This window comes from Anaerobacillus alkalilacustris (genome assembly GCF_001866005.1).
GTDB lineage: Bacteria > Bacillota > Bacilli > Bacillales > Anaerobacillaceae > Anaerobacillus > Anaerobacillus alkalilacustris.
Map to the genome: position 1 here is coordinate 57,672 of NZ_MLQR01000031.1, position 57,671 is coordinate 115,342.

A 57,671-nucleotide genomic window follows, 5' to 3' on the forward strand; every position below is an offset into this window, starting at 1 on the left:
ACACGATTAGGACACTACATCTAATCACGTTGTTCTGTAATTAGAGATATATTTATGCAGCTCGTTTTTGGTGATTATGACCTTCACTATACAAATAACTTTTTTTATCTAACAGTAACAGAACATACGATCCTTATTTTCTTATTAACATTTTACATGAAATAAGAAACAATTTAAATCCTTAGCATAATTAATAGCTTTGTCCCATATTTATTAATACGATTATTTTATATTTGTCGGCTTTATTTTTCGTTCCTCATAATTAAAATGTTACGTCTACTTCCAGCTCCAAATGAGATAAAAGAGAAAAGAATTATTCATTGGTGTACATTAGTATTTTCTACCAACTAAAATATGTAATCAAAAAACCTTTAAAATCCAGAATAAAAAGGGAGAGGCTTTCGTATGGACAAAGAATTTGTTGCGACACTAGTTATGAATTTTTTTGTAGCCTTTGGAGTTGTGATAGGTGGTGCAATTGTGGGTGGAATCGGCGCCTTCCTTATTGGTAAACCCCCTTTATCCACAATTAATGATTTAGCAGCGGGACTAAAAATTTGGGCACTAGTTGCAGCAATTGGCGGAACATTTGACGCGATTTATAGTATTGAAAGAGGCATCTATGACGGTTCCCATATTGATATTGCTAAAACATTGTTTATGATCTTTTGTGCACTATCTGGAGCACACTCGGGTGGAGTTATTATTCAGTGGATCACTCAGGAGGCTTAATTACCTATGATGCGAATCCCACCTTATTATAAGAAAACAGGTTGGCAACGCTTTTTTTCCGGTATAATTATCGGAATTTTGATAGGTTGGTTTTTTTTTATTTATGAATTCGGAGCTGTTCAAGAGAAACTTGTAACCGAAATAAAAAAACAAGAATCAACGATTAATGCACAAAAAGAAACGATTGAAATTTTAAGAAGTGATCAAGATGAACTAAATAAAGAAAATTTAAAAAAGCTTACAATTCAAGAAGTAAAGGTATATTTTATAAATGATAAAGATTTAAAGCTAAGTGAATTATCTGTTCATGAATTTCGTCTACAAATTGAAAATGAATTAAAGGCAGTAAAAAACAAAAATATTGAATTAGTTGCCAATACTAAAGAACTGTTAATTCAAGCAATTGAAAACCGGGATTTTATCATTAATGAAAAGAGATACCGAGTCACAATAAAAGGATGGTCTATTTATACAACGCTAGAATTATTTGTAGAGATTCGTTTAGCAGAATAAAAACTTGTAGAATGTTTAAGACTTCTACAAGTTTTTTGTACAAATTATGATTTCTATATTAATTAGACATAGACAAGCTGCATTTTTGCATAATAATTATAATATATAATGGAGTTTATTTTAAAATAACTGAGTGCCGAAAATAGTGAAATATAAAATTATGAAATGGACAATATGTAAAAGGAGTGGTTCCTTTGATTATTAGCAGAAGAAAGCTTGCACGTTTAAAAGTAGAACAGATAAAGTCTGGATACTCAGCTTATACAGAATCAAAAGAGATTGCCTTCTATATAAAAAAGGAACTTGAGAAATTAGGTATTTCTGTTTTTGAAGACGTTACTAACATAGGTTTCTGGTTTATACCCCAAAAGGAAGTCATGTAGTCCTTTAATAAAAGAAGGACTGCATGACTCTTTTTTTATAGTATCAGAATTTATAAATTTCTAACTTGAAAACTGTCTAGCGCAAGCAGCCTACGAACTCGGTCACTTCAGTCAAGCTACTGACTTCAATAACTACATGAATATCGTCTCTGAATAGCTTCTTCATGCAGCTTTGCCTCGAGGAAGCTTACTACGAAGCAATACTAGAAGACGCTAAAAGCACGTAGGAAGCCAAAGAGCGGCTTCTGTCAAGGGCCGCCCCAGTGAAGCTACTACTTGGATTACTTCGAAGCGGCTTTGCTCCTGCGGTTACTTGTCGCACGGAAAACAATTGCTCTTGAGCAAACGGAGTGGCACAGGAGCAGCTGCTCGTGACCAAGGCGCTTGCGCATTTCTTGCAGTATGAGAATTTATAAGTTTCTAACTTGGAAACTGTCTAGCTTCAGCGCCTACGAGCTCGGTCACTTCAGTCCTTTTCGGAAGCCAAAGAGCGGCTTCTGTCAAAGGCCTTCCAGTGCCTTTCGCTCGTGACCAAGGCGCTTGCGCTTTTCTTGTATCATATTGTTAATAACAACGACACACTTCCATTAATTTAGCTAATACCTCTTTCGTTTCTTCCCAATTATCAACTGAAGCACCCGCAGCTAGAGGATGACCACCACCATTAAACATTTGGGCCACTTTATTTATAATTGGTCCTTTAGAACGAAGTCTAACTCGAATTAAGTTGTCTGGCTCCTCAACAAAAAACACCCACGCCTTTAATCCTTCAACATTTGCAAACGTATTAACTAACTTTGAAGCATCGTTAGCGGTTACTCCATATTGTTCGAGTAATTTGTTTGGTAAATTAATGACACCTACACCATATTTTAAAATTTGAAAATTGGTTAATATATACCCTTCAAGTCGAGCATCTTGTAAGTATTTCACATCCATTTTTTCATACAATTCAATCGGTGAAAACTGAAATTTAATTAGCTCACTTACGTAGCGAAAAGTCTTTTCTGTTGTATTTGGGTAACGAAATCGTCCCGTATCTCCAACAATACCAGCGTATAAGCACCTTGCAGCTTCATCTGTCAATTGCATCCCTTTTAAATCTTTCCAAGTTTCATAAAGTTCATAAATCATTTCACAAACAGAACTTGCTCTAGAGTCTACCCAAATGATATCACCATAAGGGTCTTCATTTGGATGATGGTCAATTTTAATGATTTTATCACCATTTGCATATCTTTCATCGCTAATTCGTTCTACATTAGCAGTATCACATATAATAATTAACGCATCTTGAAATATTTCGTCAGAAATCTCGTCCATTTGAGAGATAAATCGAAGTGATTCCTCTTCTTCACCGACCATATATACTTGTTTTTTGGGATAGTGATTTTTTAACATGAGAGCTAAACCCGCTTGTGATCCTAATGCATCCGGGTCTGGACGAACGTGACGATGTAAAATAATTTTGTCATAACTTTCAACAGCTTCAATAATTCTTTCTTTCATTTAACTTCTCCTTTTTAAATCAATCATACGGTTGTGTGTTACTATCTTTAAGGATCTCTCATAACGAAACCAACATACTCTTTATCGATCGATAATTTGTGCCATAAGTAAAGCTTTACCTACAATAGTTCCCTCGTGAAAAATTTCTACATCAACTTTCCCAAACTTACGGCCAATTTCTAATATTCTTGGAACGATATCGATCATACTTTCAATTTGAACCGGCTTAATAAAATATAAAGTTATATTTTCTACTACCAGATCGCCCTTTTTTTGAGTACGTAATGCTCGACTTCCTGCTTCTGTTACAATTGTTGTAAATACCCCGTAAGAAATTGTCCCGAGTTGATTCGTCATCTGCGGCGTTACCTCACAGCGATAACAAATTTTATTATTAGTTGAAGCATCTTGAAAACCACTTGTAACCAAATCCTCTATTGTCTCACCTACATGAGGTTGTCGCTGATTCATTTGTAGAGCCTTTAATACATCCTGTCTACTGATAACTCCAATTAACTTTTTATAATTATCGACAACAGGAAGTTGTTCAATCCCTTCCCATACCATGAGATGAGCCGCTGATGCCACTGATGTTTGCCCTATTACAGAAATCGGACTTTTCGTCATGACTTTTTCTATTTCTAAAGTTTTATCTACACCCATGATATCCTTAGAAGTAATCATGCCTTGTATTCTCATGTTTTCGTCAACAACAGGATAACGACTATGACTAGTTTCATGATTTAAATCAAACCATTTTTCAACCCGGTCTGTTGTCTTCAAGAAATAAGTGTCTTCTAATTTAATGTAAATATCATCGACTAAAATAATTTCTTTTTTTATTAATTGGTCGTATATTGCTCTATTAATCATTGTTGCAACTGTAAAAGTATCGTAGGTTGTTGAAATGATTGGTAATGCTAATTCGTCAGCTAACTTTTTTACTTCATCAGAAGTATCAAAGCCCCCCGTAATAAGTACTGCAGCTCCTTCTTGAAGGGCAAGTTTGTGTACTTCATTTCTATTACCTACTATTAGCAAGTTCCCTGCCTCTACATAACGCATCATTGCTTCCGCTTTCATAGCACCAATAACAAACTTACTTAACGTTTTATATAAACCGTCTCTTCCTCCTAGTACTTGTCCATCAACAATATTAACAACTTCAGCAAAGGTTAGTTTTTCAAAATTATCTTTTTGTTTTTTTTCTATTCGGATTGTACCAACACGTTCAATTGTACTTACTAATCCTTGGTTTTCAGCATCTTTAATTGCTCGATAAGCTGTCCCTTCACTTACTGACAACGCTTTTGCAATTTGTCTTACAGATATTTTACTACCAATGTCTAGTGATTGGATGTATTGCAAAATTTGTTCATGCTTTGTCATCAAGCTCCTCCTCTTCTTGCCTGTATTCATGCAATAATGGGTCTGTACTGATACAAGTATAGCGATCAGAGAGCTTGACTTCAAGGCAATTATCCATATTGTCGTACTTTTTGTTTCTTTTGTATACTTATATTTTTTCTTGTTGTTTTAATTTGTTTCATCCTATCACCATATAACAGAGCAATAAGATTTCCACTAATCGCCATAAGTGCAAACAGTAACCAAGTAGCTGAAAAAATAGTAGTCTTCAAATCAGCTTGAAAATTCAAGTATGGTACACCGTAAAATACAATAGCGATGCCTAGTATAAAACATAAAAACAAACGACTTCTTCTCATAAACTCACTCCCCTTATAGGTTGTCTTACTTGCATTATATGCAGAAAAATAATAACAATGATTAGTTTCATCTTAATTTCCCATAAAAATAGACTAAACCAGAATGGTCTAGCCTACTTCATACTATTTACTTCTACAAATCCATCGTTTCTCCAGAGGTTAAAAGCTTACCCTCCACCCCAGATTCTAACATTGCAATAAACGCCTTTGGATCTTGTTCGATTACCGGGAATGTATTGTAATGAATTGGAATTACAATTTTTGCTCTTAGCCATGTAGCCGCAATAGTTGCATCCTCTGGTCCCATTGTGAAATTATCACCAATTGGTAAAAAAGCTACATCAATATTGTTACGTTCACCAATAAGCTTCATGTCTGAAAACAGAGCCGTATCGCCTGCATGAAAGATGGTTTTCCCTTCTGCGGAAAGTAATATTCCTGCAGGCATCCCTGTATAAACAATCTTTTTATTTTCTTCTTCTACGTAAGCAGAACCGTGAAAAGCTTGAGTAAACTTCACTTTGCCAAAATCAAATTGGTGTGAACCACCTATGTGCATTGGATGAACCGTTACTCCTTGCCACCCTAAATACGTAGCCAGTTCAAATGGTGCAACAACAGTAGCTTGATTTTTCTTTGCTAGTTCAACTGTATCGCCTACATGGTCGTTATGACCATGAGTAAGTAAAATAACATCTACTTGTAGGACGTTAAGGTCGAGGTTAGTTTGGCTATTACCTTTAATAAATGGGTCAATGATAATCTTCTTACCATTCGTTTCAATATAAACGACCGAATGTCCATGATATGTTAATTTCATATTTTATCACTCCTAAACTTTATATTTACTTTATTTACAAACCTACTACGCTTTTAAACGTCATTAATCCTTCTATATTTTTATTTTTTATAACAAAGATTAAACTTTAATTAACTATTAGTGAACAATATAAAAATTGAAGCATAAATTAACAAACGCTTTAGAAAATGGTACAGTTTTAGATATGGTTACCTTATCAAATTAACAAGGAAGTGATAGTAAATGAACATGCGTATAAACAAATTAATGAGTTGGCTTGCGGAAAACGATTATGACTTTGCTTTTGTCCAAACAAAGGCAAATGTATTTTATTTATCAGGCTTTTATTCTGAACCTCACGAACGTTTAATCGGTTTATTTATATTCCCTAATGATCAACCTGTTCTAATCTGTCCAAATATGGAAAGAAATCAAGCAAAATCTGCTGGGTGGGAATATGAGATTATTAGCTACAGTGATACTGATAATCCTTGGGACTTAATTCACCAACTATTAAAAATGCAAAACAAATCAGGACATGCAATCGCTATTGAAAAAGAACAAATTTCCTTCACTCGAGCAAACATTTTTTTACATATGTTTCCTCACACTACATTTCATTCTATAGAAGATAAGTTAAATTCATTACGTCTAATAAAAGATGAAAAAGAGTTATCTGTTTTAAAACAAGCTGCTGAACTTGCTGATTTTGGTGTTGAGGTTGGCGTCAACACCATCAAAGAAGGTAAAACAGAAATGGAGATTTTAGCTTTAATTGAATATGAATTAAAACGCAAAGGTGTACGGGAAATGTCCTTCTCAACAATGGTCCTAACAGGAGCTAATACAGCAGATCCTCACGGAAATCCTGGTCAAACTAAAATAAAAAAAGGGGATTTTGTTTTGTTCGATCTTGGAGTAGTTTTAGATGGATATTGCTCTGATATTACACGTACAGTAATTTATCAAGAGGTTAGCGATAAACAAAGACATATTTACGAAACTGTTTTAGAAGCACAAAATGCGGCTTTATCTTTATGTAAGGTTGGATCAAAAATAGGAGATATCGATACAATAGCAAGAGATTACATAGAAAAAGCTGGTTACGGAGAATATTTTCCACATCGTATTGGACATGGTCTAGGAATTGAAGTACATGAATTTCCTTCAATGAACAAAAATAACCAGGATTTATTAAAAGAAGGGTTTGTTTTTACTGTTGAACCAGGTATTTATGAGCCTAGTATAGGAGGCGTTCGTATAGAGGATGATATTGTCATTACAAAAGACGGTTTCCGCAGTTTAACCAGCTTTCCAAAAGAACTACTAGTAGTAAAGTAACCACCTTAAATTATTAAGTTAATCTACAAACAGTGAGTTTTTCATCTTCACTGTTTGTAGATTTAACATATCACAAAACTCAAGGGGGTTATTCTTTCAACCTAAAGACATATCTATTCATTTTTAATCCATACCCATGTATATAATTTATTTTCTCCATCCATCCATCGGATATCGAGCCGTTCTAACTTTGGGAACCTCTCCTGTTTCAGTATCTTAACCATTTCTTCAATTTTAGCACTCTTGGATAGATTCAAAGTTTTGATAATTGAATGCATTTCTTCTTTTGCAACTATAGTTTTTATTACATGCTCACCTTTTTCATATTCATACTTACCTGGACTAGTATATTCCCACTCATGTTCTATACCATTCTCAACGATTGAAATCTTTAAGTATAAACTTTCCATCAAATTAAAAGCAAACCCTTGTGTTGGGTTTAAAACAAAGCTACTACTAATTATCAAAGATATTAAAATTAACTTTTTCAACATTTTCATCACCTCATTACTACTATTAGTAAATAATGGGTAAAATATACAAGCGCTACCTATATTACGGTTACACAATAAGAAAAGCGCAAGGCGCCCGCCTATCGGCGACAAACACTGGAAGACCTGCTCGTAGCGGTCGGGTTTTTGACCGAAAGAGAAGGTCTGAAGTGATCGATCCGATGGAGCCTGGAGCTAGACAGTTTCCAAGTTAAAAATTTATTAATTCTGATTATGTTAAATAAACAAATATGTCGCACTTCTTCATCTTTCATTACTAACGATATCGGTGCAAAACATCTACTCCACCAGTCACTTCAATAACTGCACCAGTTATCATATCTGAATTTTCTTCACAAAGAAACGATATCATCCGACCAATGTCTTCTCCTGTACCTGACCTTCCAATTGGAGTATCCTGATCGAAATGGTTCCGTGAATGTGCAATAGAAGCTTCTTTCATCTTACCGACAATATTCCCAGGACAAACCATATTAGCAGTTATGCCATTTTCTGCTTCTTCAATCGCAATAGTTTTTGTTAACGAAACAAGCCCTACTTTAGCAGCCGCAAACGCTGAACGATAAATCCAGCCTGGGGTACTTTCTGCACCTTGGAAACCAAAAGTAATAATACGCCCAAATTTTTCCTTTTTCATCATAGGTATAACTTGTCTTATTAAATAAAATACACTACTTAAATTACCTTCCAACATTTCATACCACTCAGAGTCACTATAGTCCACTAACTTTTTTCTTTGAAAAACATACGGACCAGCGTTATTTATTAAAATATGTATGGTACCAAAGGAGTTCACTGCAGCTTCAACAAGATTTACTAAATCTTCCTTTTTAGTTACATCTGCTTGAAAAAATTGAAAAAAACCTTCATATTTTTTCCATTCCTTTGAAAGCTGCTTAACAGCTTCTTGGTCGCTTCTATAACTAATCGTAACCATATGTCCCTTTTCTAACATCTGTTCTGAAACTTTCTTCCCTAAACCTTTTGTTCCAGCTGTGATTAAAACATGACGCATAGAAAAACTCCTCCCCATATTTTCATTTAATTTAATGAGTTTCATATATGTTTATTTTTGCTACTCTGATACTAAATGTTGTTGGATGAAGACCGTTTCCAACAACATTTAGACTTATTTAGCTCCATGTAGGTAATTATGAAATTCACTCAATTAATAACTAAATCAAGTTATGTTTAATTGTTCTAAGCACTATTATAGAAGTATGTAAATTATATGTAAAAAAGAATGTCTTTTTTAGAACAATAATACTCACCTTGGCACTCTAACCAAGGTGAGTATTATTAATAATTATTTATTATCAGTATTGTTGTACGTATCATTTCTCTTTTTTGTTTCTGTTGTTCCTTCGTAATAGGAATCTAGCAGTTGTTGCCTTATAATCGCTTCTCCCTCTTCATCAAAAATTATATTTTTAAATTCTTGTTCTTTCAATAATCCCACCTCCCTTTTCCTCTTCAATATTATTCAACAAACTTTCTCAATTTATGACATGTTCTCCAATTTAACAATCTGATATTCCATGTTATACTTAACACGAAAAGGCTTTCATTATCTTATAAAAAGGGGTGGAATCCATGGAGAAGAATTATTCAAGAGTTCTCGTAGCAGTAGATGGTTCTGAAGAAGCAAAAAAAGCTTTGCTTAAGGCAATTGATGTTGCAAAAAAAGAGCAAGCTAAAATATTTATTGCTCACGTTGTAGACACTAGGACTTTTGCAACCGTTGAACAATATGATCGAACTGTTGTTACTAGAGCTGAAGAATACGCTAAGGACATGCTTTCAGCTTATAAAGCTGAAGTTGAAAAGGCTGGTATAGATGTAGAGTGTATTTTAGACTTTGGTTCACCAAAAGTGAAAATCTCAAAACATATATCACAAAGGTATAATGTTGATTTAATTATTACAGGTGCCACAGGATTAAATACCGTTGAAAGACTTCTGATCGGAAGCGTTTCAGAATATATTGCGAGAAGCGCTAAATGTGACGTCCTAATAGTTCGTAATTAGAAAAAAAATAACACTCACCTATTACCGAAATTAGCTGAAGTAACAAAAAGAGCTGATTCTCAGCTCTTTTTGTTACTTCTTATTTATTATACTTTCAGCCTTAACAATGGCTTCTTTTACTTGTTCAAATCCAGTACCACCTGCACTGTTACGTCTAGCTACAACTGTTTTCGGCTCCAGTACATGGTAAATATCACCAGAGAATAAATCACTCGCTTCCTTAAACTCTTCCATTGATAGATCAAGTAAAAACTTATTGTTTTGAATGCAATGAAGCACTAATTTTCCGACAACTTCATGGGCTGCTCTAAAAGGCATTCCTTTGCTTGCTAAATAATCTGCAAGTTCTGTAGCATTTGAAAAATCTTCATTCGTTGCTTTTTCCATATTTTTGTCCAATACTTTCATTGTTTCAATCATACCAGCAAAAATTTGTAGACTGCCTTTTACAGTATGAACAGTATCAAACATACCTTCTTTATCTTCCTGCATGTCTTTATTGTAGGAAAGAGGTAACCCTTTTAATATAGTTAAAAGAGAAAATAGGCTTCCGTAAACTCGACCTGTTTTTCCACGAATCAACTCTGCCATATCAGGATTTTTCTTTTGTGGCATTATGCTACTTCCTGTTGCAAAAGTGTCATCCATTTCAATAAATTGAAATTCCTGACTAGACCATAGGATCAACTCTTCGCAAAGCCTCGATAAATGCATCATTAACATCGAAGAATTACTCAAAAACTCAATGATAAAGTCACGATCACTTACAGCGTCCATACTATTTTCGTAAATGCCGTCAAAACCTAATATTTCCGCTGTATAAGCACGATCAATTGGGAATGTCGTACCAGCAAGAGCACCAGCCCCCAATGGAGAAATATTAATCCTTTTAAAACTTTCTTCATAACGTTCATAGTCACGCTCTAGCATCCAGAAGTACGCCATTAAATGATGAGCAAAGGAAACTGGTTGAGCACGTTGTAAATGCGTATAGCCTGGAATAATCGTTTCCACATGTTGCTTTGCCTGTCCAATTATCGCTTCTTGAAGATGTTTTACAGAAACCATAATTTCCTTTACCTGGTTTCGTAAATACAAGTGCATATCAGTGGCAACTTGGTCATTTCTACTTCTCCCAGTATGAAGCTTTCCACCTACTTCACCTATCTCGTCAATAAGAAACTTTTCAATATTTAAATGAATATCTTCATTTTGAACATTATATTCAAGCTCACCTTTTTCGGCTTTAGCTTTAATAACTGTAAGACCAGCTAATATCTTTTCAACATCTTGTTCAGGAACTATGCCACACTTTCCTAACATTTTGATGTGTGCCATACTTCCTTGGATATCTTCTTTTACTAACTCTTTATCAAAGCCAATGGATGCCCCAAAGGCATCCACCCAGCTTTCTGCTTTTTTTGTAAAACGTCCGCCCCAAAGCTTAGCTGTCACAGTTGTTTGACTCCCTTCTTTGTAACCATACTGCTAACTTTCGTTGGTAGGCCCCAAAGCTTAATGAAACCAACTGCAGCACTATGGTCAAACTCATCATCTCTTGAGTAAGTTGCAAGTTTCTCATCATACAAAGAGAATTCTGACTTACGGCCTTCTACAATAGCATGCCCTTTAAATAGTTTCACACGAACTGTTCCTGTTACAGTTTTTTGTGTTTCTTTTATAAATGCTTGCAAGGCAGGCATTAACGGCGAGAACCAAAGTCCATCATAAATCATTTCTGTTAATTTCTTACTAACAACAGGTTTGAAATGAGCAACGTCCTTTGTTAACGTTAAATCCTCTAGTTCTTTATGAGCTTTTAATAATGTCATTGCACCTGGGCACTCATAAACTTCACGCGATTTAATACCTACTAAACGATTTTCTACGTGATCAATACGACCAACACCGTGTTTACCAGCAATAATATTAAGCTCTAAAATTAATTGATCAAGCTCAAATGCTTTGTCGTTAATTGTTTTTGGAACACCTTGTTCAAAGCCAATTTCAATAATTTCTGGCTCATCTGGTGTTTCTTCTAATGGAACTGTTAATTCATAAGCACCTTCTGGAGGAGTTGCCCATGGATCTTCTAAAATACCACACTCATTAGCTCTTCCCCATAGGTTTTGGTCCACCGAATACGGATTATCCAAGTTAATTGGAATTGGAATGTTATGTTGTTTTGCATACTCGATTTCTTCATCACGACTCCAGCCCCATTCACGTACAGGTGCTAAAACTTCTAAGTCTGGATTTAGAGATTGAATAGAAACTTCAAAACGAACTTGGTCGTTTCCTTTTCCAGTACAACCGTGGGCTACTGCGGTTGCTCCCACTTGGTTTGCGATTTCCACTAATTTCTTTGAAATTAACGGACGTGAAAGAGCGGATACTAATGGGTATTTATTTTCGTACATTGTATGAGCCTGTAATGCTGGCAAAACAAAATTCTCAGCAAATTCTTTCTTTGCATCTACAGTATAAGACTGAATAGCACCAACTTTTAGTGCTTTTTCTTTTATAAATTGTAAGTCTTTACCTTCACCTACATCAAGGCATACTGCAATTACATCATACCCTTGATCTCCAATCCATTTAATTGCAACTGATGTATCTAATCCACCAGAATAAGCTAAGACAACTTTCGGTTTACTCATTTTCAATTCCCCCGTTTATGAATATTGATACTGTTATCATTATAATTATACATAACTTTTTAAAAGAAAAGAGGGTTTAACAACCTCTCTCATTTATACTGACTTTTTATACATTAATAACTACTCACTACTTTATCAACAAATTATAAAATTTGCAATACAGAATCATAAAAAAACATAAATATTTTTTTCGATTTTTATTCACTTAAATGAATGTCCTAAACCTATTAATCAAGGGATATCAAACTACATCTTGATGAAAACGCACCCAACATAGCCAGATATTGTACCTCACTCAGGAAATTTGTATTATAAAATTCATCAGGTTTGATTAAGGTAATTTGGAATAAAAAATGAATAAAGGTGATGCAATACTGTATATGGATATTCTTCCATAGGTAGATGTCCACAGTGCTCAATAATTGCTAACGTAGAATTTTTTAGGTTTCGGTTTAAAAATTCCCCCTCTTTAAGTGATACTACTTGATCTTCTCTCCCCCACAACAAATATGTATTATGACAAATAGTTTTTAGATCACTTTCCTTCATATCATCTTCTCGTTCTTTTCCCAATTTAAGAACAGCTTTAATAACTTCTCTCTTTTTACAAGTATCAATATATGGTTGTAATCTCTCGCCTTCTAACCCAACTCCACCTGCTAATACTTTAGAAATAGCGATGTCTACCATACGATCTTGAAAATAAAAGCGATATGCGGCTTCATCAGCAAATGGAATGTAACAAAAAAGTCGTGCAATTTTCGAAGGACGTTTTCTTTGGGCAGACGCTCCTATTAAAAATAACTTATGAAAGAGATTAGGTTTTTTCATAGCTGCTTGAAGAGCAATTTGGCCACCAAGCGAATGTCCTACTAAATGAACTTTATTAAGTCCTAATTTCTCAATAAATCTAATTGTTAGTAATCCATAGTTTGTTAATGTGTATTCAAAATCATGACTTGATATAGTTTGTCCAAAGCCAGGAAGATCAAACGCAATCACCCGAAAAAACTTTGTCATATGTTTCATAATCGGATACCAACACAAAGATGAGCTAATAAAACCATGTAGGCATACTAGGACTTCTTTTCCATGAAGACTATCTTCATAATAAATTTTTGTACCATCTATATAAACAAAATGTTTCTCCATATAAACCCCTTTATTACCCTTCAATTCTATACATTTTAGAATAAGCTATTAAAGGAGTTTTCATGTATTTTTTATTCTTTTTCACTGATCATTTTTTCTTCTAATAAAAATCGTTTCTGATAAAAGTTATGAGCGATAATCGAGACTTGTTTGGTAAAGAAATAGTTCGCTGATGCACCTGCAGCAATCCCTAATATAGGTACTCCTTGTATTGTTTTCTTTTTTAACATAAGTACCAATAGTCCTTTAGCAAGTTGCTTAATCGGTTGTTGTAAACATACTAGGGACTCATTACTTGTTTTTTCATCGAAAAAAACCCACTCATCCTCACAAGAATCTAACTCCAGTAACAATTTGTTCCAACCTTGTTTTTGCAATGTTTTTGGCAAAGTTGAAACATGAAAAACTTTCAGAGCTAGCATTACTTCATATGGCTTTCTTAAATCGTATCCGTACGTCATTGCAGTGAGTTGTATTGAACGTAAATTTACTAACAATAATAGCGGTAAATCTATTACTACTAATGGTAACCCACCAATTCCTAATGTTCCCCCCTGAGTAAGAGAAACTAGTCGTTGCTTTGCTAGGAACTTATTTGTTATATAGCGAAGCTGATCGATTGTCAACCTTTTCATATCATTAATATTCTCGACATCACTACGGAATACTCTACCTTGTTCTAAAATTTTCGAGATAGTCTTTTGATCGAATTGATTGTCTTGAATGGTTGAATATGCATGAAAAATCATGCTATCAACAACCTGTAATAGTTTTTTTTGAACTTCAGGTCGCCAGGATTTTATTACATTATTAAAGTTTTCTTCAAATGAGTTGAGGGAATTTGTTTCTCCTTTATCAAAATACAAATGTTCCCATTTCTCAATCTCTTCCCAAACGTTTTTTTTACGACCTTTTAATTCCAATTCGTCCACTCCCTTACATACAATTTTCACACGGTTAACATACTATTTCAATTCTACCGTTACATTTAAATTATGAAGTTTACTCACCTATCTATTATTTTGTATTTTCCTTTTTAAAATCGGAGAATAAACCCAGGCCCCATCCGTACTTTGACAAGCCAACTTCATCGCGTTTAGTTTCGCATCAATTTGATCTAAATAATGAAAAAAGATTGCTTCTGGTGTTTTTCCAGAAACTGCACTTCCGTAGCCTAAATCAACGTCACCATGGTGACTTAATAAACAATGCTTTAAAGCTAATAATTCCTCATCACTTACCGAAACTCCTGCCTCCCTAGCAGCTTCATTTATAATCTCAATGCCTAATACTATATGTCCCATTAACTCCCCTTCAGGTGTATATTCAGGAGCAATTGGATCTGCAAGTTCCTTAGTTTTCCCTATATCGTGCAATAGACAAGTAGCTAGGATTAAGTCTTTGTTCAATTGAGGATATACCGGAAAAAGCTGTAATGCAGATCGCATCAATGTAACAATATGCTCTAATAGGCCAGCATAGTATGCATGATGCATTGTTTTTCCAGCAGGCAGTGTTGTTAAATTATCACGTATATCTTTATTTATTAATATTGCTTTAACAATTTTATTTAAAGTCGGTGAATGTATTTCTTCAATCATCATTCTTAGTTCTTGCCATAAATCTTCTCTCGAAGTGCACGGCATTTGTACTAGGGATTGTATATCAATACTATCTTCCGGGGTAGATAAACGAATTCGTTGGATTTGTATTTGCCTTTGATTTCGAAAAATTGTAACTATACCATCGACTTTAACAATTTTTTTCACCTCAAAAAATGATTTTTGCTCTTCAGAAATATCCCAAAGCTTTGCCGAGATTACTCCAGAACGATCACCTAACACCAGATCGAAATACTCCGAACCATTTGCCGCTATTTTTTGTTGCAATTCTTTAATAAGGAAGAAGCCAATCAAACGGTCTCCTTGATCCGCATCTATAATTAATGTCACATCCTGCACCACCTTATATTTGTAAACACTTTCACTAAATTAGAGGTTGTAACTGAAATTTAGCATCCACTAATTAATATAATATTAAACTTAAATAATTTTATAGTACAAAAAGCACCTACTCCACTTGAGCAGATGCTTTCTTCATTTACCACTCGTAAGGGTAAAAAAAACGCCAACTAAAACCTAAGATAACGATAAGTCATTGTTAACTGTCCCTTAAAAGTCCAAAAATCCGATATTGCATAACCTTTTTAGTAACCTTCACTGATTACTACTATGTATTAATAAATAGTGGGAGATCTATAATTACTCCCACTGTTTATAGTTAAATATATTATTTAGTTAGACGAACAGTATCTCTAGCAATCATTACTTCTTCATTTGTTGGAATGATTATTACTTTCACTGGAGAATGTGGGTAGTTTAAGAATGCTTCTTTTCCACGTACTTTATTTAACGATGGATCCCAATAAACTCCCATAAATTCTAGACCTTTTAACACACGGGCACGGATTTCGTCACTATTCTCACCAATACCAGCTGTAAAGATTACTGCGTCAACACCATGCATCCGTGCAGCATAAGATCCGATATATTTGTGAATACGAGAAGTAAATACCTCTAACGCTAGTTCAGAACGTTCGTTTCCTTCTTGGGCTTGTTGTTCAATATCACGAAGGTCACTTGAGAAACCTGATAAAGCTAACATACCACTCTTCTTATTTAAAACATCAATTACTTCTGCAGCGGTTTGTCCAGTTTTCTCCATAATATATGGAATTAATGCCGGATCAATGTCTCCAGAGCGCGTACCCATCGTTACACCTGCTAATGGAGTAAAGCCCATTGATGTATCAATTGATTTTCCACCTTCAATAGCAGCAATACTTGCTCCATTACCTAGGTGACAAGAAATTAAACGTAATTGTTCAAGTGGTCTTCCTAATAGCTCAGCTGCTCTTTCAGATACATATTTATGTGATGTACCATGGAAACCATATTTACGGATGCCGTACTTTTCATAGTACTCGTATGGAAGGCTGTATAAATATGATTGCTCAGGCATCGTTTGATGGAAGGCTGTATCAAAAACTGCAACAGCAGGAACATTTGGAAGAACTTCCTTAAATGCTTTCACACCAACGATATTCGCTGGGTTATGAAGCGGTGCCAAATCCGAAACATCTTCAATACCGCTTAGAACTTCATCTGTAATTAATACAGAATCATTAAATTTCTCTCCACCATGAACAACCCGGTGTCCGATACCTTCAATTTCATCTAGAGATTCAATAATCCCTAAGCTTGTTAATTTATCCAATAAAATCTTTACAGCTTGAGAATGGTCTGAAATATTAAGAGTTTCTTTTTTCTTTTCCCCTGAAACTTCAATTTGAAAAATCGAATCTTCTAACCCTATTCTTTCCACAATCCCTTTTGTCACTACTGTTTCTTCCGGCATTTCAAGTAGTTGAAACTTTAATGACGAGCTTCCCGCATTGATCGCCATGATTTTTGACATTTACTACATCTCCTTCAACAATTTAAATTGTTTTAATCCCTTAATTACATTTAATTATTACTGAAATGTTCATACCTTCTCATTTAATCACTGTTAATCGCAGATTTCAATACCTTTAGAACAATTTTCTAAAAAAAATCATATTTTGTTAGTACAGTTTATATTAATTAACTAATAACAATTGATATAACGGGTAAGAAACTAACCAAACAAACTTCTGTAACACAACAAATCGACAACCTGTATTACCAACATTACTATAGTAAAAAACTAAATTTACTACCCATTATTTCTTTTTAGCTTTCCAATCAGCAATATTTTTATTAGATAATATACCGAAGGAAAAACCTTGACTTTATAGCCAAGGTTATACTTACTCATATTTCTCTATTTAAGTATCCTAATTTAAATATGCTTCAAGCCAATTGTTTATACTGTTTATCATCTCTGTTAAGGCTTCTTTATTTGAAAAAGAAGGTAGTTCTGCTAAAAGCGCCTGATTAGGGGCCTTAATCCCTTCCCCTTTTTTCCTAATTATAAAAATACTTTTTCCGTGGCTAGCATGTTTAAACATCGATTTCGGTAATTGTAATAAAGAATAGATATGGGCATGTTCTTTAATAAAACTATGTAACTGTTTTGCTTGTTCGGTTTCAAACATAGTGTTAGGAATTAAAAATAGTAAAAATCCGCCTTGCTTCGTATAATTTAGCATCTGTTCAATTATTAGGTGGTGAGTGTAAGACATACCTTTCTCTGCTTTTAGGTTATATCGTTTTGCTACTTCTTCATTAGGGTAATATCCTACTGGTAAATCAGCAACAACTACATCAACAGGATCAATAAAAATTTCAGTTAAGCTGTCTTGATGGAAGAATTCTACATTATGCTGTTGTAAATTGGCACTTACATAGGCTAGTTGTAGTAGTGTCTCGTCGGGTTCGATCCCAAAGCTATCCATTTTTATATTTGAATTATTTAATATTGCTGTAAGTAGATTACCAGAACCTACAGTTGGATCTAATATACGAACACATTCTTTTTTCTCAGTTAGTTTATTTACTAAGAAACTCACAAACATACTAACTGCATCTGGAGTCATTATATGTTGTGGTTGTGTACCTTCCTTCATTCCTTTTAAGATTGCTAATTGAAAAGTCTTACGAATTTGCTCATTTGAAAATTGTTCGATCTTAACATTTGCCAAGGTGGTTTTAACCTTTTTATGAGCTAATTCGCTTAATGGTTGTTCAGTTTCTCCTTGAAAAAGAAATTCCCCTGTAATGATAAGCGCTTCTAAATATGTAAGTTTATGATCATTTTGAATTACTTCTACACTTTCATCTATACTGTTAAAAAACGTTTCAAAACTAATCTGTGACATATAAATCCTCTCCTTTCTCAAGTGTTTATTCTACATCTTTTATTCCATCCTGAGAAGAAGATTATACATCTTTTATTCATTTAACTGTAATTGAAATAGCTTTTACCGAAAAAAAGTGCCTCACCGAGCAATTCTTTATCGAGTTTGTCAAGAAAAGCGCAAGGCGCCCGCCTATCGGCGACAAACACTGGAAGACCTGCTCGTAGCGGTCGGGTTTTTGACCGAAAGAGAAGGTCTGAAGTGATCGAGCTGATGGCGCCTGGAGCTAGACAGTTTCCAAGTTAGAAATTTATAAATTCTGATACTGCAAGAAAAGCGCAAGCGCCTTGGTCACGAGCAGCTGCTCCTGTGCCACTCCGTTTGCTCAAGAGCAATTGTTTTCCGTGCGACGAGTAATCGCAGGAGCAAAGCTGCATGAAGTTATTGAAGTCAGTAGCTTGACTGAAGTGACCGAGCTCGTAGGCTGCTTGCGCTAGACAGTTTTCAAGTTAGAAATTTATAAATTCTGATATATAAAAAACATGAAAAAAGTATCCTAACTAATTTTATATACGTCTTATGTTAATATAATCAAAGTAAAAAACGCACAATTTACCTGTGCGTTTTACTATTGATATTATAATATCATACTACCATTGTTATGTGAGTCAGATGATCTTGACGTTATCTCAACTACTTAATATTGTTTGTTGTACCTTCCATTTTTTTATGGAATCTAAATTAATGCTTTAGCTGCCTCTATCACCGCTTCGTAATTAGGGTGATCAGTTGCTTCAGAGACGTATTCTACGTATGCAACTTCCCCTTTACTATTAATAACAAATACCGCTCTTGTTAGAAGCCTTAATTCTTCAATAGCAACACCATAAGCTGTTCCAAACGATAGGTCACGATGATCAGATAATGTTTTAACTTTTTCAATACCTACTGCCCCACACCAACGCTTTTGAGCAAACGGTAAATCGACGCTTATTGTTAAGATGTCTACACCGTTTAGTTTAGCCGCTTCTTCATTAAAGCGCCTAGTTTGAGCATCGCACACCCCTGTATCAAGGGACGGAACAACACTAATAACTGTTACCTTGTCTTTAATATTTTCTAATGTGAATGGAGTTAAATCATTTTCCAACACCGAAAATTGTGGAGCTTTATCCCCTACTTTCACTTCATTACCTATTAAGTTTATTGGATTTCCTTTAAATGTTACGTTAGCCATATGAATTGCCTCCTCATAATAACAATCTTTACACTGTTAATATAGTTGTATTTTTGTGAAATTTCAAGGAATATGCTTCTTACAACTTTCTAGCTTCAAAATTTCACCTTTACAAGAAAAGTGCAAGGCGCCCGCTTATCGGCGACAAACACTGGAAGACCTGCTCGTAGCGGTCGGTTTTTGACCGAAAGAGAAGGTCTGAAGTGATCGAGCCGATGGCACCTGGAGCTAGACAGTTTCCAAGTTAGAGATTTATAAATTCTGATTATATAAAAAACTGAGCTTGAGAAAATCAACTCAAGCTCAGTTTTTTATTTATAATTCAAACTTATCATTGTTTGTAATTGGATTTGCTGTACTATGGTTTTCATTGTGATTTTTATTATTACTTAACATTTGTTGAATTTTATCCACTACTTGCGGTGCGAAATCCATTAACTTTTCATAAAGGTGTGTATTTTCATCCAAATGAACCATTTTAACTCCAGATGCATTTACAATTAAAAATGCAATTGGTGTAATTGAAACACCACCACCGCTACCACCACCAAATGGGTGCTCTTTATCACTAGTTCCAGGTTTATCAATGACAAATTGACTTCCCCCGGCAGCAAAACCAAAACCTACTTTTGAAACTGGCATAATAACACTTCCATCAGGAGTTTCCACCGGATCTCCAACAATTGTATTAACATCTACCATTTCCTTTAAATTTTCCATAGCCGTTTTCATTAGGCCTTGAATTGGATGTTCTGACATTTAAGTATAACCTCCTCGCTTTAAGTACCGTTCTGCTCATACAAATTTTCCGACGTAAACTTTGGACGTTTTTTCCAATGCTTTACGGTTTGCAAAGCTGCGATTATAGCATACCCTAGTCGAAATGAAATCATACATGAAATCTGAGTATGTGAAGTCATTTGTTGAAAGGTCGGGTGTACTTCAATAAGTGGCTCAACTTTTAACTTCATATAATGAGAAATGATACCAAGTGTACTTCCTTTTATTGCCCATGCCGTACCAACTAAAGTACCTGTAGAAGCGGCATCACCAATACCTAAATGACTACTCCAAGAGAAATGATTAATTGATATACGATTTAAAAATTTTTTTACTATTTTATGAAATCCTATGACATGTCTTAAAAAATCTTTTATCTTACGAAGGTCACGAAGTATTATCTCTGGGGTGATTTTTTCTGTCTTCTCATTATCACCTACTGCTGAATGTTGTTTTTCTTTAACGATAATAGAAGCGGAATCTTCATCAATTTTTAAGACAGGAACGCTTATTTTATAGGAAGCTAAGCCAAAGAAGGTGGATATTTTTATAGCAAGTTCATCATTATCTTGATTATGAAAGTAATTAAGATTTACTTTTATTTTTGCAAAAGGAAGCAATACGAGAGAAGTCGTAATCGATATTACTACCCACCAAATCCAATGCATGGAAAATTCCTCCTTCTCAATCATTATCGCCTTCTCTATATAAAAATAAACAATGAAAAAGAGTGAACTAAAAGAAAACACGTTCTCGCTTTGCTAGAACATCGGAAATTCAGATGGAGTCTCAACACCACCTGAATGGAAGTTCCCACCTACACTACGCTTTGAGGTGGGGGCTATGAGCCTTAAGTACAAATCCAGTTTGATTAACATTGTTAACTATATTTACTCATGAATAACGTACGTATCACCAACCATATCATGTAAACCTTGTTTTTTCTTTTGAAATGCAACAATGAGATATAGAAAATATGTCAAAATGAAAACTTGTAAAATATATCTACCTACTACTTCACGAAAAATGACAGACGACCACGTTAACGGCTGGTTATTAACATGAACAACCTTTATGCCCAAAACCTTTTTACCAATTGTTTGTCCCCACTTTTTTGTTAGTAATAAAAAATACAAGGCAGTTACAAAAGCGATTAATACTGCTTCTAATGAAAAAAATGCAATTTTAACGTTTGATAACCCCAAAATAGATAATACCGAAGTTACAACAATGCCATTTATACTTGCAACAACGACTAAATCTAGCAAGTAAGCCCAAAATCTCATCCAAAAACCAGCATACCTATATTTCTTTTCTTCTTTTTCAATGGTTACTTTTTGCTTTAGGTATTGTTCATCCATTCTATCTCACTCCATTTTATAATCTACGTCATATAAATACATTAAACTAGGTGAATTAGAATACCTTATAAGTTGCTTTAATCCTAGTGGGTCTTGATTTTTGGAAACCATATTCTGCATCGTCATAGTTAAAAAGCCCGGAAAGCTAAACGGAGCTTCATACTTCACAACATCAATGTCACCCCTACCAATGTCTTGACGCATAACATCGATTACTACATCTATATTTCCTATCTCATCTACTAACCCCAAATCCAGCGCCTGTTTTCCAGAATAAATCCTCCCATCAGCAAGCTCTCTTACTTCTTTCGTTTCTATTTGTCTCCCACTAGCAATGACATCTACAAATTTTTCATAAGAATCATCAATGATTGATTGTAAAATTTCTCTTTCAGCTTCAGTCATCTCACGCATAGATGACATAATGTCTTTATATGGACCACTCTTGATTGTTTCTGTACGTATGCCCAATTTATCGGCAAGCTCACTTACATTAATCGTCTGCATAATAACTCCTAATGAACCTGTAATAGTTGCTTCATTTGCAAATATTTTATCAGCTGGGGCTGCAATATAATACCCACCTGATGCCGCTAAGCTCGCCATAGAAATGTAGACAGGTTTACGATATTCCTCTTGAATTTCTAAAATTAAATCATGAATTTCTGCACTTTCTACTACTCCACCACCTGGAGAATTTATTCGAATAATAATCCCATCTACAAGATGGTCTTGACTAGCATGTCGCAACATCGAAAGAAAGTTTCGGTGGTTATATGTCACAGTTTCAAAAATAGATGGAGCATCATAACCTTCTTGTATAACACCATTTACGTACAATACAACAATTTTCCCTCGCCCATTACCCTTTTCGATTACCTTTTCATGCCAAACTTCATCACCACCACTAGCTAACCACCCAGCCCATTGCCCCGTCGTCCTAGCTGTGACCGAACTAATAGCAATGGAAAGTAAGAAAAGTAAAAAAGCTAATCCTAAAGCAACCCAACGTTTACTACTCAAAAAAACCATCTCCTTTTATGAAATTATAGTATTTTATGGAGGATTTTCCTATTAAAAATTAGAAATAATAGGATAGTATAACATTTCGTCTAAAATACCTAGCTAAAGGAGGAACGAAAATGCTTACTAAAAGAAACGTTTTTCTATTTTATAAGCCCACTAATGAAATTGAAGAAAAAATTAAGCCATTTAAAGAACTATTAGTACAATACAACTATCGGCTCGTTTCTAATTTCAAGGAAGCCAATATCATCGTTAGTATTGGCGGTGACGGCGCTTTTCTTCAAGCACTACGAAAAACAGAATTTCAACAAGAAGCCTTGTATTTAGGCGTTAACAATGGTGATCATCTAGGCTTTTATACTGACTTTTCACTTAATGATCTCACTTCCATCGATGAAGCTCTAAAAAATGAAAATGTCGAAATTCGCCAATACCCTGCTATTGAAGTAACCATTAATGACGAAAAACCATTTTACTGTTTTAATGAATGTTCAATCCGTTCAAATGTTATCCGGACATTTGTCGTTGATGTTTTCATTGATGACATATTTTTTGAACGTTTCCGTGGTGACGGACTAATCGTTTCCACTCCTACAGGAAGCACTGCTTATAATAAATCAGTGGGTGGTGCTGTAGTGGACCCTCGTTTAAAATCAATTCAATTAGCAGAAATTTCATCTTTGAATAATAATGAATTTCGTACTCTAGGATCCCCTTTAATATTAAGTGGTAATAGTTCCATGAAACTAAGCGTTGTTCAAGATGGAAACGACTATCCAATTATTGGTGCAGATAACGAAGCGTTAAGCATTCGCCATTGCCACGATGTTAAAATAAAACTTGCTGATATAAAAATAAAAATGTTGAAACTAAAAGACAATTCTTTTTTTCAAAGAGTACAGAAGACGTTTTTAAACAAAAATTAACGTAAGAGGCCAACGAATTGGCCTCTTCTGTTTTATGTAGTAAAACCACATCTTATAAAAGTTATTCTTTAAATTCATTTCTTTTATACATCACTGTATTATCAACAACCGTCATCAAGACTTTTGCATCTATTATCTCATCTGGGCCACTAATGTTTAATAGATCCTTATCAAAAACTGTAAAGTCAGCTAAATAACCTTTTTCTATCTTGCCTCGAAAACCTTCTTCGCCAATCGCATAAGCGCTACCAACAGTAAAAAGTTGTATAGCTTCAAAGGGAGTTAACTTTTCTTCTGGATGGTAACCAATATGATGATATTCATTTGGATTTCTTCTCGTCACTGCAGCATGAATTCCTAAAAGAGGATCAATTGGTTCAATCGGGGCATCAGAGCCACCTGCACACATAATTTTTTCTTTTAAAAATGTCTTCCAAACATACGCATATTTTATCCTTTTCTCTCCTAAGCGCTCGATTACCCACGGAAAATCTGAAGCAACAAACCGTGGTTGAATGTCTAACACTACCGGCAGTTTTTTTAACTTTTCAATTAATTGCTCATTTACAACTTGAGCATGAATAATCCTATCACGTAAACCCTCTTTACATGGATAAGTAGAAATAGCATCAAGAGCATATTCTAAGGCTAAATCTCCAATTGCATGAATAGCAACAGGCATCTCATAAATTCTTGCTTTTTGAACTAATTCCCTCAGATCCTCTAACGTTTGAATAGCAACTCCATTTTCAAGTGGCTCATCTGAATATGGTTCTTTTAATAGCGCCGTTCTACCACCGATCGATCCATCTGCAAAAATTTTCATCGCACCTAATTGAATAAAAGGCGAAACATCTCCAAAGTGATATCCTAACATATGCATATCGTCGACAACTTCATGATGTACGAGCATATTTGTACGAAACTTCATTTTAACTCCATCAATAATATTTAAAAAAGTTTGAAACGTATGTTCAAAACCATTGTAATAATTTAAATCTTCTGTATGCCCTCCAACATATCCCTTTTTGAGAAGATCATCTATTGAATGAGATAATGCTTTTGTAAGGTAAGAATTTGATACTAGTGGCATGATCGATTTAACAAGCTCCTGAGCTTGGTCTAACAAATAACCAGTCGGTATACCTTTATCATCCTTTACAATTACCCCACCTTCAGGATTTTCTGTACTTTCATCAATTCCTGCTAATTTTAAAGCATAACTATTCACAACAATAGCGTGACGACATACACGAGTTAACATTATCGGATGTTCTGTTGAAATATTGTCTAGTTGCCTACGATGAATGATTGCTTGTTTTTCAAAATTATTTTCATTCCACCCCTCTGCAATAATCCATTCACCCTTTTCAATTGTTTTTACTCTTCTCTCTATATGTAATAATATTTCTTCAATCGAGGACATATTTGAAAGGTCTAAACGAATTAATTTTTCACCGTGTCCAACCATATGTAAGTGACTATCTACAAATCCAGGATACAAAAAACTACCTTCTAAATTTATTTCCGACGTGATATTTTTTTGATACCTCTCTCTTACTTCACTAACTTTTCCTAAATCACAAATAATCCCATTCTCTACAAACAAAGCTTCTACAGTATGTGTAGGATTTTGTAATGTGTAAATGGTACCACCATGCCATAATGTTCCCATACTTTTCTTCCTTTCTCTTTAAATACCTTTACTTATAGTTACAAATTTCAGGAAGTTTTGCAACATAAGAAAAGCGCAAGGCGCCCGCCTATCGGCGACAAACACTGGAAGGCCTACTCTAGCGGTCGTTTTTTGGCCGAAAGAGTAGGCCTGAAGTGGTCGAGCCGATGGCGCCTGGAGCTAGACAGTTTCTAAGTAAGAAATTTTATACCTTCTTACCTTGTAAGAAAAGCGCAAGCGCCTTGGTCACGAGCAGCTGCTCCTGTGCCGCTTCGAAGTAATCCAAGTAGTAGCTTCACTGGGGCGGCCTTTGACAGAAGCCGCTCTTTGGGTTCCTACGTGCTTCTGCGTCTTCTAGTGCTTCGTAGTAACTTCCTCGAAGCAGTGTTTTGTGCGACGAGTAATCGCAGGAGCAAAGCTGCATGAAGCTATTCAGAGACGTTATTCATGTAGTTATTGAAGTCAGTAGCTTGACTGAAGTGACCGAGCTCGTAGGCGCCTGGAGCTAGACAGTTTCTAAGTTAGAAATTAATAAATTCTGATTATATAAAATAGAGGGGCGACAAAAAGTCACCCCTCACAGCCATTTTTATTAAATTATTGTTGTTGATAACCGCCACCTAATTGTTGTTCAGCCATTTGAACTAGACGCTTAGTAATTTCACCACCAACAGAACCGTTAGCGCGAGAAGTTGCATCTGGTCCTAATTGAACACCAAACTCAGAAGCGATCTCATATTTCATTTGATCAAGAGCTTGTTGAACACCAGGGACTAATAGTTGATTTGAACTGTTGTTATTAGTTGCCATTGTATCTCACCCCCTTGTACACATATGATGTGTATTCTTGAGGGAATCAATACAAAAAACCACCTGGTAATTGTTGCAAAAAAAGTGGATACGACTGGTAGCTTAGACAAGCATTGGAGACTCACACATAGAGGTGCTCTTTACCTCCTTTGTGTGAGTTGAAATGCTCAAAAAGCTAGGAGTCGAAAAATATCGTTAATTATTATAATAATTCTCCAAACTCATTATCGGTTTTTTTAGCTGGGAAAATATCAATTATTTCTACATTTGAAACAGCTTCTTGCACCAATGCTTCAACATCTAACTTTTCTTCAAATAAATTTGCTTTATCTCTAGTTGGCTTAGTTTTTGTTTCCGGTGGTAAAAAGATTGTACAACAATCTTCATAAGGAAGAATTGATAAATCATATGTCCCAATTTTTTGCGCGAGTTCAATTACCTCTAATTTATCCATAGTTACTAACGGACGTATCATCGGCATATTCGTTACCTCATTGATCGTATGCATACTGTGTAAGGTTTGACTTGCAACTTGCCCAAGGCTTTCACCAGTAGTAATAGCAAAAGCCTTTTGTTCTTGAGCTATTCTCTCACTTATTCGAAGCATCATTCGACGCATAATAGTCATTGTATAGTTACTTGGAATATTTTGGTGTATTGTCATTTGAGTTTTTGTAAAAGGAACAACATGAAGTCTAATTTTTCCACCGTACTCCGTTAAGACTTTGGTTAAATCCATTACCTTTTGTTTTGCTCGTTCGTTTGTATAAGGAGGGCTGTGAAAGTGAATTGCTTCAATCTTCACACCACGTTTCATAGCCAAATAACCAGCAACAGGACTATCAATCCCTCCTGAGAGCATAAGTACTACCTTACCACCAGTACCTACAGGAAGCCCGCCAGAACCTTTGTAAACGGCACAACTTATATACGTAGAAGTTTCTCTTACTTCTACCTTTACTTCAATATCCGGGTTATGTACATTTACTGTTAAATCATGAGTATTCCTCAAAATATAGCTACCCACTTCGTAATTTAACGTTTGCGAATTAATTGGAAAACCTTTATTCGCTCTTTTGGCAGATACTTTAAATGTCATTGTTCCAGACAATACTTCTGAAATAGCTCTTAATGCACCATCTTGAATTTTTTCAAGCTCATTATCAACCTTAACCGCTAAACTAAAGGAATGTATGCCAAATATTTTTGACAGTTTTTCAGCGATTTCTTCATGATTTTCTCCATTTAATTTAATAAACATTCTTCCGAACGTTCTCTCAATTTTGGCAGCTGGATAAGGCTTTAATGCCACCTTGATATTTTCTTGCAATCTTCTTTCAAACGTAGATCGATTTTTTCCTTTTAATGCTAGTTCTGCGTAGCGAATAACTATGTGATCATAATTCATCTTTATTACCTCATCACTTCTTTTAATTGTTTTATTATTTCTTTTAAAGCTAAAATGAACTCATTAACCTCATCTACTGTATTTCCAAACGAAAAACTAACCCTAATAGCACTTTCTGCCCTTTCTAACCCAATACCTGTTGCCATTAATACTCGACTGGGCTCTGCTAATTTCGAGGAACAAGCAGACTTAGTAGAAACATACATTTTTTTTTCACCTAGCGCTTGGATAACCACTTCAGGTTTCATTTTCGGCATTGAAAAATTAATAATATGTGGGGCACTATTTTCCATAGGACTATTAATTATTACACCCTCTATTTCATGAAGATTATTAACTAAATGATCCCTTAGCTCTCTTAAGCGTTCCTTATTTTCTACATATTTTTCCATAGATATTCTTAGTGCTTTGGCCATCGCAATAATCCCTGGAATGTTTTCTGTTCCAGCTCGCAAATTATGTTCTTGAACTCCACCTGTAAGCAACGGATATAACTTTACACCATTGCGGACATATAAAACCCCAGTCCCTTTAGGCCCATGAAATTTATGGCCTGAAATCGTAAGCAAATCAATATGATAATCTTTTATTGATATTGGTACTTTACTCATTCCTTGTACGTGATCAACATGGAAATATAATTTAGGGTATTTTGCGAGTAGTTCTCCTACTTCCCTAATTGGCTGTATTGACCCTAATTCATTGTTCACATGAATCATCGATACAAGAATTGTGTCATCACGAAGTTCCCTTTTTAATTCTTCGATAGAAATAACCCCGGCTTCATTTACGTTCAAATACGTTACATCAAAGCCACGTTTTTCTAATTGCTCATAAGCCTCAAAATTTGATGCATGTTCTACTTGCGTTGTAATAACGTGTTTCCCTCGACCTTGATGTTGTAAGGCAGTCCCTTTTATTGCTAAATTATTTCCTTCTGTCCCACCAGAAGTAAAAATAATTTCTTTTTTATTAACTTTAAGAAGCTTTGCTATTTGATCTCTTCCTTGATCCAACAGTTTTTCTGCCTCTTTTCCTAATGTATGTAAAGACGAAGGATTTCCAAAAAATACTTCAGAAACCTTTCCATAGGTTTCAATTACTTCTTTATAAGGTTTAGTTGTAGCACTATTGTCAAAGTAAATCATTGCTACTCTCCTTTATAAATTTCTAAAAATAAAATTATTGGAGCAAAGAAATTATTAAAAAACTGTATAGCACGGTAATTTACAAATATAAAACTAACGGATTTTTCACAAAATCTTTGCATTTAAATATAATATCACAACTGAATAAGGATTAAAATAGTACCCGAATACTGCAGTATTTTAAAACATTTACATTACCACCATAGTATCTCACTTAAACGAATTAAAGACCAACAATCAATGTTGGTCTTTGTTTATAATTGATAATAAAACGTCAATCGAAATCACTCCATCTGGGGCATATTTCACAAAATCTCCTTTTCGAATTCCACGAGTTATTATATCAACTCCATCGTTAGTTGTTTCTATTTCTTTTTGTTCTTTTAATACATCCTCTTCCCAAGGGTCTGTTGTTGGTTCCTCATCTGTATTTTGTAGACTACTTATTTGGATTGGTTGACTATAAAGAGTTTTTTCACTGACAATAAATGTATGCAAAACCATGAACCAAACCGTTATACAAGCTACTCCAACAACTGAGAGCAACAGCCATCTTACCACCAACATCACCACCTTTTCACTTTCACTATTACCCTATAATAGCTGTTTTTGTACACACCTGACAATAATTTTATTCTCGTTATATAATATACACTATTCATTATTAGGAAAAACAAAACTGTCAAATCAACAGGTGTTAAGCACTAGACAATTTTCCAACTTGAGGATTTACGATTTCTTGTCTTTCAAGAAAAGCGCAAGGCGCCCGCCTATCGGCGACAAACACTGGAAGACCTGCTCGTAGCGGTCGGGTTTTTGACCGAAAGAGAAGGTCTGAAGTGATCGAGCCGATGGCGCCTGGAGCTAGACAGTTTCCAAGTTAGAAATTTATAAATTGTGATTTTATAAAGAAAAAGGTCTAGCATAAGCTAGACCTTTTCCATAAAATAGGAATTAATTTTTTCTAACACATTAGGATCAACTGTCTCAATCGCTTTTAACGCAATCTCTAGTGAGTCTTCATACTGATAGTTTCGAAAACTTTCTTCCGCTTTATTTAATTCCTCATGGATATAAGCATTGTTGCTTCTAAAACGATTTCCGTATTGGATGACTCTCTCAGTAGTTAATGCCTGTTCGACCGTAGCTGTAATCAAGTTATACACTTCATTTACATTTTCTAATGCTAACTCCATAGCATTATTCACCTCTTGAATAACAAGGGGAATTTTTTCCATTTTTTCATTAGCTTCACTCAGACTTGCTTGGGCCTCATCCAATTTATAGAGAATTGCCTCTGGCAAACCCGGTATGTTGCTTTTTTTAATTATTCGTTGACCTTGATGAACTTTCCCTCTAAGTTCCTTTAGGGTTTCTTTAGCCTTTAATTCATCTTTACGTAATGCATTAAGTGTCTGTTGACAATTTTCTAGTGTACTTTTCCGATCGACTAGTTCTTCTTTATAATCTTCAATACTCTTTTTAATATCAATATACGATTGTTTATATCCAAAAACTATTTCCTCAATTACCCTCAATCTATTTAATTGATCTTTCATTTGCTTTTCAATTTTCAAAGTTAATTTTAAATCCTCTTCAGGTATTCGATAACTAAGTTTCACATTCTCTACTTCATTTTTCAGTTCCAAAAATTGTTCATATAAACTTTTGGTTTCTTCATCAATGTTATAAAGTTCATAATGTACATATTGCTTAGCTAGCACCTCTTGTTCTAGCGTATCATATATTTCATCAATGGTATGGTAAATGCCCGTAACTGGACTAGTGACAGCTTCAACGTCCCCTTCTTCAACTAGGTTAAGAAGTTGTTTTAATTCCTTTTTTATTTCTTGAATATCATTTTTGAATGAGAAATGTTCAAGTATATAGCCGTCCTCTTCCATCTCCCTTATCCCTTGTAATAGTTCTTCGATTTGGGATGGAATTTCCTTTTGAATTTGTACGAGAATTTTCGGCGTTTCATCAATTTTCCACTTTTCTTTAACGATCTCTTCTTTCATCATCGTTAATATTTCACTAGCTTCAAAGTAATTACCTTCTTTTGTAGCGTGCTCAAAAAACAAAAATGATTTATCAATTTCTTTTATTCTGCTTTCAAAAGAACAGACCGTTGTACCTAAAGCACCTTTATTTACAGAAAAATGAGCCTTTAATTCATTGAAAAAATTACGAATTTCATCAATTTGTTGACGATTCTCTTCTTCGCTTTGTATCAATGATTTTATATCCGCCATCATTACCTGAATAATATTTTCGATATTCGTTAATTCTTCTGCAATTATTATCGATATATTTTTTGCTTTTACAAATCTATACTTATTTGCTGCTTCTTCAATATCAAATAACTTTTCTTCTAAATCTGGAAGCTTTATAGTAATGATATCATCCCATTCATTACGCCAACTTTCAAATTTACTTTCCGTCTCCCCAGACATATTTAAGCCTTTAATTTTTGAAATTTCATCAGCGACCGGTTTATTCATAATCTGCATCTTCCAAGCTTCTAGCCGATCGACTTCATTGTATATTTTTTTCCTTGATATTACGCCATAAATAATAAACGCTAAAATAATGATTAATAATCCGTAAACGAGCTGCATCTGTACGAGTCCTCCCACCTAATAAGCATTTTATGTATGTTCGTTCTTACTTGAAATTTCCCCTATGTAAATTATTATTTGTTATGAATATTTAACACCATAAATTTCCCGTATATTAGATAAATTCTTTAAACAGTGGCGTTTCTTTCATCCACAACAAGTGTTAATTAAAATTATCCAACCATAAAGACAGTTCATCCCCATCTAACCCTTTTATTTCTCATAAGTTTTACGTTGGTTCTATGCTTCAGTTAAGAGTGTACTAAAATTCGATATTTTCAATATTAACATGATACCATGAATAAACAAATTTTGACTTATTTTTTTTTACAAGACAAAAAAAAATCAAAAGGTTTCATTTTCTCCTAAATAGGAGAACCATCACTACCTTTTGATCGTTACTTAATATAAAGCAATATTCAGTTGTTTTTTAATTTTTCCATCATTTTCAGTATACAAAAATTCTTGCAACCATTTTTTAATATGCTTCATATATTGTTGAACAAAGTAACTCTCATGGGGATATAGATGATAAACTTCACGGATATATTGAGGTTGTGAGTAAGGCATTGTTAATAGTGCTCGTATTTGAATTGAAATAAAATCACAAGATAAATTTCGGAACTCTTCTTTATCAATTCCTGCTTCGATAATCGCCTTCATAAAATGTTTTTCCTTCATAAAATAAGTCATCATTAATTCTCTAACTAATGTTGAATCTAATGTTACTTCCCTATGAACAAACCTTGCTAAATGATGGTTATGCTGTTGATATTTCAGTATTTTTTCCACTATTGAAAACAAACATGTTTTTGGAGATACCGATTTTAAATCTTGATATGCTTCTTCTAAAATTTTGTTATAACCTTCAAAGAATTCAACCATTAACTCCTCTAGTAACCCTTGCTTATTACCAAAGTAATATGAAATTAACGCAACATTCACTCCAGCTCGATCAGCAATTGACCGAATTGACGTACCGCTATAACCTTTTACATTAAATAGCGATACTGCGGCATCTATTACTTTTCGTTTTGTTTTTTCACCTTTATCCATTACCTTCACCTCTACTTTATTTCAATTTTTCTTCAATCATTCATGATTTATCTACTAGGTGAAAAAAACTCCTTCATAACTTTTTATCGATTTTAATTCCTCTTAATATGTTATTTCTTACTATTCCATAGGATCTCCTGCCTATTATTATCGATAGTAACCTAAAATCTTTCATCAATATTTGATAAAAAACGAGATGAAACATTGAAATAAAAAAGAAAAAATGTAAGAAATTTCGAAAAATAGAGTTTAAACTCGAAATACATAGATAAAAAAAAGAGAGTTGATAATCATTTTAGGAAATCCTTTAATAACTATCAACTCCATATTTTTTTCGTATTAACAATATCGTCTCCGTAGATAACTACAGCATTTTTCCCGCTTCTTTTTGCTTTATATAAAGCTTGATCAGCGTATCTAAATAATCTTTTTAATGATTTATCTCGATCAATCTGCTTCCAATCCGATACCCCACAAGAGATCGTTACTTTGGGCTTTGTAACTTCTTTAACCTTTTTTCTGATCCGTTGGGCAACTAATTCCCCAACCTGTTTGTCTGCCTTCGGAAGGTAAACAGCTAATTCTTCTCCGCCCCATCTAGCAGCGATATCAGTATTTTTTATATTTTTCTTTAAAACATTAGCGACTTGAATAATAATATCATCACCAATTTGATGACCATAGACATCATTTATTTGCTTAAAATTATCAATATCTATTAATAAAAAACAACCATAAGCATCCTTTTCCATCGATTCATTTATTCTTTCATCTAAAAAATTCCTTGCATAAAGTCTCGTTAAATGGTCCGTGATAACTAATTTCTCTAGTTCTTCATGTAGCATAGAATTTGTAAAAGCTAATGTAGAGTGATGAATTAATGACTGAAGTAATTTGAACTTATTAAAAGAAAAATGATATGCATGCTCGTGTACGATGATAACAGCTCCTTTAAGTTCACCTTTTTGAACCATTGGAACAGCAATAAAGGAACGAAACGGTCTTAATAAATGGGGTTCTTGAGACGCTAGATCTCCAATGAACAATGCATCCATATCCATTTTTATTCGTTCAAAAAAAGGTGATATTTCTTCTGTACTTGATTCTTTTAAAAAGTATTTCGTACTACCTTCAATCACTTTAATTTGACCATTCTTTCGAAACATAAAGAAACCTATTTCTTGTGCATTAAATGAAAGCTTAATCTGCTTTGTCATATAATTAATAGTTTCTGATAGCCTTAAGTTTAAGTTAAGTTGGTGAGATGTTTTATTTATTAACTGTAAATCTTCGACAAGTTGCCTTGACTGCTGATAAAGTTCGGCGTTTTCAATGGCATTTCCACCCGTGTCTGCTAATACTTCTAAAAACTCTATTTCATGATTTTTAAAAACCGAAGAGTGTCTCCCAATAATCTTCAACACACCATATACTCCTTGTTTCCCTCTTAGAGGAGCATAAACAATAGAGTTTCTTCGCTTCCTTAAACTTTCAATGTGAATTTTCCCAGTTAAGTAGGCATTAGTCGCCATCTCATTTGTTTTATCTTTACTATAACTAAGTTGTTGAACTTGTAAATCTTCGCTTACTTCCCACTCATGTGACAATAGAAGTTGTATTTCAAAGGTTGAGAATACTTGCTTTGAAGCATAAATAATCTCACCTAAGATTGCACTCACATCCATTGTAAAATGGAACTTCTTCGTCAATTGGAGTAATAGTTCTTTTCGCTTCTGATCTTTCTGTTTTTTTTCATATGTTAAAAGTTTATAAATTAACTTTTTAACTTTCTTAATTATCTCTACAACAATATTAATGTGGTCAGATTTGATCTTACCATGTTTTTTTCCGCAAACCAAAACCGTCCATAGTAATTGATTATACTTAATTGGGATTAATACAAAGTCCTCAAAACATTCATCATAAACTAGAATTCCATTTTGGTTAGCTACACTTTTCGTTATTACATTTACACAGTCCCCATCTTCTACTGTCATTAATAATTTATTAATATCTTCAATTCGTAATAGGTAACGTTCAGAAAGTACAAATGAGCTTGTTGCATAACAAGGTCTTAATAAATCTTCATTCCGGTTTAGTAGAGTTAATAAAAAATCATATTCACTAAACATTTTTTTTAATTCATTTAAAAACGCTTCTGCAAATACTGGAAACTCATCAGTATAATCTGTTTCCTTTAGTATTTGAATAATCATTCTATCGAAGGTTTCAACTTGATCATTCGTGTCATTTTTGTATGCAATGTAGTTAGATGTCACGACAAGCGATTGCTTGAACCCAAACAATAAAGGACGAACCATTTTAGGATCAGTATCTATAACTGCACTAATGATACCAAAATAACCGTCCCATGAATGATAATTATTTGGCACTCGTAGTGTAAGTGGAATAGCGTCGATTAGGTAATCATCCTTTTTATATGGTACATGATCTAATTCGATTTTATTAGGAAAACAATTTATTATTTCTAAGTCATTGGGATCAACACCCCCAATTTCTTTCATTATTATCAATTGCCCCTCTTTATTTGCTAGAAAAAAAACGGAAGGAGAAATGGTTTCACAGAACTGCTCTCCTAGGTCAAATATACTATGAAAGATTTCAGAAAAATCTATACCATCTATATTCTTATCCCCTTTAATCATTAAGCTCACCTCACTTATTGCACAAGTTACGTTAAATTTCTGTAGCTATTTTATAATTATATTAGAAATAGTTATTTTTTACTATAAAAACCTAAAAATTAACATTCGTTATATCATCCCACACTATTACTTACCTTTGTCCTTGATAGGTAATAATATTTAATGGTTTTGTATAACAGATTTTCGAAATAAAGATACTATATCTATTTGAATTGGTACATTTTCAACTAATAATAGTTTGATGTCGGCGGACAATGGACTAATGAAATTCCCACTAAATATTTTTAAGTATATAACCTATTTTATCTTACATCTTAGGTAAGAATAATTAGTCAATCCGCTCTAGCATGTCTATCCCTTTTTGACTAGACTAAGGTAAACTTTTAATTACTTTTTATTAAAGTAAAACTTGACTTTCTTTACTATAAAACATATACTCTAATTTGTGTAAAATAAGACAGCCAAGGTAAACTTCATCTGACACTCTTCTCATTTTATACCTCCTTTATTGCGGCTGCAATTAATAAAGAGGTGCATTGTGTAACTTCCAGCTGTCGAAGCGAAAGTGCATGAATATAAAATGAGCTTTTGAAGGGATTACTAAAACTGTTGTTATTTTATCAATACTAAAATAACAAAGGAGGAGTCATTCATGGCTCGTTATACAGGTCCATCTTGGAAATTATCTCGTCGCTTAGGGATTTCATTAAGCGGAACAGGAAAAGAATTACAAAAACGTCCTTACGCACCAGGACAACACGGTCCTAACCAAAGAAAGAAATTATCAGAATACGGTGTTCAGCTTCAAGAAAAGCAAAAACTTCGTCATATGTACGGTGTAAATGAGCGTCAATTCCGTCGCATTTTCGACGATGCTGGTAAAATGACTGGAATTCACGGTGAGAATTTCATGATTTTACTTGAGTCACGCTTAGATAACATCGTTTACCGTATGGGCTTAGCTCGCACACGTCGTGGAGCTCGTCAATTAGTAAACCACGGTCACATCGTTGTAGATGGTGGACGTGTTGATATTCCATCATACCGTGTTAAACCTGGTCAAACGATTAGTGTTCGCGAAAAATCAGCTAACCTTGCTGTAATTAAAGAAGCTATTGAAGTTAATAACTTCGTTCCTTCTTACATCGAGTTTGATGCTGAAAAATTACAAGGTACTTACACTCGTTACCCAGAGCGTTCTGAGTTACCTGCTGAAGTTACTGAGCAACTTATCGTTGAATACTACTCACGTTAATAAAAAAAACCACGCAATGCGTGGTTTTTTTTATTAATCAGAATTTATAAATTTCTAACTTGGAAACTGTCTAGCGCAAGCAGCCTACGAGCTCGTGACCAAGGCGCTTGCGCTTTTCTTGTTATTATTTTAATTTAATAAATTTCACAATTCTTTTTTGTCAATAAGATACTATATCTAGTTAGTCGAACCACTTGTAACTAGATATAGATTTTGGTAATTATGAAATTCGATCAATTGTTATATTTAATCACGAAATACTTCTTTTTACCACGTCGAATAATTGTAAACTGGTTTTCAATCCGATCTTGAGTAGTTATCACTTTGTCAAGTTCAGTTGTGCGGACACCATTAACATATATAGCACCATTCTGAATATCTTCTCTCCCTTGGCGCTTTGATGGTGAAATTTTAGCAGTAACTAGCAAATCTAATAAACCAATTTCTTTCTCACTACTTTCAAAAGACGGAACATCTTTAAAGCCCTGCTTTATTTCATTAGCATTCAAGTCCGCAATATTTCCACTAAACAAAGCTTCTGAAATTCGAACTGCTTGAGATAATGCTTCTTTTCCATGAACAAGTTGCGTTACTTCTTCTGCTAGTTTCCTTTGAGCACTTCTCTTTTCAGGTGCTGTACGTACTTCCTCTTCTAAGGCATTAATTTCTTCATGACTTAGGAAAGTAAAGTATTTTAAGAACTTAACAACGTCACGATCATCAGTATTTATAAAAAACTGATAAAGTTCATACGGAGAGGTTTTTTCTTCATCTAACCATATTGCTCCCCCTTCAGTTTTACCAAATTTAGTTCCATCACTTTTCGTTACCAATGGAATTGTAAAACCAAAAGCTTTCGCTTCACCCTCTGTTGACTTTCTAATCAACTCAAGTCCCGCTGTAATATTTCCCCACTGATCACTTCCACCAATTTGCAAACGACAATTTTCATTTTCATACAACTTCAAAAAGTCATAAGATTGTAAAATCATGTAACTAAATTCAGTAAACGAAATCCCAGTTTGAATTCTTGACTCAACTGAGTCTTTCGCTAACATATAATTTAGTCCAAAATTCTTACCTACATCTCTTAAAAACGAAATAACATCCAAACTACCAATCCAGTCGTAATTATTAACCGTTTTTGCTGCATTGTCTCCACTAAAATCCAAAAAACGAGATAATTGTTCTCTAATCCTATTACTAAATTGGATAACAATTTCTTTTTCATTTAAAGTACGTTCAGCTTTTTTTCCACTCGGATCTCCAATTAATCCCGTAGCACCCCCGACAAGAGCAAGAGGTTTATTTCCGGCTATTTGAAAACGGCGTAACGTTAATACAGTTAATAAATGACCAATATGCAAACTATCTGCAGTCGGATCGAATCCACAGTATAATGTTACTTGTCCTTCTTCTAATTGCTTTTTTAATCCTTCTAAATCTGTTACTTGATTGATCAAACCACGATATTCTAAATCCTTTAATAAATCCATTTTTTTCTCTCCTTATTTTGATGACAAATTTGACTTTAAACCATGCCGTTTTTAAAACCGTTCCTTTTTACTTTAATTGAAATTTTATATCCATTAATGAATTTCATAATACAGATTTTTCACAACTTGGAAACTGTATCTATTAATTGTGCATTTCAACTAGATATAGTTTTATGTGGTTAGATTAATGTAATGATGAAATTCAAGTAAAAACATTTCATTAAAGTACAAAAAAAGTCCGCCCCAAAGAAGGGACGAACTTACGATCGCGGTACCACCCTTGTTGAAAGTAATGAATACTTCCCACCTCGGAAATATAACGGATTAACCGTCCACTGCTAGTTAAATATACAAATAATATTTGTTCACAGAGGAAGCTCTTGGAAGTAATTCATAAGTATTTTTGTACTGGTTTGCAGCTTCCACCAGCTCTCTAAAACAGGGAAATACTTACTACTGTCTCCATTCATAGCTTTGCCTTATTTAAATATATTATTGGTTAATTTTTATCAAAAAAATACCAACGTGTCAATATTTCTTTTTTCGTTAACGTTCAAACAATAAATCGACAATGTATGCTATAATATTTGTTGATTATGTAGGAGGTATTATTTATGGATAATAAACGGTCTGAACGACGCTTCTCAATCAATATGATTGCCAAATTTTTAAATGAAAAAAAGATATTTAAAAGCTTTCGTATAACATATCAAGTAGTTTGGAATTTACTGTTAATATTCATTATTTGCTTTGTTTCACTTGCTCTTTTTGTAGGTGGGGCAGGCGCAGGTTATTTTGCATCTCTTGTAATGGACGAAGAAATACGTAGCAAAGAAGAAATGAAAATGGATATTTACAATTATGAAGAAATTTCAGAAGTTTTCTTTGCAGATAACGTACTACTCGGTGCACTACCTTCTGAATTAGAACGAAGAGAAGTTCAACTAGAAGATGTCTCTGAACATTTGATTAATGCAATTATCGCAACAGAGGATGAGTATTTTTTCGAACATGAGGGAATTGTACCTAAAGCTATTTTAAGAGCAACTTATCAGGAATTTTCCAATTCCTCACTTCAAACGGGAGGAAGTACTTTAACACAACAGTTAATTAAGAACCAAATTTTAACAAGTGAAGTTTCATTTGATCGCAAAGCCAAAGAAATTCTGTTAGCTATGCGCCTAGAAAACTTTTTTGAAAAAGAGGAAATTTTAGCAGCATATTTAAATGTTGTCCCTTTTGGAAGAAATGCTAACGGAAGAAATATCGCTGGAGTTCAAGCTGCTGCTCAAGGGATATTTGGAGTTGACGCTAAAGACCTCTCTATTCCACAAGCTGCTTACATTGCCGGCTTACCTCAAAGTCCTTTTGGCTACACTCCATTTTTATCACAAGGTCGAGGTGTGAAAGAAAATTTAGATCCATCGTTAAACCGGATGAGAACAGTGTTAACGAGAATGCGAGAAAAAGGCTATATTAATGAAAAAGAATTTGAAAAAGCATTAAATTATGATATAAGAGCTAACTTAACGGACCCACTTCCTTCAACTCATCAAGAATATGGAGCACTTATGCAAGAAGCAGAAAGAAGAGCCATTGAAATATTCTCAAATAAGTTAATGGAAGATGACGAGGTAAACCTTAATGAAATAGAAGATCGTGATGAAAGAATAATATTACAAAGCCAATACCGTGAACAAGCTCGTCGTGACATACGCAGAGATGGTTATCAAATACACATGACCATTAATAAAGAAATTTATGATGCTCATCAAGAAGTAATAAAAAACAATAACTTATTCGGACCTGCTAATAAACTAGGTGAGCCTGAAGAAGTAGGAGCCATTTTACTTGATAATAAAACTGGAGCGATTATTTCATTTGTCGGGGGGCGAGACTTTCAACGGCAAAGCTTAAACCACGCTACTCAAGCGTATCGACAAAATGGGTCAACGATGAAACCATTATTAGCTTATGCTCCAGCCATGGAACTAGGCGCCATTCAACCAGGTTATATTATGGCTGACACACCATACTACTATAAAAGTAATCCTAATACTGAAGTAAGAAACTTTGGAAGAAATCATTTAGGATTAATGACTGTAAGAGAAGCTTTACAACGTTCGCGAAATGTACCTGCTGTAAAAGCTTTCAACATGATTCCTCAAGATTATGGACGAGAGTTATTACTAAAAATGGGAATTACTAATTTGGATGCTGGTGAACCATATGAGTCTACTTCTATTGGTGGACTTAAACATGGAGTTACTGTAGAACAAAATACCAATGCTTACTCTGTTTTTGCTAATGAAGGGAAGTTTATTCAATCATACATGATTGAAAAAATTGTAGCTAAAGATGGCGAAATTATTTATAACCATGAACATGAAGAAATTGAAGTTTTCTCTCCACAAACAGCGTATTTAACACTTGATGTGCTAAGGGATGTCCAAGTCTCTCCTGGTACAGCTCCAAGATTACCAGGAATGCTAAATTTCCGAACTGATCTTGCTGGTAAAACCGGTACAACGAGTGACACCTATGACTCATGGTACGTAGGGTTTAATCCAAACTTTACTATGGGTGTTTGGATTGGTTATGATACTAACAGTCCACTACAGGGACAGACTGGACCAAGAACACAGCAAATTTGGGCTAGTCTTGCTAATGCTGCACATAAGATTGATCCTGGTTTTATTGGTACAAACGAAAGGTTTAAAATGCCGAGTGGTATCGTACGTCAATCATTTTGTGGAGTAACTGGGTTATTACCATCTGACTTATGTCGGGAAGCAGGTCTTGTAAAAACAGATTTATTTAATGCTAAATATATCCCTAATAAGGTTGATAATAGCTTAGAAAGAGTAAATTTTGTAATGCTAAACGGTAATCCATATCTGGCATTAGAGAATTCACCACAAGAATTTACACAAAAGGGAATTTCAATTAAAGGTGACTTGTTTAAAGATATTAACAACATCTTAGATTCTCTCCCTAATAATTGGAATAAAATTATTCCAGACCAAACGGCTAAAGACAATGGAAAAACACCTAGTCGATTGACTACGGTCACCAATGAAAACGGAAATCTTAAGTGGAGAAAGCACCCTGATGACGATATCATAGGCTACCGAATCTACCGTGCTCCAAATGGGAGTGATAATTTCACACGTTATCAAAGCATTAGGTCGGATCAAGAGCTTTCCATCACATTAAGTAGCGGAGCCTTTGCCTACAAAGTAACTGCTGTTGATGTTGTCGGAAGGGAATCAGAACCATCATCTCTAATAATTACTGGAAATTGGCAAGAAACATTGTTAGAAGATGAAGATGATTCTGTAAATAAAAAAGATGAAAAAAAGAAAGATAATAAAAAGCCTCCTAAAAATGATGAGGAAAACAGCGGAGATGGGGACAATGAAATTCCAAATCCAAATGATAATATAAGCTTCTTTAATGAAAAACCCGGTTCACTTTCGAACCGGGTTTTAAGTTAATGTTAACAAGAATGCTCCAGCGCCTTGGTCACGAGCTCGTAGGCTACTTGCGCTAGACAGTTTGTAAATTAATGAATGTTATAATTGTTTATTTCCACTACTCTCATACTAAATATCGTTGGATGAAGACCAGTATCAACTATATTTAGACTTATCTAATCCATTCAGGCAATTATTAAATTCACTCAAGTAAAAAATTCAGAAATTTTCTATTAAAAAAGTAGAAGAATAAATGATAGACTTTAATTAGATCTATAAGTAATCCTAAGGAGTGTAAATGTTGATCTTTATCGTAAATATAAACAGTAATAAATTACCTAAACTAATCCCATTTATAAATATTGTGGTGGTAGATGGATCGCATTAGGCGGGGGAGGTTATGATATTTGGAGAGTAGTTCCACGAGCGTGGGCAATGGTTTGGTTAGAAATGACTAATCAACGACCTGAAACAAATTTACTACCTAACGAATGGATAAATAAGTGGAAAAGTGAATCGCCAAATGAGATGCCAACTACATGGGAGGATCTTATCACTTTACCCAGAAATACTCCGAAAAAATGAAATAAACGAAAGAAACAAAATCACAATTGTAACTGTACACGCTCATATACGTAATGACTTAAAAGAAAGAAAGTAGGTAAGTAGTTTTAAGTTTGTAAATTTGATACAAATCTAACCAATTAATTTATTCCACCCTTTGAAAGTGAAAAGTCAGTGGAAGCATTTACAGTTTTAGCTTCCACTGACCTTTCACAGTATTTTCTCTAGCATATTTTGAACAATAGTATAAGAACGTTCTGATGCGAGGTTAGTAAATTCGGTAAAATTAACATTTGCTTCACCATTTGCTTTGTCTGACATTGATCTAATCACAACAAAAGGTATATTATTTAGCATAGCCACATGTGCAACAGAAGCCCCTTCCATCTCCACACATTTTCCTTTAAATACTTTGCCAAGCTCTTCTACCTTTTTATGATCAGCAATAAATTGATCTCCACTTAATACCCTTCCTGTTACGACATTTACTCCTTCAAAACAACTTGAGGCTTGTTGAGCTAATTCTATAAGCTCAACATCAGCTGGGAAATCAGAAGAATAATCAAACATAGGTACTTCACCTTTTTTAAATCCTAATGCAGATGCATCAAGATCATGCTGGACTGCACTAGTAGAAATAACAATATCACCAATATTTAAATCATGGTCAACAGCACCTGCTACTCCTGTAAAAATAATTTTGGAAACAGAAAAGTGATCAATAAGAAGTTGAGTAGTAATGGCAGCATTGACTTTTCCAACCCCAGATTTACAAATCACTACGTCTTTTCCTTTAAATATGCCAACATAAAAAGTTATTGTCGCCTTTACAACTTCTTCTTTAAGTTCAATGCTTTCCTTAAATAATCTTATCTCTTCATCCATTGCTCCTATTATTCCAATTGCCAACTTTATGCACCCTCTCAAAATATTTTGACCCGACCTTTAGAGGTGGTTAACCCTTTAGGTTTTGCAGTGGTGTTTTACTGCCCCTTAAGAACCGAATAATTATGTAGTATATATATTATTTTGTTGCCCTCATCAATAACAACATTAACATTCTACCCTGTCTCAAAAAAAATATAAAGAAACCTAGGTAATACCTAGGCTTAATATAATTCATTTTCATTATAGTTAGGATCAGAGATAACAATAACAACACGGCGATTTTTTTGTAGGTTTTCCTTTGTTGTATTTGGAACAACAGGCCTAGTATCTCCATATCCTACTGCTAAAAATCGATAAGGAGCTATATCGTTATTTTCTATTAAGAAACGAATGACACTACTTGCTCTTGCCCCAGAAAGCTCCCAATTAGAAGGGTAACGGTAGGTATTAATTGGTCTACTATCAGTATGGCCTTCTACCTTAACTAAATTCGGTATCGTTTCAAGCAAAGTAGCTACCTTTGTTAAAAAAGGCTTTGCACCATCAAGTATTTGTGCTTCTCCTGTTTCAAATAATGTCCGCTCTTGAAGGACAAGAACTACTCCGCGGTCATCTCTAGAGGCTGAAATTACTTCATTCAACTGATTATCTATTAAGAATTGTTTCACTTCTTCATACAAGTTGTTTAATTCTTGATTAGTTAGTTCCTCTTTTAACACGTCCTTAAATGGATCGGTAACATCATCAAAAGGATCTCTTTTAATATCGATATCTTCAGCTGGATGATCGAAAGGAATTAATGATGGATAAAACTCAAACATAGCTCGTTGTTGAAAAGACTCAGCAACTGCACGAAATTTTGACGCATCAACAACAGACATGGAAAATAAAAGGATAAAAAAGACTAAAATCAGAGTCATTAAGTCAGAAAAGGTTACCATCCACTTTGGAGCACCTTTATCTTGCTTTTGCTGGCGCCTACGCTCCATCAACTGCCACTCCTTCATTCTCTTCAATGTCTCTTTGTTTACTTGTCTCAGGTAAAAATGCACTTAGCTTTTCTTCTAATATTTTAGGATTTTGTCCTGATTGAACACCAATAACCCCTTCAACGATAATTTGTTTTACAAATACTTCTTCTTCAGTCTTATTTGCTAGTTTACTAGCCATCGGAATAAAAACTAAGTTAGCAAGTAATGTACCATAAAGTGTCGTAATTAGGGCAATAGCCATATTGGGTCCTAAAGTTGCAGGATCATTTAAGTTTTGTAGCATTAATACTAAACCAATGAGAGTTCCAATCATTCCCCAAGCTGGTGCGTACTCTCCACACTTTTCAATAATTAGGCGTCCTTTCCTATGTCTTTCTTCAGTAGCAACAACCTCAGCCATCATAATGTCCTTAATAATATCAGGTTCAATTCCATCAACAGCTAATAAAACCCCTTTTCTAATAAAAGGATCGTCTACTTCCTCAAGCGAAACCTCTAAAGCCAAAAGTCCTTCCCGTCTAGCTTTTGTTGACAAATCAACAAAAGTATCAATTAACGTAGGTAAATCTTGTTGATCTTCTCGAAAGGCTTCACGAAGCACTTTCGGAACAAGTTTCACTTCAGCAAACGAGAAATTAATCATAATTGCGCCAACCAAACCACCAATTACAACCAAAACAGAAGATATATGGATAAAATATGCTACACCTGATGGCCCCGCATTATTTAATATCGCAAACATTATTGCTACAATACCAGCTACAATTCCTATTGGTGTCATTATGTCAAATTTTTTCATAAACCTCTCCCTAACTACAATACATGAGATATTTAAATATTAATGAGAGAACTTTAGCTTCTGCATGCCATCTAAGCAAAAACTAAAGTTTCTCACCATTATTTGGTTGATTGTCTAAATTCAATACGATGGGGTAATAAGACAACTTCGTCTGAAACCTCTTCCTTATTCATATACTTTGTTAACAAACGCATTGAAACTGCACCAATATCATACATTGGCTGAACAACAGATGTTAAAGTTGGACGAACCATTGCTGCTAACCTTGTGTTATCAAATCCAATTACCTCAATATCATTCGGTACATTGTATCCTTTATCTTGAGCACCATGAATAATTCCTAATGCCATTTCATCAGTACCTGCAAATATTGCTGTTGGACGTTCATTTAATCCTAAAAACATTTCCATTGCTTCAATTCCTGAATCATAAGTGTAATCACCAATCACAACATAATCATCATTAAAAGTGATATTCGCTTCCTCAATTGCTCTACGGTAACCAGCATACTTTTGGTATCCGTTTACTGGGTCTTCTAGTGAACCTGATAGCATAGCAACTTTCGTATGACCATTTTCTATTAAGAACTTTACTGCATCGTAAGCAGCTTGTTCATAATTAATATTAACAGAAGGAAACTCTTTTCCTGGATCGATAGTTGCCGATAATACGATTGGAACAGGTGAACGTTTAAATTGTTCTACATGTTCTTCCGTTATTTGACTTCCCATAAATACTATTCCATCCACTTGTTTTTCAAGTAGCGTATTTAAAAGATGAATTTCTTTCTCCTTATTATGATCAGAGTTACATAGGATGATATTGTATTTATACATTGTTGCTATATCTTCAATTCCTCTCGCTAATTCAGAGAAAAAGATACTAGAGATGTCCGGGATAATTACTCCAACAGTAGTTGTTCGTTTACTTGCTAACCCCCGTGCAACTGCATTAGGGCGATAACCTAGCCTTTCAATTGCTTCTAATACTTTCTTTCTTGTTGTTGGTTTTACATTTGGGTTTCCATTAACTACACGAGAAACGGTTGCCATCGATACTCCTGCTTCTCTTGCAACATCATAAATTGTTGTATTCACTGATACGTAAGCCTCCTCTATTTTACCAGTAATTGGTTTTCATATTTTCATGATTTTAATGCTATGATACGACACATTTAGGAGGTCTGCAATCACTTACTGTACTTATATCGACAAAAAACATTCTTTTTTTAGTTGAAATGAATATTTTCAATCTTAACAATTTATACCATTCGTGATTTCTAGTCCTAATGTTATTGTACACCACAATCGACAAAAGAGTGTATACTTGATTTGTTTTTCGTTTTATTTTTACAAATTTCGATTATTTATACAACCATTTTCTGTTAGAATATCTCCAATTGTGAATTCGTATACTTTTACTCATAAAATGAAGCGTATAAATATTTTTTCTATGCTAGTAATTTTCATTTCAACTAATTAATTACTGTTCCACTTATAGAAATATACAATTAGTCGCTAATTAGATATTTCACATTAACGTTTGTTACGCGGTGTTATGTCTCTAAATTGTGTATCCATAAGAATATATAGAAAGACCTTCCACATAATCTGCAGAAGGCCGTTAGTATCTATTATTTTTATAGTTTGTATAACCCTGAACCTCGGAGGTCATCCATAAACTTAGCAAATTGATCGAAATCCATTTGTTGCGCTGAATCGGAAAGGGCTACTGCTGGATCTGGATGTACTTCAGCCATCACTGCATCAGCACCAATTGCAAGTGCTGCTTTAGCAGTTGGAAGTAGTAGGTCTCTTCTTCCTGTCGAATGTGTAACATCAACTAATACCGGTAGGTGTGTTTCCTGCTTTAAAATTGGTACAGCCGAAATATCTAATGTGTTACGAGTTGCTTTTTCATACGTCCGAATTCCTCGTTCGCACAACATGATATTTCCGTTCCCTTTTGAAATAATGTACTCAGCTGCATTAATAAATTCCTCAATTGTTGCCGATAAACCACGCTTTAATAATACTGGTTTTTTAACTGAACCTGCCGCTTTTAGTAATTCAAAATTTTGCATGTTCCTTGCACCTATTTGAATTACATCAATATATTCAACAGCTAGTTCTATATCTTTAGGATCAACAATTTCACTAATAACTGCCATATTAAATTCATCAGCTACCCGCTTTAATATTTTTAACCCTTCTAATCCAAGTCCCTGGAAATCATAAGGAGAAGTTCTAGGTTTAAATGCTCCACCACGAAGCAACTTTACCCCTTGCTCTTTTAACACTTTAGCAACACTAGCAACTTGTTCATAGCTCTCTACTGAACAAGGTCCAGCAATTAAACGTTGCTTACCATCACCAATTGTCTCACCTCTAACATCAACAATTGTATCTTCAGGTTGTTTCTTTCTAGAAACTAATAAAGTGTTTCGACTATCATCTTCTTGGAGTTCTAGACTTAATTTAAAGATTTGTTTAAATATATGTTGTAACGTTGCGGTATCAAATGGGCCTTCATTCTTTTCTGCAATCATATCTAACATTTTTCTTTCACGGACTGGATCAAAACGATTTACACCCTGTGTTTTTTTTACTTGACCAATTTCTTGAACTAATTTAGCCCTTTCATTAATGATATTCAATAATTTAAGGTTAACATCATCTAACTTGTCTCTCAACTCTTCTAATTGTTCATTCCCCATTGTTACCACACTCCTCAATTAGTATTTAAAAGTTTTGAAAAATATGTTACATTTCTTATAAGTTAGGGATTATTATAAACGATTATAATTTACTTGTCACGACTTTTATCTTTATTGATTAAACGCTTTTAAGCGCTAAAGCGCTTTGATTATATATTACAATATCTTTATGAAACTATTATATTAATAGTAACAAACAAGAAAAGCGCAAGGCGCCCGCCTATCGGCGACAAACACTGGAAGACCTGCTCGTAGCGGTCGGGGTTTGACCGAAAGAGAAGGTCTGAAGTGATCGAGCCGATGGCGCCTGGAGCTAGACAGTTTCCAAGTTAGAAATTTATAAATTTTGATTATATTCAAAGTACTTTAAACAATTTATCTAAGTAGGTGTACTAAATGACATCACATTCTGATTTACCAATTTTCGGTTTAGATATCGGTACTCGATCTGTTGTTGGTTTATTATTGAAGAATAATAACACAGGATATGAAATTCTAGATATTGAAATTCAAGAACATGAAGATCGTTCGATGCTAGATGGACAAATTCATAATGTTCTTTCCGTCACAAAAGTCATTACTTCTATTAAAGAAAAGTTAGAGCAGAAACATGGACCTTTACATAAAGTATGTGTAGCAGCTGCAGGCCGCTCCCTAAAAACTAAAAGAGCAATTGTTGAACTTGACATATCAAAAAAACCAATATTTGAACACCAAGATATATTACATTTAGAACTTAGTGCTGTCCAAAAAGCACAATATGAAATAGCACAAGAGTATGAAGGAAAAAGTGTTAATTATTTCTGCGTTGGTTATTCAGTTTTATCCTATCAATTAGACGGAGAAGAAATTGGTAGTCTTGTTGATCAAAGCGGGTATGTTGCTTCAGTTGAAGTAATTGCCACCTTCTTGCCTAAGGTAGTTGTAGAGTCTCTACTTGCTGCTCTAAGTCGTTCTGGATTAGAGCTTGAAGCCTTAACACTAGAACCAATTGCTGCAATTAATGTTCTAATCCCACCTACAATGAGACGGTTAAATGTTGCACTTGTAGATATCGGTGCTGGTACTTCCGATATTGCCATCACCGATTCAGGTACTGTTACAGCTTATGGCATGGTCCCTATTGCCGGGGATGAAATTACTGAAGCAATTAGTGATCACTTTCTATTAGATTTTCCGGAAGCTGAAATTGTAAAACGACAATTAACATGGCAAGATGAAGTAGTACTTACTGATATTCTTGGTTTTGAAACTTCCTTATCAAAAGAAGATATTATTGAACCAATATCAAAAGCTATTAAAACTCTCGCTACCGAAATAACGACAGAAATTCTTAACTTAAATAAAAAATCACCCAAAGCTGTAATGCTAGTTGGCGGTGGCAGTCTCACTCCTAACTTAGCTCGATACATTGCCAACTCGTTACAATTACCTGAAAATAGAGTTGCCATTAGAGGAATTGATGCAATAAAGTCTCTTATTATTCCTGAAGATATAAAAGCTGGTCCAGAGCTCGTCACACCTATTGGAATAGCAATTGCAGCGAAAGAAAGTCCAGTTGAGTATGTAAGTATTAAGGTAAACGACCAAATCATTCGACTCTTTGATATTAAAAAGTTAACAGTGGGTGATGGGTTATTAGCCGCAGGTATAGAGCTTTCAAAACTATATGGTAAACCTGGCATGGCTATTATGGTAAAAGTAAATGAACGATTAATTTCGATTCCAGGCGAACACGGACACCCACCAAGATTAGAAAAAAATCACCAATCCTGTAGCCTAGATGCACCATTGAAAGACGGAGACACGATCATTGTTCAAAGTGGTGCCAATGGAAAAGATGCCAAGGCTACCATTGGTGATGTAATAGAAACACTACCAACGAAAGCAATATCGATAAATGAGAAAATGTATACTCTACAGGCAACTATCCTAAAAAATGGACAACAGGCACTACTAACCGAGAAAATTGTGGACCGAGATGAAATAATAGTCCAATCAGCTAATTCAATCGAAGAAGTACTGGCTTCATTAAAGTTGTATGATATGATCGAGCAAATAAAACCTTTTAACGTACATATTAATGGCAGCCAAGTTATTTTTAACAATGAAGACACATTAGTAAAAAACGGCAAAAAAACTACTAGGAATGCTCTAGTCCAAGATGGAGACTTTTTGTCGATAAAAATGAAAAGCCAACCATTCATCACTCTTGAAGAATTGCTTATTCACGAAAAAATTGAAGCTAGTTATTATATAACTGTATATTTCAATGGAGAATCCATTGAAATTTCCAAACCATTAGTCATTCCAAAACGAGGGGATGACTTGCTTACTGAAAAAAGTCCTATATACGCTGGGGATAGTCTAACAATCACCTTGAACAAAAAGGAGACATTTATTTTTCAGGACATCTTTCGATTTGTTGACTTCAACTTAACAGCCCAAGAAAATAAAACACTTATTATTTTAAGAAATGAAAAAGATGCTACTTTTTCAACTCCAATTCATACAGGTGATCACCTCGAAATAAAATGGGTGGAAAAGAAAAGTAATAAAAGCTAGGACAATTCCTAGCTTTTTACATAATCAGAATTTATAATTTTCTAACTCGGAAACTGTCTAGCGCAAGCAGCCTACGAGCTCGTTACCAGGGCGCTAGCGCTTATCTCGTTTATGTATTGGTGTTCTCTTTCAAGTTTTTATACGTAATATTCCAATGTGAAGTATGCCATATAACATTTTTGTTTTTAAACAGCAAAACTTGAGGACTTTCATGTTTAATTGCAAATTTCTCAGCTACTTCGTTGGAAAAAGCTCTTTCTTCTTGAACATTTAAGTAGTAAACCGATTCTTCTTGCTCAGTTGCAAATTTATTATACTCTTTAAGTGCTTCATGACTAATTGGACACGTGATACTATTTTTTAACAAAATTAATGAATTTCTTTCCTGTAGTAATTGATCTAACTCTTGGAACGATGTAAGCTTTATTAGCGTCATTCTTACTCTCCTTTTTTAGAAAACTTTAATTTTTCGCAAATCACTTATCAGTAGCGAAATCCTTAGTCTTAGTATCATTATCTTACATATTTACTTTGTATTTAGAAAATGAAGGCCTGTCGTTTCATTGACAGCCTTCATTTATTAAAAAACAAAATAACTATTCGATTAAATTTAGTCTTTAGTAGGTGCTACCTCTTCTTTGGCCTCATCATTAATTGTATCGTCTTGTACAGCAACTTCATTACGTACAGTTTCTACAATTTCTGAACTACTACTCCTTAGACCCTCGGTTAATTCGTCAGCAGATTGACTTATTTCCTCAACATCACGCTTTACACTTTCTGATAATTCTTTTACACGATCTAATAACTGTGAGGATTGCTCTGAAACTGCTTTGACAAGAGTTGAAGACTTTTCTTTTGCAAACGAAGCATATTCTGTACCTTTTTCAAATGCCGTATGAGTGATTTCATTAGTTTTATCACGGGCTGATTGTGCTTGGATATTAATATCTTCTCTTAACTCTTTTCCAGATTTAGGAGCCAGTAAAAGAGCAGATGCAGCACCAACTAATCCTCCAACTAATGCTCCAATTAAAAAATCTTTCGTGTTCATATTATTATCGTTACTCATGCATTCGTCCTCCTTATTATTGTTTTATTTTCACCTATAAAAAAATAGGATAATAGCTCTATTGAGTTTCAGACTTATGTTGTCCTGTTTCCTTTTTCGCCTTCCACTTTGCATATAAATCGATCATGACATTTCCCCATTGAACTGTCTGTGCAATATTATCAGATTGCTTATCTACTGTTTTAGAGACAGAATTAGACACTTTTTGGATGGAACGATTTAAACTACTTATTGATCCGCCCAGATCTTTCACAGAGTCAAACACTGTATTTAAAGACTTAGACTTCTCTTGAAAATCATCAGCTAACTGATTTGTTTTATGTATTAGTTCTGTAGTTTCCTTCGTGAGACCTTCCATTTGGTTATTTAATCGTTCCAATGTAATAGCAACGCCCATTAAAGTTTTTTGAACAGTACTTAATGTTTTAGAAACAAAAACGACTAATACTGTAAAAGCTATAGCTACAAGGGCAATACTTAAATACAATATCCATTCCATTGTACACACCCCCATTCTCTCTTCTTATCTATTATCTTATAAAACCTATACCCTTTACAAAATATTCTAAACGTAGTAATGGTATACTCTCCTAGTATTAGTTTTATTTGACTTTCTATATACTAGCATTTCTTTACTTATTCTACAAAACATCTAGTTTTCCTCTCAAAAAAACTAAGTGTTTTAGGAAAATCAATAATTTGCATCCTAAACTCAACTTAATTTTCACAAAAATATTTACTACAATGTTACTATTTTTAATAAAAATTATATTTTTGTTAGAAAAGTGTACGCTCCCCTACTCATCAACGAAAAAATTTAAATGCTCTACGTTACTAGCTTTACTCAGCAACTTAAATTTTCTAACGTAAAAAAAGTTAATTGAAAATAGACGAAAAGCTGTTATAAGGGTAAACTATTTTTAGATAAAAAAGGAGGTATTTACGTAAATGAGAGATCCACGTATTCAAATTTTAGCGAAAAATTTAATTAATTATTCGGTAAGGCTAAAAAAAGGAGAAAGTGTCTTAATTGAAAATTTCGGTTTACAAAAAGAACTAGTAAAAGCATTAGTTGAAGAAGCATACAAAGCTGGTGGAAATCCCTTTGTTTCTCTTAAAGATCACCAAATAGAACGTAGTTTATTACTTCATGCAAATGAAAAACAAATGAACATGATGGCTGATTTTGAAGCAAACGTTATGAAAAATATGAATGCCTACATAGGTTTACGGGCTGGAGATAACATTAATGAGTTATCTGACATTCCTTCAGAGAAAATGGCATTGCATGGGATAACGGTAGGGAAAAAAGTACATAGAGAAATACGTGTTCCGAAAACGAAATGGGTTGTGCTTCGCTATCCAAGTGCCTCTATGGCGCAATTAGCTGGACTGAGTACTGAAGCCTTTGAAAAATTTTATTTCGACGTTTGTAATTTAGATTATGGTAAAATGAGTCAAGCGATGGATTCATTAGTAGATTTGATGAATAAGACAGATAAAGTACGAATTACTGGTGAGGGAACTGATCTAACTTTTTCTATCAAAGACATCCCAGCTGTCAAATGTGCAGGAGAAATGAATATTCCTGATGGTGAAGTATATACCGCACCTGTTAAAGATTCCGTTAACGGAACTATATCATATAATACCCCTTCTCCTTATCAAGGCTTTACATTTGAAAATATTAAATTGACATTTAAAGACGGAAAGATTATCGAGGCAACAGCAAACGATTCGGATCGTATCAACAATATTTTTAATACAGATGAAGGCGCTCGTTACATTGGTGAATTTGCTATTGGAGTCAACCCTTACATACAGCATCCAATGAAAGACATTTTATTTGATGAAAAAATTGACGGCAGCTTCCACTTTACACCAGGACAATGTTATGACGATGCTTTTAATGGAAATCATTCATCTATTCATTGGGACATTGTTCATATTCAACGCCCTGAATATGGTGGTGGAGAAATGTACTTTGATGGTGTATTAATCCGTAAAGACGGACGTTTCGTCATTGAAGAGTTATATCCATTAAACCCAGAAAACCTAAAATAATGGGATTGAGATGCAGCTAACTAGGACTTGTAAGTTAATGAATTTCATAATCCATTATTTTTGCCACTAACATACGATATCTAGTTGCGTCAGGAAGTTCGTAACTAGATACAGATTCATAAGGCCTATTTTTAGTAATTATGAAATTCACTCAAGTAGTAAGAAAATAATTAATGAAAACACCTATCTAAATACATCTGAACTTCTATCAGTCGGTGGGCCTTCATCCCCCACCTAAACTTTTTCATAAGTTTTGAGGTGTGGATCTTACTATCCCTTAAAAGTAAGATAAAATAGTTATTCAGAGTGAATATCATCGTTCATTAATCAACATGAAAATTAACAAAACGCAAAGAACTACTATTCTTTGCGTTTTTATATTTGAGTTGTTTAAATTATATTCTCATATGCTTGTTGGAATTTTTGAATATCTCCAGCTCCCATAAACAACAAAACACCTGTACGATGCTGTTTAAGTTGATCCATCTCATCTTCTTTAATTAGTTTAGAATTAGGAATCAGTTTTTGGAGATCTTGAATTGTTAAGGTTCCAACATTTTCCCTGGCTGAAGCAAAAATATCACATAAATAAACTTGGTCAGCTTTACTTAAACTTCTAGCAAAATCATCTAGAAAAGTTTTGGTTCTAGTAAAGGTATGAGGTTGAAAAATGGCTACTACTTCTCTGTCAGAATATTTTTGCTTTGTAGCTTCTATTGTTGCAGAAATTTCAGTTGGGTGATGAGCATAATCGTCAATTAAAACTTGCTCACCTATTCTTTTTTCACTAAAACGACGTTTCACCCCTGGGAATGTTCGGAGTTGTTCTGAAATTATTTCAATAGCTACACCTTCATAATCACATAAGGCAATGACAGCTAAAGCATTTTTAACATTATGCGCACCATAGCCCGGTATTATGAAAGAACCGTAAAATGTATCACGAACAAACACGTCAAATTTTGTCCCTTCAGGAGTAGCTTTTATATTCGTACCTTGAAAATCGTTATGGTCTTCAATACCATAAAATACTATTGGAACATTCGCATGAATACTCTGTAAATGCTCATCATCACCACAAGCAATAATTCCTTTTTTTACTTGCATCGCCATTTCTTGAAAAGCATTAAAAACATCTTTCACATCAGAAAAGTAATCTGGATGATCAAAATCAATATTTGTCATGATTGCATAATCAGGCTTATAGTTGAGAAAATGCCTACGGTATTCACATGCTTCGAATACAAAATACTCGCTATTTTCTTCACCTTTACCAGTACCATCTCCAATTAAGTATGAGGTCGGCTTCGCAGCCCCTAATACATGTGATAATAATCCTGTTGTAGATGTTTTACCATGAGAGCCTGTAACAGCAACACTCGTAAACTTTTGAATAAACTGTCCTAAAAACAGTGGATATTTATGAACATCGATTGATTTTTGTATTGCCTCTGATATTTCTTCATTTTCCTCATTATAAGCGGGTGAAGCAATGATCGTTTGCCCCATCTGAATATTCCCTTTAGCAAAAGGTAATATTTTTATTCCCTTTTTCTCTAATGGTATTTGAGTAAAAAAATTTTTATCAACATCTGAACCTTGTACTTCATACTTCATGTCATGTAATACTTGAGCAAGAGCACTCATTCCAGACCCTTTAATTCCAATAAAATGGTAGACTGTCATACTTTGGACCTCCACACTTCCGTAATAACCTATTCATTTTGATATGCATCCAAACTTTTTAAAAAAGCAAATGTAGTTGTAATAATTAATAAACCTCAATTTAAGTATATGTCTAATATGTATAAATGTTATTTTTTGAATACATTCTGAATTATTATAACAGAAATTATGTATTATAACCATGAACATATTTTCTTTAAACAAATACTTCTTAATAAGTTTATTATACAAATTACAATAAAATGATTATAATATTATTTTAACCACAGCTTAATAAATTCATTTATACTTTCAGACCCACATGTGTGCCTAAAGTTAATGATTTTTCTATTATTGATGATCAAGAAAATTTGTTTCAATGTAAAAGCTTCTAGATGGGAAAGCAACTGCTACCCCTTCTCTTTGAAGTATTTCTAAGATCTTAAAATTAACCGATTCTTTTACCTCTAAATATTCTCCCCAAACAGTTGATTTAGTAAAAAAGTACAAAAATATGTCTAAACTACTTTCACTAAAACCTTCAAAATGTACGAAAATTGTTTCTTGATGAATATCATCATGATTTCTTAAAATCTTTTCGATTTCATCCATGCATTTTTCTAATTTCCTCCTTGGGGTGTTAAGCTTCAACCCTAAATGAAACGATATTTGTCTTTTACCCATTCGTGACCAATTTAAAATTGCTTCATTTGCAAGTGATGAGTTCGGCACAGTTACTAACGCTTGTCGAAACACCCTAATTTTAGTACTTCGAAAGTTAATTTCCTCAACTGTCCCTTCTACAATAGAGGTTTTAATCCAATCTCCTTTCGTAAAAGGTTTTTCTGTCATAATGACTATACCACCAAAGAAATTCTCTACTGTTTCTTGGGCAGCAAAAGCAATTGCCAGACCGCCAAGACCTAAACCCGCCACAAAACCATTAATATCAAACCCCCACTCTTGGGTTATTATGCTTAAACTTAGTGCTACAATAAAAAAGCGCAATATCTTTGAAAGTATAGGAATTAATATACGATCTACCTCAATGTGTAATTTTTCGCTTACTTTTTCAAATATCGGTGAGGAAGTAGCTGCTAAATTATATAAACCTGATGTAATTAAAACGATCAACATTGTACGATATATTTTTATTATTTGCTCTTCAAAGCCATGATTATAAGGTAAATTAATAATAGCAATATAAAGACCAATTAATACAAAAAACCATCTTAGCGGTTTTTCAAATGCCACAAATAAATTTATAAAGAAATCACTTGGTGATTTTTTAGCTACTTTTATAATCAACTTATAAACATATTTCGTAAAGAGTTTCCTAAGCAATAAAAAAAACATAAAAATAAAAAAGGAGATACCGACATCAACCCAAATAGGTAGTGAAATTAATAAATTTATTATTTCCATATTAGATTACCTCGTGAATTATTCATTAATTTATATTTTACAATCAATAATCGAAATAGAAAACACACAAGCTCTCTTATTAAGAAGCTTGTGTGTTAATTTTAATCAACTTTTTCAAGACGAGGGTTCGGTCTGTATATACGACCAGTTTTTGCTTGATGTTTTCCATTTAATAATACATTGTCTCCCGTAAATCCAATATGTATTTTTAGCAAACTGCTTCCAACACCATAAATATCAACAGGAACTCCTCTTTTTTCGTATTCTTCAATACGTTTTGCATCAAAGCCTCCTGAACCAACAATCTTTACGTGATTGAAACCTTCGTCGTCTAATGCTTTACGTAAAGCAAAAATCAATTCTGGATTGGCTCCACGTGGATCAAAAGAGCCTAATACATCAGGATTTCTAAAAAAGTACTGATCAACCATCGTTTTAGATGTATCTATTCGAACCCCTTTTAACAATTCGCCAAACTCTCTAGCAACCTTCAAGGAATCAGTGATTACATCGTTATTATAATCAACAAGTGCCATTAAGTCGTCATCAGGGAAAGTTTCGTGGTAAGCGCGAGTTGCTGCAACTACATCACCTTCAAATAACTGAATAAGTGCATGTGGCATTGTACCCATTCCTTGTTTTCCCCACCACTCATTCATAGCATGAGTAGCCTGGGCAATTGAACCACCTATGTAAGCAGCATATCCATCTCCTGATTGTTGTGTAAAGTGGTCGTCACGATCTCCCATAAAAATAACAGGCTTTTTCTTACCAGAGAGACTCGCTGCTTTCACAACATTATATACATTCGTAGCAACTGATGTACGTCTCGATAAAATTCCGTCAATGACTCCTTCTAAATAACCGAAATTTTGGTAAGGACCTGATATTGTTAATACTGTTTCGAATGGCTTTATCTTGTCACCATCCTTTAATGAATGTATTTCGAGCTCGTCTACATTTCTAACAAATGTTTTAACAAGTGCAATAACCTCATCAGTTCCACAAAGGACAGCATCAGTTTTTTGGAAAAATTGCATTGTTATATGGTTATCCTTTTTGTAGCGCTCAACAATTTCACGAGTTTTCAAAAAATAAACTGCAGAAAACCAGCCTTCTTTCACACGTTCATCAAATTTAAATGTTTGGTTCGTTAGTCTTTTAATTTTACCTTCTAATTTTAGTCTGATCTCTTTCATAATTTACCCCTTGGTTTATACGGTGTCATTTATTATTAGATTGCCCGTGATGGACAAATTTATCCTGTCACGGGCAAGGTTAACGATTAGTGAAGATATGCAATTCCTTTATGTTGCTCAAGTATTGCTGCTTCAATAATTTCTTTAACATCGCCTTCATTCAAATTGGCAAATCCGTGCTTTAGAACGATAAGCATGCTTAATTCATCTTCCGTCAATAAGGAAAGCCATTGAGGAGAAATTGATTTTACTAAGCTTGATAATTGAATCTCTTGCATCGTGACCACTCCTTATAGAAAGTATGGTATAGCTAGAGTCATATTACAGAAAAACTTAAAGTAAAAACCATGTTTTTCTCACTTTCTTACATCCCTTATTCAATTTCTTCCAAAAACATGAACATATTCATCATATAAAACCTTTTAAAAGAAAACAAGAAAAATTTAAACAGAATATGTTCTCTTATTTACCCTAATTTTATACAAAACTTAAATTTGATTCTAGTTTTTTCACTTATTATCTATATATTAATGAATTTCATAATAGAGATATCACAAGACCAAGGCACTATATATAGTTCGATCA

General features: G+C 34.1%; 51 protein-coding genes and 1 other annotated feature. Of the genes, 11 read left to right on the top strand and 40 right to left on the bottom strand.

The window, feature by feature from the left end; genetic code table 11:
* The first annotated feature begins 405 nt into the window (after window positions 1–405).
* The 3 genes from ytrH (at window position 406) to BKP37_RS13235 (ending at window position 1,628) form a co-directional block, all read left to right on the top strand.
* Entirely contained in the window at window positions 406–732 is a 327-nt protein-coding gene (gene ytrH / locus BKP37_RS13225; RefSeq protein ID WP_071310084.1) for a sporulation membrane protein YtrH, read from the top strand.
* Between the two features lie 6 nt (window positions 733–738).
* Window positions 739–1,245, top strand: a complete 507-nt coding sequence (ytrI, locus tag BKP37_RS13230) for a sporulation membrane protein YtrI (RefSeq protein ID WP_084034701.1) — start codon at window positions 739–741, stop codon at window positions 1,243–1,245.
* A 194-nt stretch (window positions 1,246–1,439) separates the two neighbouring features.
* The gene (locus BKP37_RS13235; RefSeq protein ID WP_071310085.1) at window positions 1,440–1,628 is read left to right on the top strand and encodes a YtzJ family protein; all 189 of its coding nucleotides are present in this window, start codon (window positions 1,440–1,442) and stop codon (window positions 1,626–1,628) included.
* 564 nt (window positions 1,629–2,192) lie between these two features.
* Here the strand turns inward: BKP37_RS13235 and BKP37_RS13240 are convergent.
* From BKP37_RS13240 to BKP37_RS13255, 4 genes are all read right to left on the bottom strand, one after another.
* Complete coding sequence (locus BKP37_RS13240) at window positions 2,193–3,137, bottom strand: DHH family phosphoesterase (RefSeq protein WP_071310086.1); 945 nt, start codon at window positions 3,135–3,137, stop codon at window positions 2,193–2,195.
* 81 nt (window positions 3,138–3,218) lie between these two features.
* Entirely contained in the window at window positions 3,219–4,526 is a 1,308-nt protein-coding gene (locus BKP37_RS13245) for a CBS domain-containing protein (RefSeq protein WP_071310087.1), read from the bottom strand.
* Between the two features lie 89 nt (window positions 4,527–4,615).
* Window positions 4,616–4,864: a hypothetical protein gene (locus BKP37_RS13250; RefSeq protein ID WP_071310088.1), complete on the bottom strand. Its 249-nt coding sequence runs from the start codon at window positions 4,862–4,864 to the stop codon at window positions 4,616–4,618.
* A gap of 133 nt (window positions 4,865–4,997) precedes the next feature.
* The gene (locus BKP37_RS13255; RefSeq protein ID WP_071310089.1) at window positions 4,998–5,684 is read right to left on the bottom strand and encodes a metal-dependent hydrolase; all 687 of its coding nucleotides are present in this window, start codon (window positions 5,682–5,684) and stop codon (window positions 4,998–5,000) included.
* A gap of 222 nt (window positions 5,685–5,906) precedes the next feature.
* On the opposite strand from BKP37_RS13255, the gene BKP37_RS13260 reads away from it, so the two are divergent.
* Window positions 5,907–7,004 (top strand): M24 family metallopeptidase, encoded by a 1,098-nt coding sequence (locus BKP37_RS13260; protein ID WP_071310090.1) that lies wholly within the window; start codon window positions 5,907–5,909, stop codon window positions 7,002–7,004.
* 113 nt (window positions 7,005–7,117) lie between these two features.
* Here the strand turns inward: BKP37_RS13260 and BKP37_RS13265 are convergent, their stop codons facing one another.
* The 3 genes from BKP37_RS13265 to BKP37_RS20165 all read right to left on the bottom strand — a co-directional run bounded on the left by BKP37_RS13265 (window position 7,118) and on the right by BKP37_RS20165 (window position 8,966).
* A complete protein-coding gene (locus tag BKP37_RS13265) occupies window positions 7,118–7,498 on the bottom strand; it encodes a hypothetical protein (RefSeq protein ID WP_071310091.1) in 381 nt (126 codons plus the stop codon).
* 274 nt (window positions 7,499–7,772) lie between these two features.
* Window positions 7,773–8,531: an SDR family oxidoreductase gene (locus BKP37_RS13270; protein ID WP_071310092.1), complete on the bottom strand. Its 759-nt coding sequence runs from the start codon at window positions 8,529–8,531 to the stop codon at window positions 7,773–7,775.
* A gap of 291 nt (window positions 8,532–8,822) precedes the next feature.
* The gene (locus BKP37_RS20165) at window positions 8,823–8,966 is read right to left on the bottom strand and encodes a hypothetical protein (protein ID WP_169823143.1); all 144 of its coding nucleotides are present in this window, start codon (window positions 8,964–8,966) and stop codon (window positions 8,823–8,825) included.
* 143 nt (window positions 8,967–9,109) lie between these two features.
* Here BKP37_RS20165 and BKP37_RS13275 point away from each other — a divergent pair, with 143 nt between their 5' ends.
* Complete coding sequence (locus BKP37_RS13275; RefSeq protein ID WP_071310093.1) at window positions 9,110–9,544, top strand: universal stress protein; 435 nt, start codon at window positions 9,110–9,112, stop codon at window positions 9,542–9,544.
* A gap of 72 nt (window positions 9,545–9,616) precedes the next feature.
* On the opposite strand, the gene argH is transcribed toward BKP37_RS13275, so the two are convergent.
* From argH to sppA, 12 genes are all read right to left on the bottom strand, one after another.
* On the bottom strand, window positions 9,617–10,999 hold the full coding sequence (argH, locus tag BKP37_RS13280) for an argininosuccinate lyase (protein WP_071310094.1): 1,383 nt from the start codon (window positions 10,997–10,999) through the stop codon (window positions 9,617–9,619).
* Window positions 10,996–12,204, bottom strand: a complete 1,209-nt coding sequence (locus BKP37_RS13285; RefSeq protein ID WP_071310095.1) for an argininosuccinate synthase — start codon at window positions 12,202–12,204, stop codon at window positions 10,996–10,998. The genes argH and BKP37_RS13285 overlap by 4 nt, the downstream gene beginning before the upstream one ends.
* Window positions 12,205–12,525: 321 nt before the next feature.
* A complete protein-coding gene (locus tag BKP37_RS13290) occupies window positions 12,526–13,356 on the bottom strand; it encodes an alpha/beta fold hydrolase (RefSeq protein ID WP_071310096.1) in 831 nt (276 codons plus the stop codon).
* Between the two features lie 71 nt (window positions 13,357–13,427).
* A complete protein-coding gene (locus BKP37_RS13295; RefSeq protein ID WP_071310097.1) occupies window positions 13,428–14,279 on the bottom strand; it encodes an EcsC family protein in 852 nt (283 codons plus the stop codon).
* A gap of 87 nt (window positions 14,280–14,366) precedes the next feature.
* Window positions 14,367–15,308, bottom strand: a complete 942-nt coding sequence (locus tag BKP37_RS13300) for a 3'-5' exoribonuclease YhaM family protein (RefSeq protein ID WP_071310098.1) — start codon at window positions 15,306–15,308, stop codon at window positions 14,367–14,369.
* A gap of 337 nt (window positions 15,309–15,645) precedes the next feature.
* A complete protein-coding gene (locus BKP37_RS13305; protein ID WP_071310099.1) occupies window positions 15,646–16,833 on the bottom strand; it encodes an acetate kinase in 1,188 nt (395 codons plus the stop codon).
* Window positions 16,834–17,233: 400 nt separating this feature from the next.
* Window positions 17,234–18,217: a class I SAM-dependent methyltransferase gene (locus BKP37_RS13310; protein ID WP_071310100.1), complete on the bottom strand. Its 984-nt coding sequence runs from the start codon at window positions 18,215–18,217 to the stop codon at window positions 17,234–17,236.
* Between the two features lie 715 nt (window positions 18,218–18,932).
* Window positions 18,933–19,433, bottom strand: coding sequence for a thiol peroxidase (tpx, locus tag BKP37_RS13315; RefSeq protein WP_071310101.1), 501 nt, complete (start codon window positions 19,431–19,433; stop codon window positions 18,933–18,935).
* Window positions 19,434–19,748: 315 nt separating this feature from the next.
* A complete protein-coding gene (ytfJ, locus tag BKP37_RS13320) occupies window positions 19,749–20,192 on the bottom strand; it encodes a GerW family sporulation protein (protein WP_071310102.1) in 444 nt (147 codons plus the stop codon).
* 20 nt (window positions 20,193–20,212) lie between these two features.
* A complete protein-coding gene (locus BKP37_RS13325) occupies window positions 20,213–20,881 on the bottom strand; it encodes a DUF2953 domain-containing protein (RefSeq protein ID WP_071310103.1) in 669 nt (222 codons plus the stop codon).
* 222 nt (window positions 20,882–21,103) lie between these two features.
* On the bottom strand, window positions 21,104–21,574 hold the full coding sequence (locus BKP37_RS13330; protein ID WP_071310104.1) for an RDD family protein: 471 nt from the start codon (window positions 21,572–21,574) through the stop codon (window positions 21,104–21,106).
* A gap of 6 nt (window positions 21,575–21,580) precedes the next feature.
* Entirely contained in the window at window positions 21,581–22,597 is a 1,017-nt protein-coding gene (sppA, locus tag BKP37_RS13335) for a signal peptide peptidase SppA (RefSeq protein WP_071310105.1), read from the bottom strand.
* Between the two features lie 119 nt (window positions 22,598–22,716).
* Between sppA and BKP37_RS13340 the strand changes: the two genes are divergently transcribed.
* Window positions 22,717–23,526 carry an NAD kinase gene (locus tag BKP37_RS13340; RefSeq protein WP_071310106.1) on the top strand — a complete coding sequence of 270 codons (810 nt, stop codon included), beginning with the start codon at window positions 22,717–22,719 and terminating at the stop codon, window positions 23,524–23,526.
* A 61-nt stretch (window positions 23,527–23,587) separates the two neighbouring features.
* On the opposite strand, the gene BKP37_RS13345 is transcribed toward BKP37_RS13340, so the two are convergent.
* The 8 genes from BKP37_RS13345 to BKP37_RS13380 all read right to left on the bottom strand — a co-directional run bounded on the left by BKP37_RS13345 (window position 23,588) and on the right by BKP37_RS13380 (window position 34,910).
* A complete protein-coding gene (locus tag BKP37_RS13345; protein WP_071310107.1) occupies window positions 23,588–25,201 on the bottom strand; it encodes an amidohydrolase in 1,614 nt (537 codons plus the stop codon).
* A gap of 597 nt (window positions 25,202–25,798) precedes the next feature.
* Window positions 25,799–26,011, bottom strand: coding sequence for an alpha/beta-type small acid-soluble spore protein (locus BKP37_RS13350; RefSeq protein WP_071310108.1), 213 nt, complete (start codon window positions 26,009–26,011; stop codon window positions 25,799–25,801).
* 202 nt (window positions 26,012–26,213) lie between these two features.
* The gene (gene thiI / locus BKP37_RS13355; protein WP_071310109.1) at window positions 26,214–27,419 is read right to left on the bottom strand and encodes a tRNA uracil 4-sulfurtransferase ThiI; all 1,206 of its coding nucleotides are present in this window, start codon (window positions 27,417–27,419) and stop codon (window positions 26,214–26,216) included.
* A gap of 5 nt (window positions 27,420–27,424) precedes the next feature.
* The gene (locus BKP37_RS13360) at window positions 27,425–28,567 is read right to left on the bottom strand and encodes a cysteine desulfurase family protein (RefSeq protein WP_071310110.1); all 1,143 of its coding nucleotides are present in this window, start codon (window positions 28,565–28,567) and stop codon (window positions 27,425–27,427) included.
* Between the two features lie 237 nt (window positions 28,568–28,804).
* Complete coding sequence (locus BKP37_RS13365) at window positions 28,805–29,128, bottom strand: hypothetical protein (protein ID WP_071310111.1); 324 nt, start codon at window positions 29,126–29,128, stop codon at window positions 28,805–28,807.
* A gap of 368 nt (window positions 29,129–29,496) precedes the next feature.
* Complete coding sequence (gene ezrA, locus BKP37_RS13370) at window positions 29,497–31,188, bottom strand: septation ring formation regulator EzrA (RefSeq protein WP_071310112.1); 1,692 nt, start codon at window positions 31,186–31,188, stop codon at window positions 29,497–29,499.
* 402 nt (window positions 31,189–31,590) lie between these two features.
* A complete protein-coding gene (gene refZ, locus BKP37_RS13375) occupies window positions 31,591–32,244 on the bottom strand; it encodes a forespore capture DNA-binding protein RefZ (protein ID WP_071310113.1) in 654 nt (217 codons plus the stop codon).
* A 317-nt stretch (window positions 32,245–32,561) separates the two neighbouring features.
* Entirely contained in the window at window positions 32,562–34,910 is a 2,349-nt protein-coding gene (locus BKP37_RS13380) for a sensor domain-containing diguanylate cyclase (RefSeq protein WP_084034704.1), read from the bottom strand.
* A gap of 652 nt (window positions 34,911–35,562) precedes the next feature.
* Between BKP37_RS13380 and rpsD the strand changes: the two genes are divergently transcribed.
* Complete coding sequence (gene rpsD, locus BKP37_RS13385) at window positions 35,563–36,165, top strand: 30S ribosomal protein S4 (protein ID WP_071310114.1); 603 nt, start codon at window positions 35,563–35,565, stop codon at window positions 36,163–36,165.
* 233 nt (window positions 36,166–36,398) lie between these two features.
* On the opposite strand, the gene tyrS is transcribed toward rpsD, so the two are convergent.
* Window positions 36,399–37,661, bottom strand: coding sequence for a tyrosine--tRNA ligase (gene tyrS / locus BKP37_RS13390; RefSeq protein WP_071310115.1), 1,263 nt, complete (start codon window positions 37,659–37,661; stop codon window positions 36,399–36,401).
* A gap of 247 nt (window positions 37,662–37,908) precedes the next feature.
* Window positions 37,909–38,140: a binding site (T-box leader), on the bottom strand.
* A 135-nt stretch (window positions 38,141–38,275) separates the two neighbouring features.
* On the opposite strand from tyrS, the gene BKP37_RS13395 reads away from it, so the two are divergent.
* Together BKP37_RS13395 and BKP37_RS20170 are read left to right on the top strand one after the other, a co-directional pair.
* Window positions 38,276–41,158 (top strand): transglycosylase domain-containing protein, encoded by a 2,883-nt coding sequence (locus BKP37_RS13395; RefSeq protein WP_084034705.1) that lies wholly within the window; start codon window positions 38,276–38,278, stop codon window positions 41,156–41,158.
* Between the two features lie 414 nt (window positions 41,159–41,572).
* Window positions 41,573–41,722: a hypothetical protein gene (locus BKP37_RS20170; RefSeq protein WP_169823144.1), complete on the top strand. Its 150-nt coding sequence runs from the start codon at window positions 41,573–41,575 to the stop codon at window positions 41,720–41,722.
* A gap of 189 nt (window positions 41,723–41,911) precedes the next feature.
* On the opposite strand, the gene BKP37_RS13400 is transcribed toward BKP37_RS20170, so the two are convergent.
* The 5 genes from BKP37_RS13400 to BKP37_RS13420 all read right to left on the bottom strand — a co-directional run bounded on the left by BKP37_RS13400 (window position 41,912) and on the right by BKP37_RS13420 (window position 47,096).
* The gene (locus BKP37_RS13400) at window positions 41,912–42,610 is read right to left on the bottom strand and encodes a 5'-methylthioadenosine/adenosylhomocysteine nucleosidase (RefSeq protein ID WP_071310116.1); all 699 of its coding nucleotides are present in this window, start codon (window positions 42,608–42,610) and stop codon (window positions 41,912–41,914) included.
* A gap of 200 nt (window positions 42,611–42,810) precedes the next feature.
* Window positions 42,811–43,578, bottom strand: a complete 768-nt coding sequence (motS, locus tag BKP37_RS13405; protein ID WP_071310117.1) for a flagellar motor protein MotS — start codon at window positions 43,576–43,578, stop codon at window positions 42,811–42,813.
* Window positions 43,568–44,380 (bottom strand): flagellar motor protein MotP, encoded by an 813-nt coding sequence (motP, locus tag BKP37_RS13410; protein ID WP_071310118.1) that lies wholly within the window; start codon window positions 44,378–44,380, stop codon window positions 43,568–43,570. The genes motS and motP overlap by 11 nt, the downstream gene beginning before the upstream one ends.
* A 98-nt stretch (window positions 44,381–44,478) precedes the next feature.
* On the bottom strand, window positions 44,479–45,477 hold the full coding sequence (ccpA, locus tag BKP37_RS13415; RefSeq protein WP_071310119.1) for a catabolite control protein A: 999 nt from the start codon (window positions 45,475–45,477) through the stop codon (window positions 44,479–44,481).
* Between the two features lie 542 nt (window positions 45,478–46,019).
* Window positions 46,020–47,096: a bifunctional 3-deoxy-7-phosphoheptulonate synthase/chorismate mutase gene (locus tag BKP37_RS13420; RefSeq protein ID WP_071310120.1), complete on the bottom strand. Its 1,077-nt coding sequence runs from the start codon at window positions 47,094–47,096 to the stop codon at window positions 46,020–46,022.
* Between the two features lie 396 nt (window positions 47,097–47,492).
* Here BKP37_RS13420 and BKP37_RS13425 point away from each other — a divergent pair, with 396 nt between their 5' ends.
* A complete protein-coding gene (locus tag BKP37_RS13425; protein WP_071310121.1) occupies window positions 47,493–49,661 on the top strand; it encodes a cell division protein FtsA in 2,169 nt (722 codons plus the stop codon).
* Between the two features lie 109 nt (window positions 49,662–49,770).
* On the opposite strand, the gene ytxJ is transcribed toward BKP37_RS13425, so the two are convergent.
* The 3 genes from ytxJ to BKP37_RS13440 all read right to left on the bottom strand — a co-directional run bounded on the left by ytxJ (window position 49,771) and on the right by BKP37_RS13440 (window position 51,232).
* On the bottom strand, window positions 49,771–50,097 hold the full coding sequence (ytxJ, locus tag BKP37_RS13430) for a bacillithiol system redox-active protein YtxJ (protein WP_071310122.1): 327 nt from the start codon (window positions 50,095–50,097) through the stop codon (window positions 49,771–49,773).
* A gap of 174 nt (window positions 50,098–50,271) precedes the next feature.
* Window positions 50,272–50,733 carry a YtxH domain-containing protein gene (locus tag BKP37_RS13435; RefSeq protein WP_071310123.1) on the bottom strand — a complete coding sequence of 154 codons (462 nt, stop codon included), beginning with the start codon at window positions 50,731–50,733 and terminating at the stop codon, window positions 50,272–50,274.
* Window positions 50,734–50,791: 58 nt separating this feature from the next.
* On the bottom strand, window positions 50,792–51,232 hold the full coding sequence (locus BKP37_RS13440; protein ID WP_071310124.1) for a DUF948 domain-containing protein: 441 nt from the start codon (window positions 51,230–51,232) through the stop codon (window positions 50,792–50,794).
* A 449-nt stretch (window positions 51,233–51,681) separates the two neighbouring features.
* Between BKP37_RS13440 and BKP37_RS13445 the strand changes: the two genes are divergently transcribed.
* A complete protein-coding gene (locus tag BKP37_RS13445; protein ID WP_071310125.1) occupies window positions 51,682–52,797 on the top strand; it encodes an aminopeptidase in 1,116 nt (371 codons plus the stop codon).
* Window positions 52,798–53,187: 390 nt separating this feature from the next.
* On the opposite strand, the gene murC is transcribed toward BKP37_RS13445, so the two are convergent.
* The 4 genes from murC to BKP37_RS13465 all read right to left on the bottom strand — a co-directional run bounded on the left by murC (window position 53,188) and on the right by BKP37_RS13465 (window position 57,364).
* Window positions 53,188–54,483: a UDP-N-acetylmuramate--L-alanine ligase gene (gene murC, locus BKP37_RS13450; protein WP_071310126.1), complete on the bottom strand. Its 1,296-nt coding sequence runs from the start codon at window positions 54,481–54,483 to the stop codon at window positions 53,188–53,190.
* A 330-nt stretch (window positions 54,484–54,813) separates the two neighbouring features.
* A complete protein-coding gene (locus BKP37_RS13455) occupies window positions 54,814–55,887 on the bottom strand; it encodes a mechanosensitive ion channel family protein (RefSeq protein ID WP_071310127.1) in 1,074 nt (357 codons plus the stop codon).
* A gap of 101 nt (window positions 55,888–55,988) precedes the next feature.
* Window positions 55,989–57,086: a nicotinate phosphoribosyltransferase gene (locus tag BKP37_RS13460; RefSeq protein ID WP_071310128.1), complete on the bottom strand. Its 1,098-nt coding sequence runs from the start codon at window positions 57,084–57,086 to the stop codon at window positions 55,989–55,991.
* 86 nt (window positions 57,087–57,172) lie between these two features.
* On the bottom strand, window positions 57,173–57,364 hold the full coding sequence (locus BKP37_RS13465; RefSeq protein ID WP_071310129.1) for a hypothetical protein: 192 nt from the start codon (window positions 57,362–57,364) through the stop codon (window positions 57,173–57,175).
* Window positions 57,365–57,671: the final 307 nt, after the last annotated feature.

Excerpts from the sequence above, each read along its gene's own strand:
- ytrH (WP_071310084.1), top strand. The coding sequence starts at position 406 with ATGGACAAAGAATTTGTTGCGACACTAGTTATGAATTTTTTTGTAGCC.
- ytrI (WP_084034701.1), top strand. The coding sequence starts at position 739 with ATGATGCGAATCCCACCTTATTATAAGAAAACAGGTTGGCAACGCTTT.
- BKP37_RS13240 (WP_071310086.1), bottom strand. The coding sequence starts at position 3,137 with ATGAAAGAAAGAATTATTGAAGCTGTTGAAAGTTATGACAAAATTATT.
- BKP37_RS13245 (WP_071310087.1), bottom strand. The coding sequence starts at position 4,526 with ATGACAAAGCATGAACAAATTTTGCAATACATCCAATCACTAGACATT.
- BKP37_RS13250 (WP_071310088.1), bottom strand. The coding sequence starts at position 4,864 with ATGAGAAGAAGTCGTTTGTTTTTATGTTTTATACTAGGCATCGCTATT.
- BKP37_RS13255 (WP_071310089.1), bottom strand. The coding sequence starts at position 5,684 with ATGAAATTAACATATCATGGACATTCGGTCGTTTATATTGAAACGAAT.
- BKP37_RS13260 (WP_071310090.1), top strand. The coding sequence starts at position 5,907 with ATGAACATGCGTATAAACAAATTAATGAGTTGGCTTGCGGAAAACGAT.
- BKP37_RS13265 (WP_071310091.1), bottom strand. The coding sequence starts at position 7,498 with ATGTTGAAAAAGTTAATTTTAATATCTTTGATAATTAGTAGTAGCTTT.
- BKP37_RS13270 (WP_071310092.1), bottom strand. The coding sequence starts at position 8,531 with ATGCGTCATGTTTTAATCACAGCTGGAACAAAAGGTTTAGGGAAGAAA.
- BKP37_RS13275 (WP_071310093.1), top strand. The coding sequence starts at position 9,110 with ATGGAGAAGAATTATTCAAGAGTTCTCGTAGCAGTAGATGGTTCTGAA.
- BKP37_RS13285 (WP_071310095.1), bottom strand. The coding sequence starts at position 12,204 with ATGAGTAAACCGAAAGTTGTCTTAGCTTATTCTGGTGGATTAGATACA.
- BKP37_RS13290 (WP_071310096.1), bottom strand. The coding sequence starts at position 13,356 with ATGGAGAAACATTTTGTTTATATAGATGGTACAAAAATTTATTATGAA.
- BKP37_RS13305 (WP_071310099.1), bottom strand. The coding sequence starts at position 16,833 with ATGTCAAAAATCATGGCGATCAATGCGGGAAGCTCGTCATTAAAGTTT.
- BKP37_RS13310 (WP_071310100.1), bottom strand. The coding sequence starts at position 18,217 with ATGTCACAGATTAGTTTTGAAACGTTTTTTAACAGTATAGATGAAAGT.
- tpx (WP_071310101.1), bottom strand. The coding sequence starts at position 19,433 with ATGGCTAACGTAACATTTAAAGGAAATCCAATAAACTTAATAGGTAAT.
- ytfJ (WP_071310102.1), bottom strand. The coding sequence starts at position 20,192 with ATGTCAGAACATCCAATTCAAGGCCTAATGAAAACGGCTATGGAAAAT.
- BKP37_RS13325 (WP_071310103.1), bottom strand. The coding sequence starts at position 20,881 with ATGCATTGGATTTGGTGGGTAGTAATATCGATTACGACTTCTCTCGTA.
- BKP37_RS13330 (WP_071310104.1), bottom strand. The coding sequence starts at position 21,574 with ATGGATGAACAATACCTAAAGCAAAAAGTAACCATTGAAAAAGAAGAA.
- BKP37_RS13340 (WP_071310106.1), top strand. The coding sequence starts at position 22,717 with ATGCTTACTAAAAGAAACGTTTTTCTATTTTATAAGCCCACTAATGAA.
- BKP37_RS13345 (WP_071310107.1), bottom strand. The coding sequence starts at position 25,201 with ATGGGAACATTATGGCATGGTGGTACCATTTACACATTACAAAATCCT.
- BKP37_RS13350 (WP_071310108.1), bottom strand. The coding sequence starts at position 26,011 with ATGGCAACTAATAACAACAGTTCAAATCAACTATTAGTCCCTGGTGTT.
- thiI (WP_071310109.1), bottom strand. The coding sequence starts at position 27,419 with ATGAATTATGATCACATAGTTATTCGCTACGCAGAACTAGCATTAAAA.
- BKP37_RS13360 (WP_071310110.1), bottom strand. The coding sequence starts at position 28,567 with ATGATTTACTTTGACAATAGTGCTACAACTAAACCTTATAAAGAAGTA.
- ezrA (WP_071310112.1), bottom strand. The coding sequence starts at position 31,188 with ATGCAGCTCGTTTACGGATTATTAATCATTATTTTAGCGTTTATTATT.
- refZ (WP_071310113.1), bottom strand. The coding sequence starts at position 32,244 with ATGGATAAAGGTGAAAAAACAAAACGAAAAGTAATAGATGCCGCAGTA.
- BKP37_RS13380 (WP_084034704.1), bottom strand. The coding sequence starts at position 34,910 with ATGATTAAAGGGGATAAGAATATAGATGGTATAGATTTTTCTGAAATC.
- rpsD (WP_071310114.1), top strand. The coding sequence starts at position 35,563 with ATGGCTCGTTATACAGGTCCATCTTGGAAATTATCTCGTCGCTTAGGG.
- tyrS (WP_071310115.1), bottom strand. The coding sequence starts at position 37,661 with ATGGATTTATTAAAGGATTTAGAATATCGTGGTTTGATCAATCAAGTA.
- BKP37_RS13395 (WP_084034705.1), top strand. The coding sequence starts at position 38,276 with ATGGATAATAAACGGTCTGAACGACGCTTCTCAATCAATATGATTGCC.
- BKP37_RS20170 (WP_169823144.1), top strand. The coding sequence starts at position 41,573 with ATGGTTTGGTTAGAAATGACTAATCAACGACCTGAAACAAATTTACTA.
- motS (WP_071310117.1), bottom strand. The coding sequence starts at position 43,578 with ATGGAGCGTAGGCGCCAGCAAAAGCAAGATAAAGGTGCTCCAAAGTGG.
- motP (WP_071310118.1), bottom strand. The coding sequence starts at position 44,380 with ATGAAAAAATTTGACATAATGACACCAATAGGAATTGTAGCTGGTATT.
- BKP37_RS13420 (WP_071310120.1), bottom strand. The coding sequence starts at position 47,096 with ATGGGGAATGAACAATTAGAAGAGTTGAGAGACAAGTTAGATGATGTT.
- BKP37_RS13425 (WP_071310121.1), top strand. The coding sequence starts at position 47,493 with ATGACATCACATTCTGATTTACCAATTTTCGGTTTAGATATCGGTACT.
- ytxJ (WP_071310122.1), bottom strand. The coding sequence starts at position 50,097 with ATGACGCTAATAAAGCTTACATCGTTCCAAGAGTTAGATCAATTACTA.
- BKP37_RS13435 (WP_071310123.1), bottom strand. The coding sequence starts at position 50,733 with ATGAGTAACGATAATAATATGAACACGAAAGATTTTTTAATTGGAGCA.
- BKP37_RS13440 (WP_071310124.1), bottom strand. The coding sequence starts at position 51,232 with ATGGAATGGATATTGTATTTAAGTATTGCCCTTGTAGCTATAGCTTTT.
- BKP37_RS13445 (WP_071310125.1), top strand. The coding sequence starts at position 51,682 with ATGAGAGATCCACGTATTCAAATTTTAGCGAAAAATTTAATTAATTAT.
- murC (WP_071310126.1), bottom strand. The coding sequence starts at position 54,483 with ATGACAGTCTACCATTTTATTGGAATTAAAGGGTCTGGAATGAGTGCT.
- BKP37_RS13455 (WP_071310127.1), bottom strand. The coding sequence starts at position 55,887 with ATGGAAATAATAAATTTATTAATTTCACTACCTATTTGGGTTGATGTC.
- BKP37_RS13460 (WP_071310128.1), bottom strand. The coding sequence starts at position 57,086 with ATGAAAGAGATCAGACTAAAATTAGAAGGTAAAATTAAAAGACTAACG.
- BKP37_RS13465 (WP_071310129.1), bottom strand. The coding sequence starts at position 57,364 with ATGCAAGAGATTCAATTATCAAGCTTAGTAAAATCAATTTCTCCTCAA.